Raw genomic sequence first — 50,747 nt, forward strand, 5'->3', positions numbered from 1 at the left:
AACCCTCGCTAACGCGAGGACAGTTGCGTCTTACGTTTTGTGCGTTCCCGCAGGAGTCGCCGCCTTCGCTCTCAACAATTAGTACGCACTGCTAATTTTAAAATATCGGCAAAGAACAAATAGCGAACGACATTCATTTTATAGTGAAAAATCACAAAAACGGATATGTCTCCTGCCTTTTAATTCTATGCCGTTGTTGTGCGCTACGGCGGGCGCTTTCCGCGGGCACACCGTAAGCCGCAACCCTCGCTAACGCGAGGACAGTTGCGTCTTACGTTTTGTGCGTTCCCGCAGGAGTCGCCGCCTTCGCTCTCAACAATTAGTACGCACTGCTAAGTTTAAAATATCGGCAAAGAAAAAATAGCGAACGACATTCATTTTATATAGTGAAAAATCACAAAAACGGATATGTCTCTTGCTTTTTAATTCTATGCCGTTGTTGTGCGCTACGGCGGGCGCTTTCCGCGGGCACACCGTAAGCCGCAATCCTCGCTAACGCGCGGTCTGTTGCTTCTTACGTGCTGTGCGTTCCCGCAGGAGTCGCCGCCTTCGCTCCCAACTACTTATTCTTCAAAGACCACATGCTCTTTTGGCGCATCGACCAGTCATTTAATAGCTTCGAATGTAATGACTTGATTTCGGTTTGTAGGGTATTGCTGATAGCTATAGTCTGCTGAAATAACGATATCTTTAAAGCCAATTTGCATTAAAAGCCTTTTAAATTCATTGATCCCATACCATTTCAATGTGAAAATTTCAAATTCGCTGTCGATACAGGTACCATCTTTCCATTTATCATAGCGATGATGGGAAGTAGTCGTTTGTTTGATATGATTCATTTCAGATTGTGTTATTTGTAATGTAATCAATTCACCTTGTTTGTTTGTAAACGTTCGATAATGTGAGCTACCTTCGCTAAATTCTGGTTGTAAAAATAAATCGACTATTAATCTGCCATTTGGTTTTAAATGATGATAAAAATTAGCTAGTATATGCATAGCTTTGTCATCATCATCAATTAACAAAAATGTTCCTGCAGGGAGAATAATTGCTTCATAATGGGATTCTGACTGAAAGGTCTCCATATCGGCTAGAAAGATGTTTGCTTCTTTATTTGCCAGTGTTAAATTGTCTCGACAATAAGTTAACATTTCTTCAGATAAATCAAACCCTTCGATTGACAACCCTTGCTCAAGTAATGGAATTAAAATACGCCCCGTTCCAACGGCTGGCTCTAATATTTTTCCTTTTACCTGTGAAAGTCTTTCGCTATAGTATTCAACATCTCCAAAAGAACTTCCAATTGGTTTATCAAGATTATAAACTTCTGCTGAAATAGAATGATAGGATTGCATATGTTCCTCCTGTGAAATTAATTATTTTTCTATTTATAGAAATATTATACATAATTTAATTGAAAGTATTTTAAAAAAACACAAGAATTATCATATAAAAGAAATGGATGCTATTTATAATTTTATTTGGGGGTGAGACAAATGGATGAACAGATCCAATTGATGATTGAGTGGATTGAAGGTAATTTAAAAAATCAATTCTCTTTGAATAAACTTGCTAATTTCATGGGCTATTCGCCTTACTATTGCTCTTTTAAATTTCACCAAGTAACAGGTATTAGTATACGACGGTATATTCATCTTAGAAGATTGTATTTATCTACAGAAGATTTGGCGATGAACAGGAGAATAGTGGACATCGCCTTTGAGTACGATTATTCTTCGCAGGAAGCATATAGCAGAGCATTTAAAGCTGTTTTTGGAATCAATCCTAAAGAATATCAACTTAACAAAATGCCTGTTCAGTCCATTGTTAAACTTACTATGAATAAAGACGGGAAATGGTGTGAAATGCATAGTAATCAAACAACTGAAATAGAAAGGTTACAAAATACGAATAAGGAGTTATTTGAGAGGGACGTACTTAACATTTTGAATGGACAAATGATGTATGAGGAATTTAAGAATAATAGGCTAATGGAAGATTGTGATTACGCTCCATTTAACGAAGCTATGTGTGTAAACGCTACTACACCACAAGTTTTTAGTAAAGCATTTATAAACGAGCGCGCTGATGGACACCATAATTCCGTAGAGAATTATATTCAAAAGGTTATTGCTCCATTAGACAATCTTTTTAACAAAGAGTATAAATATATCGTTTTATGGTTTGGTGAAGACATGTTTTGCCAAATGAACCTTCTTACAATACTATCTTATCTTGAACAGTCAGGCTATAAGGGGAAAGTGTTCTTAAATAGTTTCAGAGAGGACGAGTTTAAAGTTAATCAAACGGAACTGCAATTAGGGCATTATAATGCAGTATACAAGGAAGTAATGATTAACCACAATAAGCCATCGAACGACGTACTACCTGTAATGTATCAGGCCATTAATATCTATTTGGATATGTTAAACGAAGATAATGCAGTAGTAAAATTTATTACCAAAAATAAAGACTTGCCAACAGCCGAATTGTTGAAGCAATGTTTTGTCCTATTTTCAACAGTAGGCTATGGTGATTTACAATATTTACAGCTTATCAATAAAATCAAATAAGATAAAAAAATGTGTCTATCATTCGACCTTTCGATACGATAGACACATTTTTTATTATATATTGAATGATTGTCTGCCAAAAGAACAGTGAGCTCTAAATAAGCTCAGTAATGTGTGTATATTATTTGCTACCATCGTCGATTAAATCAAGACGACCAGTATTCGGGTCAATTACTAAACCGTGAACAGGTACAGTTTGTACCATTAGTGGGTGATTACGAATGGTATCGACACTTTTCTTAACGCTAGTCGCTACATCGCCGAAACCACGTAAAAAGTCTTTTAAATCAATTCCCGAGTATTCCATCATTTTAATCGTTTCTGGTTTAATACCTCGGTTAACCATTTTGCTAAGCATTGCATCTGGATCAACTGCGCTCATACCACAGTCGTAATGTCCAACTACATACACCTCATCAGCTTGTAGTTCATAAACAGCAACAAGTAAACTACGCATTACTGCACCAAATGGGTGACTTACTAAAGCACCAGCACTTTTTACAATTTTTACGTCGCCGTTTCTTAAGTTCATCGCTTTTGGTAATAGTTCTACAAGGCGCGTGTCCATACAAGATAAAACAACGATACGCTTATCTGGGTACTTTGTTGTAATAAAAGGCTCATATTTTTTTTCTTGAACGAAATCTTCATTGAACTTTAAAATATCTTTTAACATTGTCATGAAAGTTTGCTCCCTTCCCTACAGAAATATTTTAGAGCAAAAACGTAAATATGCAAATAATAATAACAATATTCATGCAATTTTATGAAAAAAAAAGAAGTTTGCTTAGTTAATTAGCGAATCCTAAGGCAATCCGTAAATGCAAAAAAACAGCTACGTAAAGTAGCTGTTTTGATTATGAATTAATATTTTTCTTTTGGTAGTGGGTCTACAGTTACTGAAGATTTAGAATCTAAGCCAACTTGTAGGTAATGAATGAAAAATCCAAGAGAAATTAATAATACGGCTGTGAAGCCAACTACAGTTGTGATGAACATTATAAAAGCTCCTCTCTACTTAAATAATCTACTATAAGAACTACATTAATTATACAATAGGTTGCTAGGAAAATGTAAGGATAATTTATGACATCCATAAGATACCTAGACTAGAATAATATTATCAGGAACGACTATTGTCTTAAAATGCCCAGTTACCATCGCGGAAAATTGGTTCGATTTGACCATCAATTGTAATTCCATCAATATCCATTTTAGCAGAGCCAATCATAAAGTCAACATGAGTTAGACTCTGATTCAACCCATGTTTCAGTAGTTCATCCGAAGACATTTCTTTGCCGCCCTCTATACAAAATGCATAAGCTCTACCTATCGCTAAATGGTTAGAAGCATTTTCATCGAATAATGTATTGTAAAATAATAAATCAGATTGCGAGATAGGTGATTGATGGGGCACAAGTGCTATTTCACCAAGATAATGAGCCCCTTCGTCTGTCGCTACAAGCGAGGCTAAAATTTCTTGCCCTTGCTCAGCCTGAATATCGACGATGCGACCATCTTTAAATGTTAATTTAAAGTTATTGATAATATTGCCCCCATAGCTTAAAGGCTTCGTACTGGATACATAGCCATTCGCGCCTGTCTTTAACGGTGCTGTGAAAACTTCCTCTGTTGGCATATTCGCCATAAATGTCTGCCCCTGTATATTGACGCTACTACCACCTGTCCATACGTGCTTTTCAGGTAATTCAATTGTTAAGTCTGTTCCTGGCGCTGTATAGCGAAGGGATTTATATTGCTTCCCATTCAAATAGTCAGCTTTATCATGTAGCTGTAAATCGTGAGCTTTCCATGCGCCGACAGGTTGTTCTTGATCAATGCGTGTTGCAGTAAAAATGGCTTCCCATAATGCATCAACTTGTTGTTCTTCGGGTAGTTGTGGAAATACTTTAGCTGCCCAAGATTTAGAAGGAGCTGCGATAACTGTCCAACTAAATTTGTCTGCCTGTAGCATATTATAATAATTTACTAGTGCTTTACCTGAGGCTTTTTGGAAAGTCATAATTTTTTCATGATCTATATCCTTTAAAAGGTCAGGATTTTGCGAAACGATACTTAAAAAGGCAGCACCTTGTTCAGCAAGCCATTCACGTTCTTGTATTTTCCATGGCGGGAAGAAATCGAATGAGTCTTTTGGAGCTTTTTCATAGCGTGTTCGAACAAGTTTATCATCCGATAAATCGACAAAAACCTGTTTTGCACCATTTTCATAGGCAATTTTAGTAATTATTTCTGCTAATTTTAAGTTATCGGTCGAACAACTCATATATAGGTATTGATTTTTCTGGATATTTACTCCTATTTTCACGGCTAATTCGGCATATCTTAGTAATTTTGTGTCAAATGATAATAACAAATTCTTAACCCCTCTCGATTATAGACAATTTAGTGTATTATTCTTAATTCAATATAATCAAATATGGTCGAAATGTGAATAAAAAGCATTTATTTCATCGAAAAATTAGTGAAATACATTTATACTATATAATATCTTTATTTAAAATATGGAAAATTGGACGAAAATAAGTAGGATAGAAGATTTGGAGGTTCGAGAATGGATTTATCGTCAGTAGTAGGGGTAATATTAGCGTTTATCGCCCTGTTAACAGGGATGGTGTTAAAAGGTGTAAATTTAAGTGCCTTTTATAACCCGGCGGCTATTTTAATTATCATCTTCGGTACAATATCTGCTGTAACAATTGCCTTTCCAATGAAGGAATTAAAGCGGGTGCCAAAGCTGTTTAAAATTCTTTTTAAAGAAACAAAACTAGCGGATGATATTGAAATCATTAAAATGTTTTCACAATGGGCCGATTTAGCACGCCGTGAAGGTTTGTTAGCGTTAGAAAGTAAGGCTTCAGAAATTGAAGATCCATTTTTGAAAAATGGTCTTACATTAGCAATTGATGGTCAAAACGCAGATTATATTCGTGACGTATTAACGGAAGAAGTAGAAGCGATGGAAGACCGACATACAAGTGGCGCAGCCATTTTTACACAAGCAGGTACATATGCCCCGACATTAGGGGTACTCGGTGCGGTAGTAGGGTTAATCGCAGCGTTAGCAGATATGAACGATATTGATAAGTTAGGACATGCCATTTCAGCTGCTTTCATGGCAACATTATTAGGTATCTTTACAGGTTACGTACTATGGCATCCATTTGCCAATAAGTTAAAACGTAAATCAGCAGTTGAAGTGAAGCAAAAACGTATGATGATTGAAGGAATCCTTTCTGTATTAGAAGGGGAAGCTCCACGTGTTATTGAACAAAAATTATCTTCTTATTTAACGATGGAAGAGCGTCGTCAAATTTCGGGTGAAAGCGGGGCGGGCGGCCTTGGCAAAGAAAGCTAAGAAAAAAAAGCATGAAGAGCATATTGATGAGTCTTGGTTAGTACCATATGCTGATATTTTAACGTTATTACTGGCGTTATTTATTGTACTTTTTGCATCCAGTTCAGTTGACCAAGAAAAATTAGAGCGTTTATCGGCAGTGTTTAATCAGGTTTTTGATGGTGGTACGAGCTTTTTAGAACAGCCATCGCCAATGCCAACACCTGATGCAAATAATGATCAAACACCGCAACAACCTCAGCAAAACTCTGCGTATTTAAAGGATCAACAGGAGCTAGCTGAAATTAAAGATAGTGTAGATAATTTTATTGCAGTAAATGAGATGGAAGGTCAGTTTGCAACTGAAATGACTGATGAAGGATTGCTTGTTACGATTCGTGATAGCATCTTGTTCGATCCAGGGAGAGCAACCATTAAGCCAGAGTATAATGCAATCGCTAAGGAACTTGCAGGTGTGTTAGTATCTGATCCTGCTCGTAGTATTGTCATTACTGGTCATACCGATAATGTGCCTCAAACAGGTCCTGAATTTGCTTCAAACTGGGAATTATCGGTTATGCGTGCTGTGAACTTCTTGAAAATTTTAGTGGATAGTAACTCAAATCTTGATCCAGTTTATTTTAGTGCAAAAGGTTATGGTGAATATAAAGCCATCGCACCAAATAATACGGCTGAAGGTCGTGCAAAAAATCGTCGTGTCGAAGTGTTAATTCAACCACTTGTTGCTGAAGACGGTTCTGCTGCGATAAACGCGCAGTAATTAAAAAAAGCTATTAGCGAAAGACTTGAAGTCCTTGCTAATAGCTTTTTTAATGCCTGTACCATTATTTGCGTAAAGACCCTAATTCAGCAACGATAGCTTGCATTTCGCTTGGGCTAAATGTGTCACGTTTCATTACCATTTCGTACAGATAGACTAAATCTTCATAATTTGCTTCATCAAAATTCTCTGATTTCATAGCATCTACGTTTACCATGCGGAGCTTATCTTTCATTTGTTCGACCATATAAATAACGTTTTCTTTTGACGGTACTGATAAATCCATTCAATTAAACCTACCTTTCATAATCCTAGCCAATATCATTTCATTGAATAAAAAAAATGTCAACACTGTAATTGGGCGTTGCTTTAAAAATGCACTGTTATTGGGTAGAATAAGGGCAGTAAGCTGTTTAGTTATTTTAAAAATGGGAATATCATTAAACAAGCAGGGGGTATATAAAATATGGGACAAAGTAAATTACTAGCATCAATCGTTGTAGGGGCAGCTGTAGGGGCTGCAATAAGCATGTTTGATCGAACTACACGAGAAAAAACAGTCGCTACAACAAAAAAGATGAAAGAAGCGGTATCTTATTACGCCTCACATCGAAGTGAATTGCAAGACCTTATTGAAGAAAAGGTATTAGCAGCAAAAGTACTATGCGATAGCGTTTCAGAAAATGTGAACACGCTAGCCGAGAAAGTTGATGAGTTTAAAGAATTGCCTTCTACAATTCAAGGTATGATTAGTGATACCAAATCAGCTTTTACTTCACCAGATAAAGAATAAGCTGTATTAAACGGAGGGGATTAAATGGAAAAGAGAAAAGCATCAATACATTCAACGATTGGTGAGGTGAAATCTTTTTTCTCACCAGATGAAGATGCGGTAGATGTGATGACATCGAAGGGCTTTATTCAAGATTTAATGCTTCGCATACAACGTGTTGAAATATCAGCTCTTGGCGCACAACTTGCTTATTTCTTTTTACTTTCTTTCTTCCCCCTATTAATTTTCCTTGTTACCCTATTGCCATACTTAAACCTAGAGACGACGCAAGTTTATTCGTTTTTAGTCAATTTAATGCCTGATGAAGTATATAGGCTGATTGAAAGTACACTAAAAGAAGTATTAACAAATCGTAATAGTAGTTTATTATCGATCGGGGTACTTGGGACGATATGGTCTGCATCAAAAGGAATAAATGCATTAATAAGAGCTTTAAATAAAGCCTACGATACTGAAGGTAGGGTAGGTTTTGTGGACAGAGGACTGTCCCTTGTATTTACGATTGCTTTAGTAATTGTAATTGCAGTAGCTCTTCTATTACCTGTCTTTGGACAACAAATTGGACACTTCTTGTTTTCGATTGTTAGCATTGAAGATGAGTTTGAATCTCTTTGGCGTAATATTCGATGGTCCATGCCACCATTACTTATCTTTTTAGTGTTGATGGCAATCTATTGGTTAGTACCAAATACAAGCCCACGATTAAAAATTATGGGTGTATGGCCAGGTGCCATTTTTTCAACGCTTGCTTGGCTCGTTGTGACATATGGTTTTTCTTTTTATATTAGTAACTTTGGAAACTATTCTGCTACATACGGTAGTATTGGTGGCGTTATTATTTTAATGCTATGGCTGTATTTTACAGGGATGATTTTAATTTTTGGTGGTGTGTTAAATGCCACTATGCAAAAAAGAGCCTTGCTAAAAGCGGAAGGTGCTATCAAATAATGAAAAAGGGTGGTCTCAGTTTGAGACCACCCTTTTATAGTACAGACAAACCGTTGATGCGCGCTATCCGTGAATATTTTGTTAGCATAAAATCTGCTCCTATACCGTAAAAATCCACTACACTTTCCGCGGGCACAGTGTAAGCCGCAACCCTCGCTGTCACGCGGTTTGTTACGTCTTACAACTGTTGCTGTTCCCGCAGGAGTCTCCGTGGATTTTTACTTGGTAAATCACAGAGTGTCTGGTAAATTGTTTGAGTGCCTGACACTTCAGCGCTTTTTTCTATACATTTTTATTAAGCATTCGTAGGCCGTTTAATATAACAAGAATTGTGCTACCTTCATGTCCGATAACACCTAGTGGTAAATCGACAGCTTGTAAAAAGTTAGAGGCAATAAGCAAGATGATGATACCGATTGAAAAGAAAATGTTTTGTTTAACAATTCGTTGCATTTTGCGGGATAGGCGTACTGCATAAGCAATTTTTGATAAGTCATTTTTCATTAACACAACATCTGCTGTTTCTAAAGCAACATCCGTACCTTCTCCCATGGCAATCCCTGTAGTAGCTGTTGCTAATGCAGGTGCGTCATTAATGCCATCACCAACCATCCCAACAAAGTTATGTTGATTAAGTAAACGTTTCATTTCCGTAACTTTTGTATCAGGAAGACACTCTGCAACGTATTCTGTGACGCCAGCTTCTTTCGCAATAACCTTAGCTGTTTTTTCATTATCGCCAGTAAGCATGATGACATCAATACCCAATTCTTTTAATAATGAGACGGCTTTCTTTGCTTCATCACGAACCGTATCTTTTAATGCAGCAAGTGCGACAATGCCTTCATTGTCACGCATGAAAATTACCGTTTTACCTTCTGAAGTAAGCTTTGCTAAAGCGTTATTCGCAAAAGCATTGGCTTCATCCTCACCTACAAAATCAGGTTTACCAATAAGATACTCTGTTTCATTAACATAGCCCTTCATGCCCCAACCAGGGATATCTTCAATCGTAGCTTGCGCAAACTGTGAAATATGTTGTGCTCTTGCGTAGCTTGTAATTGCTTGGGCTAATGGGTGATTGGACTGTGCTTCAATACCCGCAAGAAGTGCTAATGCTTCTTCTCGATTAATGCCTTCGCGTACGATAAACTCAGTAACGACTGGTTTTCCTTGTGTAAGAGTCCCTGTTTTATCGACAGCTAATGCACGTAATACACTTAGATGCTCTAAGTGCAAGCCACCTTTAAATAGCACACCGTTTTTAGCGCCATTTGAAATAGTTGCTAATGTTGCAGGCATTATTGAGGCAACGAGAGCACAAGGGGAGGCAACAACTAAGAGCACCATTGCTCGATAAAATGTCGTCGTCCAATCCCAACCGAGTAAAAAGTGGGGAAGGAACATCATAAGCGCTACAGATAGTAATACGAACTTCACATAAGTGCCTTCAAATTTTTCGATAAATTGCTGTGAAGGTGATTTTTCGCTTTGAGCATTTTGTACAAGCATAATAATTTTTTGGAATAATGTTTCGGAATTTGGTTTCGTCATTTCCATCGTAATGGCACCATTTAAGTTAACTGTCCCTGCAAATACTTCATCACCTTTTAATTTGGCAATAGGTAGTGGCTCACCACTAATTGCTGATTCATCTATAGACGACTGTCCTTTAATAATAATACCGTCTGCTGGGACACGCTCACCTGGTTTAATCAGTAAATGGTCGCCAATTTTTAATGTGGAGACAGCAACTTTCAACGGTTCAAATCCGCCACGTACTAGCCAAGCCTCTTCAGGTTGTAAATTCATAAGTGCTGAAATTTCGCGATGACTTTTGTTCATAGCATATGTTTCGAGAGCACCACTAACAGCAAATATGAAAATAAGAATTGCGCCTTCTGTCCAATAGCCAATAGCTGCTGAACCGATGGCAGCTAATATCATTAGTAGTTCTACATTCAATTTCTTTTCTTCTAGTGTTTCTTCAATGCCTTCTTTTGCTTTAGCAAATCCTCCGACACAAAAAGCAACAATATATAATAAGACAGAAGCTGTTGTTTGATCATTTGAATCTAAACGCCATGCAAGCAAAATAAATAATCCTGCCATAATGGCAGCAATTAGTTCAGCATGTTCTTTGACATTCTCAATTAAACTTATATTTTCTCGATTAGAGTATTCCATCTATATCCCCCCTGATAATGAAAATCAATATCAAAACCCTTATTAAATAAGGAAGTAACAACATTTACGTAGTTGATAATCACTTTCATTTACGTCTTTTCTAATTTAGAATTATTATAACAAAGGTTTTTGGAAAATGAAAGCAATAACTTTTCGAGGTAATGGAATAGGACCAATCTCAATTAAATATAATAATGTGTTCAACAAACTGTTTATTGTTTTACCCATCTTGAACATGCGTTAAAACAGAAAAAGACACAGTATATTCTCTAGGAATATTCTGTGCCTTTATATTTTGTGTGCGCATTAGATAAATCTTTTATGTGAAAAATGTTCTGCTAGATTAGAAAACTCTTTCTGCATGTTGAGCAAGTTTTTCTAGAGAAGATTTGTCCACATCAGCGTGAAGTGAGTTACCGTGAGAGTCCATTGTTACAACAGCTGTGAACCCTTCAACATTTAAATGCCACATAGCTTCTGGAATACCGAATTCCATTAAGTCTACACCATCTACACCTTTAATGCAGTCTGCGTAGTATTGAGCAGCACCGCCAATTGCATTCAAGTAAACACCACCATGCTCACCTAAAGCAGCAAGTGTTTTTGGACCCATACCACCTTTACCAATAACAGCACGGATACCGAATTTTTTCATAATATCGCCTTGGTATGGCTCCTCACGAATAGAAGTAGTTGGACCAGCAGCTTTCACTGTCCAGTTACCTTCTTCATCTTTAGCCATTACAGGACCACAGTGATAAATAACTTGACCGTTAAGATCAACTGGTGCATCATGGCTCATTAAATGATGGTGAATTGCATCACGGCCAGTGTACATACGGCCCGTAATAGCTACAACGTCACCTACTTTAAGTGAACGAATTTGTTCTTCTGTAATTGGAGCAGTTAGCTCTACTACATTTGTTAAAGTTTCATCTGTTGTTGCAGCAACTTCTTCATCTTCTTTAAATGTAATTTTTTCACCTTCTTGGTAGTGCCAGTTGATGATTTCGCCAGTTTCAGGATTAATATCGACTGCCATACGACGGTATGCCCAACAGTTATATGCTACAGATACGTAGAATGAAGCGGGAATACGGTGCATTACGCCAATTTTACAGCCAAGTAATGTTGCTTCACCACCGAAGCCCATTGTACCGATACCGAATGTATTTGCAGTTTTCACCACATATTCTTCTAATTTTGCAAGATCAGGATTTGAATTTGTATCTTCTACATGACGGAATAATTGCTCTTTTGCTAAATCATATCCAGAAGAGCGATCGCCACCGATACCTACACCGATAAAGCCAGCAGAACAGCCTTGTCCTTGTGCTTGATAAACAGAGTGTAAAATACATTTACGGATACCATCTAAATCACGACCAGCACGGCCAAGACCTTCTAGTTCACATGGTAGGCTATACTGGATGTTTTTGTTTTCACAGCCGCCACCTTTAAGAATTAATTTAATCGTAATATAATCTTTTTCCCATTGCTCGAATTTCATAACTGGCAGACCATCACCAAGGTTATTCCCACTGTTTGCACCAGTTAAAGAATCAACGGCATTAGGACGTAATTTTGCATCAGCAGTTGTATCGTTAATCGCTTTTTTAATCGCTTCTTTAATCTCTAATTGGTTTACACCAACAGGAGTGTAGATTTTAAATGTTGGTAGACCAGTATCTTGACAGATTGGTGATACATTGTCTTCTGCCATAATAATATTATTTGAGATTGTTTCTAAACTCATTGCTGCGCGAGTACCAGCATTTTCAGCTTCTTTAGCTTTTTTAATGGCACGACGTACATCTTTTGGTAAGTTTGTTGATGTTTCAGTAATTAAATTGTAAAGACTTTTCTCCAAAGTTTGAAGATTCATTTTGATATTGCCCCCCAATGAAAATTTGATGATTTCCACGAACCATTATACTCTTTTCCACTAATGAAAAAAAGAGTCCATCTAATTGTGGTAGGAATTAGCGATTATTAATATAGAATGTGTAATGTTTACTGATAAACCTTCAAATGTTCAAAGAAAATAGTAATTGAATGTAAGGAACATTTGTTCTAAAATAGAATTAACTTTATTTTAAGGAGGATATTTCATGTCTGAAACAATATCGTTGAAGTTACCAAAGGAAGTTGAGCAATTTCGAAATATAATAGAAGGAACAATGAAACCTGTTGTTGTAATTGAAACGCAAGAAAAGGAAACGACATTATTTGAAAGTAAGTTTGCAGGTAATCCGTATTTTCCACTTTCTAAGGAATATCCAAAAAATGAGGACCAACAACCATTAAAGCTTTTAGCACAAATTAATTTTGCAGATGTACCTAAGCACTTACCTCATTTCCCTAATGAGGGGATATTGCAATTTTATATTGATGGTTATGATGATGTATTAGGAATGGATTTCGATAATGGGAAAAATCAAAATGGTTTTCGAGTTATTTTCCACGATACAATCGTCAATGATGAATCGCAGCTTATTCAAGATTTTTCATTTATAGAAAATGCAGAAGAAGAAATGTATTTTCCAGTAGAAAAGGAAATGGGCTTGTCTTTTAAAGCAAAATATGAGCCTTTATCTATGGATGATTTTAGAAGCAATGAATTATATGCAAGCATCGTAGAAGCTACTGAAGAAGATGAGGAGCTGACAGATGTATTATATGATGTATTAACTGGTGATGGACATAAAATGGGGGGATATCCTTTCTTCACACAGGAAGACCCTAGAGCATACGGTGATTATACAGATTCAACAACGATGTTACTTCAAATAGATAGTGAAGGCGATCATATTATGTGGGGAGATTGCGGTGTTGGCAATTTCTTCATTACAGAGGAAGAACTAAAAAATAGAGATTTTAGCAATGTAGTGTACAATTGGGATTGTCATTAAAAAGCAAGCGAGCATAGATTGCTCGCTTGCTTTTCATTGGTATTATTGTTCACGAGCGTTGAATTGCTCCATTTTATCTTCTAAATCATCCATCATTTGAATTAAACGATCAATATCTTGTAATTCAGTTTTTTCTGGGTCGATGGCATCTAATACTTCTAAAAACATTTCAAGACGTTCCTTTAAGTAAGTCACTTGTTGTTCTTTATCCGTGATTGGCTTTGACATGCATACACCTCATTTCGTCCCTTACATAGTAGCTGATTTGGGACTAAATTTCAATGCCTAGGTTAACACCTAGGACTTAGCGATTATTTTTAAAAATAAATAGACAGAATATTTACAATATTGATGTTATATGTTAAAGTTATTTTAAGAAATAGTAAAGGAGCTGATGGAACAAAACGGTGAACTCTAACTCGAAAAGGAGGGAGTTTAAACAAGTAATAGGCAAATAAAAAAGCCGAAAATCGTGTTTATACAAGTTGAATGATAATAAGTGTTAGTTAGGCCTTAGCGTAAAATCACATGTGGTGAGCGCTAAGGCTTTTTGGTATGCTGTAATGTGGAAGATGACTTGAAGTTGGAGGAAAAAATGAATTACTTCTCAGATTACAGCAAAAAAAGATTTACTATTTTAGTGTTAATCGTATCTATATCTGGGTTTTCACAAGGGATGCTATTGCCACTTATCTCGATTATTTTTGAGCGTGATGGTGTATCGTCCGCTTTAAATGGTCTAAATGCGACGGGACTATACATAGGAACTTTATTAATTTCACCGTTTATCGAACAGCCTTTACGAAAATGGGGCTACAAACCAATCATTTTAATCGGAGGGGCATTCGTCTTTGTATCACTAATTGTATTTCCTTTATGGAAAAGCGTCACATTTTGGTTTGTATTACGTTTACTAATAGGTGTTGGAGATCATGCGCTCCATTATGCTACGCAAACATGGATTACAAGTACATCTGATCATAAGAGCCTAGGTAAAGGTATGGCTATTTATGGTTTATCTTTTAGCATGGGCTTTGCGGTAGGGCCATTAATGGTACAGCTTATAAAAATTGCAGAGGCATTGCCGTTTATTGTGTCATCGATTATGTGCTTAATAGCTTGGTCATTTGTATTTTTCTTACGCAATGAAAAGCCAGAGCGTTTAACGGGTGATATGAATGCACGAGGATGGCATCGTTATAAGGTGGCAATTGTATTTGGATGGATAGCATTTTTAGGTCCGTTTGTTTACGGTTTTTTAGAATCTTCATTAAATGCCTTATTTCCAGTTTACGCTTTACGTATCGGTTTTGAAGTTAACATGATTCCGATTATTTTATCTGTCTTTACATTTGGAGGGATTTTAACGCAAGTGCCACTTGGTGCATTGGGAGATAAAATAGGGCGACGCAACATTCTGATGTTCGGATCATTTGGAGGTGCTATTCTTTTTAGTATTGCTAGTTTTTTAGAGCACTCGCAAATGGCTGTAGCCATCGTGTTTTTCTGTGCTGGTACATTAGTCGGTTCGATGTTTTCTCTAGGTATTACCTATATGGCTGATCTAACGCCTAAAGAGTTGCTACCAACTGGAAACCTACTTTGTGGTATTGCCTTAAGTATCGGTAGTTTAACAGGACCGTTTTTAGGTGGAGTTTATTTAGAGTTTGTGAAAAACTATAGCTTCCTTTTACTTGTAGCACTTCTATTGCTAGGTGTTGCGACAGTACTACTCGTATTCGGAAAAAATAAAAATAAGCGACCATTGACAGTTTAATGTCATGGTCGCTTTTATATGCAAAATAAAAGAGCGGGGCTCATCTCCCGCTCATAAAACAAAAAACGCCCAGCAAATCCGTGCTGTAATGGCGTTTTTCGGTGTGACACGGATGTTCCGTCCATGCCACGTAGGTTTGGCACCTAGAAATACATTATACAGACAAGCTTCGTTAAAAGCAATTAGATAATAATTCCATGCCCAGGGGAGCGGGCGGTGATTCCGCGAAAGCAGGTGGTGATTCCGCGGTGGCGGGCGATGATTCCGCGGAAGAAGGTGATGATTCCGCGGAAGAAGGTAGTAATTCCGCGAAAGCGGGTGATGATTCCGCGGAGGTGGGTGATGATTCCGCGAAAACGGGTAGTGATTCCGCGGAGGCGGGTGATGATTCCGCGGAGGCGGGTGATGATTCCGCGGAGGTGGGTGATGATTCCGCGGAGGCAGGTGATGATTCCGCGAAAGCGGGTAGTGATTCCGCGGAAGCGGGTGATGATTCCGCGGAGGCGGGTGATGATTCCGCGGAGGTGGGTGATGATTCCGCGGAAGCAGGTGGTGATTCCGCGAAAGGGGAGTAATTCCGCGGAAGCAGGCAGTGATTCCGCGAAAGCAGGTGGTGATTCCGCGGAAGCGGGTAGTAATTCCGCGGAGGCGGGTGATGATTCCGCGGAAGGGGGTGATTCCGCGAAAGCAGGTGATGATTCCGCGGAAGCGGGTGATGATTCCGCGGAAGGGGGTGATGATTCCGCGGAAGCGGGTAGTGATTCCGCGGAAGCGGGTAGTAATTCCGCGGAAGCAGGTGATGATTCCGCGAAAGGGTAGTGATTCCGCGATAGAAGGTGGTGATTCCGCGAAAGCGGGTAGTAATTCCGCGGAAGCAGGTGATGATTCCGCGAAAGGGTAGTGATTCCGCGGAAGCGGGTAGTAATTCCGCGGAAGCAGGTGATGATTCCGCGATAGAAGGTGGTGATTCCGCGAAAGCAGGTAGTGATTCCGCGAAAACGGGTAGTGATTCCGCGGTGGCGGGCGATGATTCCGCGGAAGAAGGTAGTAATTCCGCGGAAGGGGGTAGTAATTCCGCGAAAGCAGGTGGTGATTCCGCGAAAGCAGGTGATGATTCCGCGAAAGCAGGTGATGATTCCGCGAAAGTGGGTGATGATTCCGCGAAAGCGGGTAGTGATTCCGCGAAAGGGGAGTGATTCCGCGAAAGCAGGTAGTAATTCCGCGGAAGAAGAAAGCAATCCCGCGATAGCAACGGTTTTGTACCTTATTAAAATAAAAAAGCATCTCAAAACTAATTGAGATGCTTCAATTTATTTATTTTTCAACACAAGCTTAGCGACGCATTCGACTTGAGCAGTCTGAGCGAACATATCCACTGGTTGGATATATTCAACATCATAAAGTTTTGATAATTCCTGTAAATCTTTTGCTAATGTAGATGGATTACAAGATGTATAGACAAAACGCTTTGGTTTTAGCTTAAGGACAGTGCGGATAAATTCTGGTGCAAGTCCTGTGCGTGGTGGGTCTACTGTAATAACATCTGGTGTGAAGCCTTCTTTACGCCATTTTGCTAAAACACTTTCAGCTGTGCCGACTGCATATTTCGTATGTTTGAAGCCATGGTTACGCGCGTTTTTGCGTGCATCTTGAATGCTTTCAGGAATGACGTCCATACCACGAACTTCTTTCGCCTTATCCGCTAACCATAAACCGATTGTACCAACTCCACAATAGGCATCCACAACGGTTTCTGTGCCTGTTAATGCCGCTGCTTTTTTGATTTCATTGTATAGATGTACTGTTTGTGTTGGATTCAATTGGAAGAATGCACGAGCAGATAGGTCAAATGCTAATTCCCCAAGCTCCTCATGTATTGTTTCCTTACCGTCAAGAACGATCGTTTCATCACCAAAAATAAGTGATGTTTTTTCCCGATTAACATTTTGTGCAATCGATACGATACTTGGATCGATTTTTTTAATGCGTGTGATAAGCTCGGCAAGATGAGGAATTTCTTTTCGTGTTGTCACAAGGACCACTTGTGTTTCACCAGTTCGAATGCCTGTACGTACAACAATCGTACGCACTAAACCATCGAGCGTACGACCGTCGTAAATCGTAATATTTAGCTTTTGTAAGATTTTACGTGTTGCTACAGTAATTTTAGAAGTGATGGGATGTTGAACAAGGCAATCATTAATATTCAGTAGCTTGTTGCTGCCTTCTGAAAAAAGCCCTGCATAGACACGTTTGCCTTCTTTGCGTACTTGAAACTGGCTTTTATTGCGATAATTCCAAGGATTGTCCATACCAAGTGTGTTACGAACTTCTACGCTTTCTGCTAAAGGCTTAGCATAGCGCTCTAACGCTTGAATCACGATATCCCGTTTCTCAATTAGCTGTTTTTCATATGTCATATGTTGAAGCTGGCAGCCACCGCATTCATTGTAAACTGGGCACGGTGCCTCCTGACGAAATTGTGATGCTTTGCGTATAGCAAGTATATCTGCCTCTGCGAAATTGCGCTGTGTTTTCGTCACTTGTGCGGTAATTTCTTCTCCTGGTATAGCGCCCTTTACGAAGACGACGTTGCGTTTATAAAAGCCAACTCCCTCGCCATTAATACCAAGTCTTTTTATAGTTAATGGGAATTTTTGTCCCACTTCCATCGTAGTTTGTTGCGTCAAGCGATCCACGTCCTTTAACTTTGTTCAGCACGTAGGTATTGATAACATGCTGATGTCATCTCCCCATTATAACTAAGGAGTGGACGATTGCATAGTGACAGGGAAATCTTCATATTCCAATACTAAATCATCAAGCGATAAAAAAGTATAGCCTTGCTTCTTCGCTTCAGCAATGAATAAAGGTAGGGCCTCCGCATTATCTTGCGCTACTGTATGCATTAAAATAACAGCGCCAGGGTGAAGTTGCTCCATTAACGCATTATAAGCATAATCTGCTCCACGGCGTTCATCTTTTAGCCAATCTTTAAAAGCGACAGACCAGAAAATATGACGGTAACCTTCTGCATTACCAACCTCTAACAACTTCGCATTGAAAATTCCTTCTGGTGGTCGAGCATAAGTTGTACGGTCTATGCCTGTTAATTCACGTAATTTACCATCAAACTTACGCCATTCTGCACGCATACCATCTCTCGTTAACTTTGCCATATTCGGATGACCGTAAGAATGGTTACCGATTGTATGACCGTCTTGCACCATACGCTTAACAAGGTCACCTGCGCTATCTAAATAATGGCCAGTTAAAAAGAAGGTTGCTGGTGCTTTTTCCTTTTCTAATGTATCCAATATACTTTCGGTAAAGCCATTTTCATACCCGTTATCAAAGGTTAAATAAACCACTTTTTTATCGGATTTTCCTTTATAAATTGCTCCATATTGGTCGAGTAGTTTATCAAGCTGTGCTCCTGCTTGTGCAGGTTCACCATTCTTTGCTCGTTTAATGCCCCAATGATATTCATCTGAGCCTGAGGCAAAGTATGGATTAATGCTTAATGCTGCGGCAATAATAAAAGTAGCAATTACTGCACCTACAATATGTTGTTTCCACATAAAAACGCATCCTTTCCTTTTCTTTTAGGATGCGTTCTTTTCTAAAATTTATCCTGCTTCTTGTTTCACTTTGCGCACGGTTTTTATAATAAATTTTCAAGTGCTTCTTTTAAATAAGGAAAGTTAAATTCAAAATTTTGTTTTTCTAAAACAGTTGGTAATACATGCTGTCCTTCTAAAACGAGCATACTTTGTTCTCCAAGAGCTAAACGCATGGCAAAACTAGGGACTGGCATCCAATGACGGCGTCCCATTACTTGTGCAATCGTTTGACCAAATTCCTTCATACGTGTTGCGTGTGGAGCGGTCACATTAAATGGTCCGCGAATAGATGAATTGTTAATGGCAAAGTAAATAGCCCGAGCAACATCTTCTACATGTATCCATGAGAGCCATTGTTCACCTGAACCAATCGTACCACCAACATGCATTTTATAAGGCAAAAGCATGGAGGGAAGTGCGCCGCTGTTCCGACCCAAGATCACACCAAAACGAGCAAGTGCTACGCGAATACCTAACTTTTCAGCTCGCTTTGCATGGCGTTCCCAATCATGAACGGTCCACCCTAAAAAATCTCTTGCATAGTCGCGAACGTTTTCACTATAGGTAGCCGCTGTGGAAGGTGGGTAAATTCCAACTGCACTGGCATTGACAAGTACTTTAGGTTTCTCTTTAAATTGCTCCATAATACGTACAATTTCTAGCGTAGCTTCCATACGGCTTGTATATATGGCTTTCTTTTGCTTTTTTGTCCAACGCCCATCATTTAATGACACTCCTGCTAAATTAACGACAGCATCGATATCTTCATCCAATTCCTTTTCTGGTCGTGCGCCCTCTTTTAGCCATTGTACATAATGAATACCGTTTTCATATCTAGAATTGCTACGGGATAAAACGAATAACTCATGTCCTTGTTGTTGCAACAAATTCGTTAAAGCCTGCCCAACAAAACCAGTACCACCAGCAATGACAATTTTCATAAAAACCCCTCCTTTTACCAATAGATGTAACTCAACTATACACAAAGATAGAAAAAAAGAAAAAGATGTTATAATGATTAAGCAAAGAGGTGATTTCGCTATGCGTGTTATTACAAAAATTGCGCGTCAAAAAAATAATCCAGAACGCTATAATATATATTTGAACGAGGAATACGCTTTTCCTATAGACGAAGCGATTTTAATACAATTTGGTCTGACAAAAGGAAAGGTGCTTGAAGAATTTGATATTCAGGAAATTGCCTATGAAGATGAAATTCGTAAAGCATTTAATAAAGGGCTAAATTTTCTATCTTATCAAATGCGTAGTGAGCATGAGGTGAAGAAAAAGTTAAGCTCATTAGAGTTTGGAGAAGCAGTGATATTAGAAGCGATTCAAAAATTAAAATCATATGGATTTTTAAATGATGAATCCTATTCCAAAGCATTGCTTGATACAAAAAAAGCTACGATGAAAAAAGGCCCTCGAGCAATTCGACAAGATCTCATTAAAAAAGGGATTGATAAAAATTTGCAAGATGAGGTGCTTGAAACATATAGCCATGAAGAGCAAGTCAAGCTTGCAACACAGCTTGCTGAAAAAGTAATTCGTTCTGAAAAGAAGAAAACACCAACGCAAATAAAGGCAAAAATTCAAGATTACCTTATGCGAAAAGGATATTCTTTTTCTATTGTAGATGAAGTGCTTGGACAGGTTGAAATTGAGCAAGCTGAAGATGAATGGCAGTCCTTGCTCGATGTGCAAGGCGAAAAAGTTTGGAAAAAGTATGTGTCGAAGTATACTGGTTATGAATTAAAAATGAAAACGAAGCAGGCGCTTTATCAAAAAGGATTTCCTGTAGAAGTGATAGATCGTTTTATTGAAGAGAAGGAGAATGGGGAATGAGTGAAAAAAACTATGCTGCAATGACAGAGCATGAACTACGAGAAGAAGTAGCGAAGCTAAAAGAGAAGGCACGCAAGGCAGAACAGCTGGGCATACTTAATGAATTCGCGGTGTACGAGCGTAAAGCTTTAATGGCAGCTGCTTATTTAGTTGATTTAGATACGATTGTCCCTGGAGAAATGTACAGAATCGATGGTTCGGACAACAACTATTTCCAAGTGGATTATTTAAAAGGACGTTTTGCATGGGGACATCGCCTAGGGGGCGATAAATATCAGGAAGCATTGCCAGTTTCGATTTTATCACCGATAAAGGCGGGGAAATAAATGCAAGAAAAAATCGATAAACTAACAGCAGAATTACTCGAGAAAAATCCTCAAATGTCAGCAGGGCGTGCACGTGTATGGATTGAGCTTTTATGGAGTGATTTTGAATCTACATCTGCCAAAGCTGGCTATAATTATCGTGGGGCGGATTATACGGAAAATTTAGTGCGCCAATTAATTGCAAGCTACGGCGATAAACTCCATCAATTTGCAGGGCGCAATCCAAAATACGCGCATTTATTAGATGCAAGTGATGATATGGTACAATAACTAATAGTAAAAACATAACAAAGCCGGTGTTCCCTTCTTTAGGATACTCCGGCTTTATTCGTTAATTGCTTGCGCCAATTTGTAATTTTTTTTGAAGTTTATCCTCGGTAAAAATCCAACCAGTGTATGAGGTAATAATTTCGTTGTCTTCGTTCAAATGAGCAACTGCAACGAAAGGATAGCGATTGTCACTGCGATAACGTAAATCAATTAACCTCACTTCTGTTAAGTCATTTTCAAGCTCGGAAATTTCCCAACGATACAATGGTGAGAAAGATACAAAGGCAGCAAGATTAGGGTCTTTCATTGCTGCTTCAACAGTAGGCGTTTTTGGCAATGGTTTGATTTCGAATTTATCGTAAATATTAACAGTTCGCCCATATGCACGGCCGACATAGTAATGCGTTTTCGATTTCGCGGCGATGCGCCAGTGGAAAAATCGCATCGTAGGCGCTACAATGACATAATCTTCATCTTGAATTGTACTGTGCACTGCTTTTTTAACTGCTTTTTGAACAGCAAATCTAAAGAGATAATAGACGACAATAACGCCATACATGACGCTAAATGTCCAGACTGGATTTGCCCCAAATGCCCATAGTAATATTCCAAGGCAATGTAGGGAAAAAATAATCGGATCAAATGTATTAATAACACCAAGGGCTACCCATTTTCTAGAGAATGGGCGTATAGCTTGTGTTCCGTATGCATTGAAAATATCAACAAAAACATGAATAGCTACAGCAAGAAATGTCCAAAGCCATAAATGTAACACATTTGCGTCCTGAATAATTAGTGATAACACGATTGTAATTAAGATCGGCCATAAGGCTACTGCTGGTATTGAATGTGTAATACCACGATGATGTCGAATGTAAATCGCATTGTTGCGAAGTTTTAATACAGTATCAACATCAGGTGCTTGTGAGCCAATAATGGTACCAGCCATAACGGCAGTAAAAGTCATTGAATGATTGGCGACTACAGGGTCGGCTAAAGCTAGACCACCGAGTGCTATTCCCATAACGAAATGTGTACCTGAATCCAAAATTATCCACTCCTTGTATGCGTGAAAAAGTCGTACAATGCATACATGTATATTTCATTTCAATAATGGTATTGCTTATAAAATTTGCTTTTCAATCTCTAAGTATTCACTCGCACAAGAGGTAAATAATGGAGTTTGGTTGTTTCAGCAAAAGTCCGCGACAGCGGCAGATGTCATGCGTAGGTGTAATAAATTTATACGTTTTTGGCATATTATGCGAATAGCTTTTCTTAATTGTATACCCTTTTAAACATAAATTAAATCGTAAAGACACGGGAGGTCACTGTGAAATATCCATATGTAGCAGAATTTCGACAATCTTTAGTCGAATGGTTTGAAGAAGAGAAACGAGATTTACCTTGGCGGCATACTAAAGACCCTTATAAAATTTGGGTATCTGAGGTAATGCTACAGCAAACACGAGTTGACACAGTTATTCCTTATTACAATCGCTTTATGGAAAGCTTTCCAACTTTAGAATTATTAGCTGAGGCACCACAAGAATATTTATTAAAACATTGGGAAGGCCTTGGCTATTACTCACGGGCGAGAAATTTGCAAGCAGGCGTTCGTGAGGTGCTAGAAAACTATGGCGGAATCGTACCTGATAATCGCCATGAAATTTCAAAGTTAAAAGGGATTGGTCCTTATACCGCAGGTGCTATATTAAGTATTGCCTATAATAAGCCAGAACATGCGGTTGATGGTAATGTCATGCGAGTTTTAAGCCGTGTACTTAATATACATGAAGATATTGCACTACCAAAAACAAAGAAAATTTTTGAAGAAGCTGTGGAAGAACTCATTGATCCTCATAATGCATCATCCTTTAATCAAGGTTTAATGGAGCTTGGGGCACTTATTTGTTCACCAACTTCCCCTAAATGTTTGCTATGCCCTGTCCGTGAATATTGCACCGCATTTAATGAGGGAGAACCAGAAAAACTACCTGTGAAAACAAAAAAAGTCAAGATGAAGCATATTTCATACGACGTTTTTGTTTGTGAGGATGAGGAAGGGCGAATTTTAATGGAGCAACGGCCAGCAGTAGGATTACTAGCGAATATGTGGCAGTTCCCGATGCTTGAACAAGCAGAGGACTCATTATTAAAATTTGCTCAGCACTATAAAGTTGAGACACAAGCACAACAGGAAATTTTAACATTTAAACATGTTTTCTCACATTTAACTTGGCATGTGAATGCTTATTATATGAAGTGTAAATCATTTGAAAAGGGTGAATGGCTAACTCGAGAGCAAATCGAATTATTACCTATGCCAGTGCCAATGTTAAAAATATGGCAAGCAATAAAATAGTGGCTATACCATAATTAAGCAATCGAAAATAAAAATTAATGAGCATAAAAGTAATCACCTCTGTACACAATAATTAGCGTGGAGGTGAATGACAAATGAAGAAAAATCAAAACACAAACCAACAAGCAAATAAAAACATGCAACGCCAAAGTGAAGAGTTTGGTTACGAAACGGACTTCAACGAAGTGCAAAAGCAAAATGCTAAAGCTGAGCAAAATAAAGCTCAAGCTTCAGGCAAATATGCAAAGAATAACCAAAACACGAACGCAAGTGAGTAATCACTTTGTAACTGCATAATTGCATTTACCTTCTAAGGGGCTGTCTAAAATCGAAAAGATGAAAAGGACAGCCCTTTTCTATTTTTCCTCACAAAAGCATAAGCTTATTACGTAAGAAATCTCGTTTGAATTTTGCAGTAATGATGGAAATAGCAATTAATTTTCGAAAATTTGTACATAAATAACACGACACAGTGAAATTTGTAGTTTTCAACTACACCTTTCGCGTACAGATTGCTATAATATACTAGAGACTGCTAGATTTAGGTAGCATAGACGAAAAGGTGGGCTTCAAAAATGGCAATACCGGTAGAAGGAGAAACGATACAAATACATAGTTATAAGCACAATGGCCGCATCCACCGTGTTTGGCAAGAGACAATGGTGTTAAAAGGAACAAAAAACATTATAATCGGTGCGAATGAACGAACACTTGTGACAGAATCCGATGGTCGTACGTGGCTAACGAGAGAGCCTTCTATTTGTTATTTCCATGCGGAGCACTGGTTTAACATCATCTGCATGTTGCGTGAAGACGGTGTGTATTATTATTGTAATCTAAGCTCACCATTTGTTTTCGATAATAATGCCATTAAATACATTGACTACGATTTAGATATTAAGGTTTTTCCGGATATGTCGTATACCCTTTTAGATGAAGATGAATATGAACAGCATCGCCAGGAAATGTCTTACCCAGATGTCATCGATAAAATTTTAAAGCGTAATGTCGAAAAATTAATTAGCTGGATACAACAAAAAAGAGGACCCTTTGCACCTGATTTTATCGATGCTTGGACAAGTCGTTATAAGTTTCAGCTCGATATGCAAGCAGATGATAGTCAGTAACACCTATTAGTTAATCTAATGGGTGTTTTTTTGCATATATGGGGTAATTTATAAATAGGGAAATCGATGAAAGTAAAAAATAGTTAGGATTAAAAGCTAACTAACTGTACTTCATGCTGAATATTGCTATAATACGTAAGGGCATTCGTCGTAGAATGTCTGTTTCTTTTTTTAATGTATAGAAAGCCACATAAAGAAGAGGTTTTCTAATAAGGAAGTGATGAAAAATGGGTAGTATAAAGCGTTATATGCGTTTTGTAAAACCATACACATGGGAAATTATTTTAACGGTTTTAATTGGTATTGTGAAATTTGCAATCCCGTTATTTATTCCACTGCTCATAAAAATAGTCCTTGATGATATTATTGGTGCGGAAGATTTGACGGATACTGAAAAAACAAAAGAATTGTTTTACTGGTTAGGCGGTACAATAATTGTATTTTTCGTTATACGACCACCGATAGAATACTATCGTCAATATTTTGCACAGCATGTGAGTAATAAGGTTCTTTTTGATATTCGTAAAGAAATTTACGCACATTTACAGCGCCTTAGCTTAAAGTATTACGCTAATACAAGAGCAGGTGAAGTTATTTCACGTGTAATTAATGATGTGGAGCAAACGAAAAACTTTGTGATGACAGGTTTAATGAATGTTTGGCTGGACTTGGCAACGATTGTTATTGCCGTCTTTATTATGCTAGCAATGGACGTTAAACTAACACTTGTGGCACTTATCGCATTTCCGTTTTATGCAATAAGCGTTAGGTTCTTCTTTGGGAAACTTCGAACATTAACACGCAACCGCTCACAAGCACTTGCAGGTGTTCAAAGTTATCTTCATGAACGAGTAGCTGGCATGAGTATTATTAAAAGCTTTACGCTCGAAAAGCACGAACAAAAATTATTTGATGAAGCAAACGGCGAGTTTTTAGAAAAAGCATTGGATCAAACAAAATGGAATGCTAAATCCTTTGCGGTTGTCAATACGATTACCGATGTAGCACCATTACTTGTGATTGCTTATGCAGGTTATCAAGTAATTAATGGATCTTTATCTGTCGGAACAATGGTTGCTTTTATTGCTTATATTGAACGCCTTTACGGGCCTCTTCGCCGATTAGTAAGTTCATCGACAACGTTAACGCAATCAATTGCCTCGATGGACCGCATGTTTGAACTGATAGACGAGCCTTATGAGGTCAAAAATAAAAAAAATGCACTAGCATTATCGCCTGCAACAGGTGAGGTACGATTTGAGAATGTCGCTTTTCAATATGAAGTGGATGGTTCGCAAATATTAAAAAATATGAATTTCACCATAAATCCAGGGGAGACAGTCGCATTTGTAGGAATGAGTGGAGGTGGGAAATCCACCATTATTAGCTTAATTCCACGCTTTTATGATACGTCAGACGGAGCGGTATATGTAGATGGTCATGATGTGAAGGACGTTACAATCCAATCATTACGTGCTCAAATTGGCATCGTGCTACAGGATAATATTTTGTTCAGTGATTCGGTAAAGGAAAACATACTGATGGGCAAACCTGGAGCGTCGGAGGAAGAAGTGATTGCTGCTGCAAAAGCAGCGAATGCACATGACTTTATTATGAGCTTGCCAAATGGCTATAACACGAAAGTTGGCGAGCGTGGTGTAAAATTATCGGGTGGACAAAAGCAACGTGTTGCCATTGCCCGTGTATTTTTAAAAAACCCACCGATTTTAATTTTAGATGAAGCAACATCAGCGCTCGATTTAGAAAGTGAAGCACTTATTCAAGAATCGCTTGATGCCTTAGTGCATGATCGAACAACTATTATTATTGCGCACCGACTTTCTACAATTACACATGCTGATAATATTTTTGTTATTGATCATGGTCAATTAATTGAAAAAGGAAATCATGAGCAATTAATGAAGGAGCAAGGCACATACTTCAATTTATTCCAAGTACAACATTTAGATTAAATTGTTTGAGTGCCTGACACTGGCCTTTCATTCCTAGGTGAATGAAAGGCTTTTTTGTATGCAAGGGCTTATTTAGCAATAAAATTAACGGCTGCTTTTATAATTACATGTTAAATGGAAACTATTTCTGTAGAAAAATATCGTAAAATTACGAATTTTTTATATAGAAGGCGGAAAATGTAGAAAATATATGCTATTGGTAGAAAAATAATGATTGAAAGAGAGGGGAAATTTAGTTAGAATTATCTGAAAATAGAGAATTTATTGATAGTTAGTATATAATAAACTATAAATTTGTAAAATTAAAAAATATTGGTAGGATGGGGCGGTTGAACATGCGAAAAAAGCTGTTAGAGATTAAAGGTTTACAAACAACCTTTTTCACAGATGATGGACAGATTCCTGCCGTTGACGATATTGATTTTTCGGTCCATGAAGGGGAAATTTTAGGGATTGTTGGAGAATCAGGCAGTGGTAAAAGTGTGACATCTTTGTCCATTATGGGCTTAATACCATCGCCACCTGGAAAAATCACAGGTGGACAAGTACTGTTAGATGGCAAAAATTTAGCGAAATTAACTGATAAGCAAATGCAAAAAATTCGTGGGAAAGATGTGGCGATGATCTTTCAAGAGCCGATGACTTCCTTAAACCCTTTATTTACTATTGGGGAGCAATTGAAAGAGGCTATTTTAATTCACAATCCTAAGTGGTCTAAAAAGAAAGCTTTTGCACGAGCGATAGAAATTATGAAACTAGTAGGGTTACCTCGTGCGGAGGAACTATTAAAGGATTATCCACATCAATTGTCTGGTGGGATGCGCCAACGCGTCATGATTGCCATGGCGCTTGTCTGTGACCCGAAGGTACTGATTGCCGACGAACCGACAACAGCGCTGGATGTGACAATTCAAGCGCAAATTTTGCAACTAATGAAAGATTTGAACAAGCGGATGAATACGGCTGTTTTATTAATTACCCATGATTTAGGTGTTGTAGCAGAAACTTGCGAACGCGTTATCGTTATGTACGCTGGACAAATTGTTGAAGAAGCGTCCATACAAGAAATTTTTAAAACGCCAAAGCATCCTTATACACAAGGACTCATTAAATCAGTACCAGATATGCGTTATAAAAAAGACAGTCTTTATTCGATACCTGGTAGTGTGCCGAAGCCAGGCACGATTAAAGACGGCTGTCGATTTGCAGCACGCTGTGAATTTGCGATGGAGCGCTGCTTACAGGAAACACCACCTTTATATGAAGCGACAGCGCAACATAAGGCAAGGTGCTTTTTATTGGAAGAACAGGAGGTGGTTCAATATGTCGAAAGTGTTGTTGAAGGTTGATGGTTTAAAAAAGTATTTTCCTATTCGGAAAGGCTTTCTTAATACACAGGTTGGCGATGTAAAAGCTGTAGACGATGTTTCCTTTGAAGTATTTGAAGGCGAAACATTAGGTATCGTAGGTGAATCGGGATGTGGCAAGTCAACAACAGGTCGCCTATTAATGCGCTTGCTTGAGCCGACGGCAGGTAACATTGAATTTGGAGGCAAAATGATATCCACATTGTCCAACAATGAAATGCGGAAAGCGCGAAGAGATATCCAAATGATTTTCCAAGATCCTTATGCTTCGTTAAATCCACGCCATACGATTGGCAAGATTTTAGAGGAACCGCTCATTGTACATGGTATGGGCAATTCCAAAGAACGAAAAAAGAAAGTCATTGAGCTTCTTGAAATCGTTGGCTTAAATGAATATCACGCAAAACGTTATCCACATCAATTTAGTGGAGGTCAAAGACAGCGTATTGGCATTGCTCGTGCGCTAATGACCAATCCTCGTCTTATTATTGCGGACGAGCCTGTTTCAGCACTGGATGTATCGATTCAAGCTCAAGTTTTAAATCTAATGCAAACATTGCAGAGGGAATTAAAGCTTACTTATATTTTTATCTCACATGACTTAGGGGTTGTTCGGCATATTAGTAATCGTGTCGGAGTTATGTATTTAGGCAAGTTAGTCGAGTTAACAGATAGTGAGAATTTATATGCAGAGCCGCTCCACCCATATACGCAGGCATTATTATCTTCAGTTCCTGTGCCTGATCCAACTTTTGAACGTGAGCAGCTAATTATATCTGGGGATATTCCGAGTGCATCTAATCCGCCAAGCGGTTGTGCATTCCATACGAGATGTCCATTTAAGAAAGAGCAATGCTCAAGCGTTGTTCCGAAACTGCAAGAAGTGAAACAGGGTCATTATGTTGCTTGTCATCTTTATGATGCACTTCAACATTAAATGATATAAAAAAGTTTTAGGGGGAAATTAAATGAAGAAAAAGAAGCTTTGGTCATTAGGCGTCATGCTAATCCTTGTTCTCTCGACAATCTTAGCTGCGTGTAGTGGTGGCTCTGATGGCAAGGATACAGGTTCAAAAGATACGTCTACTGGCGGTGATTCAGCTAACGGCAGTGAAAAAACATTAGTATATGGTCGAGGTGGGGATTCCACTGCACTTGACCCTGCAACAGTAACAGAAGGTGAATCTTTTAAAGTTACAGTGAATATCTATGAAACACTTATTAACTTTGGAGATGAAGATGTTACATTGCATCCAGGTTTGGCAAAATCTTGGGAAGCTTCAGAAGATGGACTAACTTACACATTCCAACTTGAAGAAGGTGTAAAGTTCCACGATGGTTCTGATTTTAACGCAGAGGCAGTTGTGAAAAATTTCGAGCGCTGGAAAGCTGGCGCTGATAAGTTCCCGTACTTCATGTCCCAATTCACAATGGGCGGTGAGCAAGTAATTGAATCAATTACAGCAGAAGGCGATTCAACGGTTGTATTCAAACTGAAGCAGCCACAAGCACCATTCTTGAAAAACTTAGCAATGTCACCATTTGCCATTGCTTCTCCAAGTGCATTTGAAGCAAATGACGATGCGCTTATCGATAAGCCAGTAGGAACAGGTCCATTCAAATTTGTAAGTTGGACACGTAATGATTCTATTACAATTGAGAAAAATCCTGACTATCGTGTTGCAGGATTCCCGAAATTAGATAAAGTAATTTTCCGTTCGATTCCTGATAACTCTGCTCGCTTAAATGCACTAAATAACGGCGAGGTAGATGTTGTCGATGGATTAAGTCCATCTGATAAAGGGTCAATCGAATCAAATGGTGATTTACAATTAATCGAACGTCCTTCTATGAACGTTGGTTACCTTGGTTTAACAGTAACACGCCCACCATTTGATAATGTGAAAGTTCGTCAAGCAGTAAACTATGCAATTGATAAGCAAGCGTTAGTTGATGCTTTCTATGAAGGATTAGCTCAGCCTGCGAAAAACCCAATGCCACCAGTTATTGCTGGCTACAACGATGATATTACAGGGTACGCATATGATCCTGAAAAAGCAAAAGCATTACTAAAAGAAGCAGGCTATGACGGTAAAGAAATTGAATTATGGGCAATGCCAGTACCACGTCCTTATATGCCAGATGGACAAAAAATTGCAGAAGCTATTCAAAAGAATTTAGCTGATGTAGGCATTCCATCTAAAATTGTTTCATTCGAATGGGCAACGTATTTAGAAAAAGCTCAAAATGGTGAAGCGGATGCGTTCTTACTTGGTTGGACAGGTGATAACGGCGATGCAGACAACTTCCTTTACACATTATTAGACGCTGATAATATCGGCTCAAATAACTACACGTTCTATGACAACCAAGAGTTACACAAATTATTTGTTGCTGCACAAACAGAAGTAAATGAAGACAAACGTATTGAACTTTACAAACAAGCGCAAGCAATCATTTCTGAGGATGCTCCATGGGTTCCACTTGCACACTCAATTCCTATTTTAGCTGCAAGTACAAAAGTTTCAAATTACCATGCACATCCAACTGGCTCTGACCGTTTAGAAGCAGTAGATATGAATTAGACAATAGAGAAATGAAAATTGTCGCTTACTCATAGTGACGTAACAAGATTTTTACAGCTTTGGACTTTGTCTAGCGTTGTAAAAACGGGTTGTGACTATGTTGGTCGCAACCCGTTTTTCTGTATGAAAGACAAACTATCTAAACGGCTATCGTTTGTTGAAGGCTGTCCCTTTCTACAGTATGTGTATAGACTTCAATGCTTTTCATAGCAAAAGTATAATTAGAAAATTACAGAGAGGTGAAAAAGATGCTTCACTATATGGGAAGGCGTTTATTTCAATTAATCCCAGTTTTGCTTGGAATGACTTTTATCGTCTTTATGTTAATTCGTTTAATTCCTGGTAACCCCGCGCAAGTGATTTTAGGTCAGCAGGCGACGAAAGAGGCGGTTGAGGCATTAAACGCAAGTTTAGGATTAGACAAGCCATGGTACACACAATATTTTGGCTATTTAGGTGGTATTTTTCAGGGCGATTTAGGTGTTTCATTGCGTACAAAGTTACCTGTGTCACAAGAGATATTTCCTTATTTAGCGGCAACAGCAGAATTAGCCTTATTTGCAATGATTATTGCAATTGTTGTTGGAGTCAATGCAGGTATTATTTCAGCTTGGTTCCAAAATTCATGGTTTGATTATGTAGCGATGGTCATTGCCTTAATTGGGGTATCTGTGCCAGTCTTTTGGCTAGGTTTAATGGAACAATGGGCGTTTAGTATAAACCTTGGATGGTTCCCAACATCGGGACGTGATAATGTCCGTGACCCTATAACCGCCATTACGCATTTTTATTTGCTCGATACACTTCTTCAAGGGAGATTTGATCAGTTTACGGAAGTGTTAAAACGTTTAGTATTACCAGGGGTGGCACTTGCTACAATTCCAATGGCGATTATTGCAAGAATTACTCGCTCTTCCATGCTGGAGGTTATGCGCTCCGATTATGTTCGTACAGCTAGAGCAAAAGGACAAAAAATGTTTATCGTTGTTTATAAACACGCACTGAAAAACGCAGTTATTCCAGTGTTAACAGTAATTGGTTTACAAACAGGGTTACTGCTTGGTGGTGCCATTTTAACAGAAACCATCTTCAGTTGGCCAGGTATTGGTCGTTATATTTACGATGCCATTGGCTTCCGTGATTATCCAGTTATCCAATCAGGTATTTTAATCGTTGCGTTTATTTTCATTATGATTAATTTAATTGTCGATCTACTTTATACAGTGATAGATCCACGCATTAAATATAAATAGGAGGGAGATGCGATAATGACTGGTGCGATAGATATAAAAAAAGAAGCAGTAGCAAGTCGAGAGCGTGCGGCAGGTCCTTGGAGAGAAGGCTGGCGTAGCTTTAAAAAAAGTAAAATCTCCCTAGTTGGTGCTGGGATTGTAGTATTTTTTATACTTCTTGCTGTATTTGGTCCGTACATTGCACCACAAGGAATTAATGAACAGGATTTATCAAAACGCTTATTGGCACCTTCAAGTGCGCATTGGTTTGGAACAGATGACTTTGGGCGGGATATTTTTTCTCGGATTATTCATGGTGCACGTATATCGTTAAGGATCGGATTTTTTGCCGTTATTCTTTCGGTAATTGTCGGAAGTACACTTGGAATTCTTGCAGGTTATTATGGAAAATGGATTGATACAATTATCTCTCGAATCTTTGATATTATGTTGGCGTTTCCTAGTATTTTATTAGCAATTGCTGTAGTGGCTGTACTTGGGCCGTCATTACAAAATGCTTTAATTGCGATTGCCATTATTAACGTACCAAACTTTGGACGGCTAATTCGGTCAAAAGTGTTAAGTGTAAAAGAAGAGGAATATATTGTCGCAGCAAAAGCAATAGGAATGCGAGATTCGCGTATTTTATTTTCTCATATTTTACCAAACTCGATGACACCAATTATTGTACAAGGAACATTAGCAATTGCAACAGCAATTATTGAAGCTGCTGCACTAGGTTTCTTAGGATTAGGGGCACAGGCGCCAGCACCCGAATGGGGAAAAATGCTTGCGGATGCTCGAATCTACTTATTAAAAGCGCCATGGACAATGATTTTCCCAGGGTTGGCGATTATGTTAACTGTACTCGGCTTTAACTTAATGGGTGATGGTTTGCGAGATGCGCTTGATCCAAAAATGAAAAACTAATATTAAAATAGCCTTCTACTGAAAAGTTAGAAGGTTTTTTAATTGTTAAGATGAATAAATATCGTAAATAAAAATTTACAATTTCATCCTGGAGCCATTATTTGAATTTTATGTAATATTATTTTAGACTTAATTTATGCTGACATACATACTTTATTGACGTAACTACTGCTCTTTAATGGAGGGTTACAAGAAGCGTAAACCTAACGTATTTAAAAGTTTATGCTGTAACAAGCCGTGTTGATTAGGAAAATATGTATGGATTAATCGTTATGCTATAAACTTTCTATAAAAATCTATGATTTATAGCAAAGGGCTATCACTTAGTGGAAAACCCCTTTACTATTAGTTTTATAATTGGATAAAATTAGTTAATAAACATATTAGATATTGTTAGTATTTTTTCAGCAGAGGTACATTCAATTAAGGAGGTCATTAAAAATGGGGATCAATTTACAAAAGGGACAGCGTGTAGATTTAACAAAAGGGAATGCTGGTTTAAATAAAATTAAAGTTGGCTTAGGGTGGGACCCTGTAAGCCAAGCAAAAAGCGGTGGCTTTTTAGGTGGCTTATTTTCAAGTGGTAAAACAGCAGGTAGAGATGTTGACTGTGATTCCTCAGTTTTAATGTTGCAAGATGATCGTATCGTTGCAGGAGATGATGTAGTTTACTTCGGCAAATTAGCAAGTAAATGTGGATCTGTTATCCATTCTGGTGATAACTTAACAGGAGACGGTGCTGGTGATGACGAAGTAATTACTGTTGAGCTAGGAGCAGTGCCTGCTCAATATAATAAATTAGTATTTGTCGTGAACATTTATGATGCAGCTGGACGTAAGCAACACTTCGGTATGATTCAAAATGCGTATATTCGCGTGTACGATGACAAGACAGGCAATGAACTAATTCGTTATAATTTATCTGATGATTACTCGAATTTAACAACACTAGTGTGTGGTGAAATTTATCGTCACGGTAACGAATGGAAATTTGCTGCTATTGGTAACGGTACAAATGATGTAAAACTTGGTGATGTAGTTCGAAGATATCAATAATTATAAATTTGAGGAGGAATACAAATGGGTATTTCATTACAAAAAGGTCAAAAGGTAGATTTAACAAAAACAAACCCAGGTTTATCGAATGTAATTGTAGGTTTAGGTTGGGATACAAACAAATATGATGGTGGACATGATTTTGATTTAGATTCCTCCATTTTTTTACTTGCGGATACAGGTAAAGTAGCAGATCAAAATGACTTCATCTTCTACAACAATACTATTGGTGGTAATGGTTCTGTTGAACACTCTGGCGATAACTTAACAGGAGTTGGCGAAGGGGATGACGAAATTGTTAAAGTTTCGTTAAAAGAAATACCTGCACATGTTCAACGCTTAGCTTTCACAGTTACAATCCATGACGCAGAAGCACGTAGCCAAAACTTTGGTATGGTGTCTAACGCATTTATTCGCATTATAAATGCTGCTACAAATGAAGAAATTATTCGCTATGATTTAGGTGAAGACTTTAGTATTGAAACGGCTGTAGTGGTAGGCGAACTATACCGTCACAATGGAGAATGGAAATTTAACGCGATTGGTGCTGGATACCAAGGCGGTTTAGCTGCACTTTGTAATGATTATGGCTTAAGCGTAAACTAACGGTTTAACTTACACGAGAATGGGAGTTTTTTTCTAATGGGTATTCAGTTAAGTAAAGGACAACGCATTGATTTAATGAAACAGGATCCAGGCTTAAATAATGTAGGGATTGGTTTAGGCTGGGATGTTAAACAATTCGATGGAGGAAGTGACTTTGACTTAGATGCATCTGTATTTTTATTGGATGCATCCGGAAAATGCCGGAATGAACAAGACTTTATTTTCTACAATAATCTAACAAGTCCTGATAAATCTGTCCAGCATATGGGTGATAACCGTACTGGTTTAGGTGACGGAGACGATGAAAAAATTCTTGTGAACTTAAAGCAAGTATCCCCTCAAATTGAAAAGATTGTTATAACAGTGACAATTTATGATGCTGAAGGTCGTCGTCAAAATTTCGGCCAAGTTCTTAATGCATATGTTCGTTTAACGAACGAAGAATCTGGTTCAGAAGTGCTTCGCTATGATTTAGCAGAAGACTTCAGTATTGAAACTGCGGTCGTATTTTGTGAGCTATACCGACATAATGGCGAATGGAAATTTGCCGCTGTTGGCTCTGGCTATCAAGGTGGGCTCGCTTCGTTAATCAATGCTTATGGTCTAGAGTAATAAAAGGAAGATGGATATCAATAGTGGCCACTAGTAGGCATTAATTTATATCATGATGAACTTAACGGAAGGCACTGTATTAGTCTGTATAAACAGGTTGATGCAGTGCCTTTTTTACAAAGATCATTCTTTGATGAGGGAGAGAATTAGATGCAATATTTTGCAACAGAAGCGGAGACGATTTTTTATCAACGACCACGCACATTTACAAAACTAGATTCACCTGATATTTTATCGTATGCATTAGGTGCAACGTTATATATGCCTGCATCTAAGCCTAACATTATTGGCATGGTACAATCACAAAAATATCAAGATTTAAAATCGTTTGTCATAGATTTAGAGGATGCAGTTGGGGACGCAGAGTTAGCGAGCTGTGAGCAAAAAATAATTGAAGATATAAGTGCTCTCTACACACTTTATGTCCATAACGAAATTTTACTTGAAGATTTGCCGCTACTATTTATTCGTGTGCGAAGCGTTGAGCAATTTAGACTGTTGACTTCCGTATTAGGAAAGCGACAGGAAGTGCTTACGGGTTACGTATTTCCTAAGTTTACAGCTATCCAAGGAGCTGCCTACTTTGAATTGCTGGAGCAAACAATTGAACAGCATCAGCTAACATTGTATGGGATGCCTATTTTAGAAAGCCGAGATATTTTATACAAAGAGTCTCGAATGGAAGCTTTATTTGCAATTAAAGATGTGTTGCATCGATACAGAAAACGTGTACTTAATGTACGGATCGGTGCTACTGACTTTTGCGGGATTTATGGAATTCGTCGCCGAGTAGACTCAACAATTTATGATATAGCCGTTATTCGAGACTGCATTGCAGATATCGTCAATGTACTTGGTCGTGAGGATGAGGACTTTGTTATTTCTGGACCAGTATGGGAATATTTCAGCAATGAACGGGTATTGAAACCAACGCTAAGAGCAACACCTTTCAGCGAAAAGGGAGCTTTATATGCACGTAAGGCATTACTTGATGATTATTTGGATGGCTTAATGAAGGAAGTAATTTTAGATAGACAAAATGGCATTTTAGGTAAAACAATTATACATCCCAGTCACATTCGTATTGTCCATGCACTGTATGTTGTCTCTTATGAAGAATTTGTAGATGCCACTAGTATTATTGATAATGAAGGGCAAAAGGGTGTTTTAAAAAGCCAGTATGCCAATAAAATGAATGAAATGAAGCCACATATGAGATGGGCACAGAAAGTTTTACGCCAAGCACATATATATGGTGTATACAATGAATCTGCAGATTTTGCCTCTCTATTATTGAATGCAAGTGTAGGAGGAAATACGGATGACGAAACTCAACAACAAGTTGAACATTATTCAAGATTATAATATTGATATCAAGATTACCCAAAACCTTTATAATTTTGCTATGACGGATTTATTTAAAATGGCGACACGTATTAATAAAAAGAGACAATTTTTATTTGTTAGTACTGTCCTTGGTAAACATTTAGCAGTTCGACCACAAGTGCCAATTCTTACTGGTACTCTTTTAGCAATGATGTATCATGAAAAACTGGTTGGTCGTGAATCTTTATTCGTACAGCCAGTTGTACAGGCAATACAAAAACAGCAAAACATGCAAGAGGTTTTACAGCAAGTAGAGGAGCAAAGACTGGAGCTATCGAAGGAAGTTTTATTTATCGGCTTTGCTGAAACGGCAACAGCTCTTGGGCATGCAGTTTTTAATGCTTTTAAGTCCAATGCAACGTATGTCCATACGACGCGAGAACTACTGCCAGAGCTCGAGCCATTTGTCACTTTCGAAGAAGAACATTCACATGCGACGAGTCATCGCGTGTACTGTGAGCAACCTGAAAAATTACTTCAGGCAAAACAGATTGTGCTAATTGATGATGAAATAACAACGGGCAATACAGTGGTCAACATTATTGAAACACTACGCCAAAAATTTCCTACTGTTGAGCGTTATTCCGTTTTATCGATTTTAGATTGGCGTTCTCCACAGCAACAAGCAATGTTTGCGGAGCTAGAAGCTAAGTGGGGGATAACGATTGATTTTGTATCGATTATGAGTGGTCAATTTATTTGTCAGGGTACACCACTATTAACAAATCATCAGGTACAAATTACATCGCAAGCAACAACAGAAATGAAGTTGCTTTCGGCGAATGAAACAGGTGCACAGAAGCATTACTATTCTATCGCTGAAAACGGTGTGATAAATAAGGCTCCGTATATATTAGCAACAGGTCGGTTAATGCTAACGACTGAGCAACATGTGGTACATAAAAAGATGTATCAAACGATCGCAAACCAGTTACGTACCCTTCGTACAGGGGGACCAGCACTAGTTATTGGTACAGGAGAGTTTATGTATGTGCCTATGCAAATAGCGAGTTGTTTAGGAGAGGATGTTTATTTCCAAGCGACGACACGTAGCCCAATTTATTGTGCAAATAATCCATCCTATACAATAACAGAAAAAATTGCTTTCGAAAGTCCAGAAAATAATGGTGTAGAAAATTACTTATACAATTTAAATAGCCATTCTTATTCGGAACTTTTTTTAGTCGTAGAACGTATAGCCAATGAAGAGGTAGTAGCACGGGCAGTACATGCATTAAAATCTGTTAGTAACGCAAATATATATGTGATTTGTATGCATGAATGGGGGACTGAATAATGCCTGAGATGAAGCAACCAGATAAAATGGGAAGCTATTCTGCAGAAGATGTTGTCTTTTTACTACGAGATATTAGTAACATTCACTTAGAAATAGCTAATGAACAGCGTGAGCGACTTATTCAATCGGGTACCCACTATTCAGAAATGTTGCCAGTAGAGTATCTTCCTTCTGAAGCGTATATGAAGCTGTTTTATCAAACGTTAGATGATTATGCACAACGTATTGCGCTTGCGGTTGGATTAGTAGCACAACAAATTGTAGAGCGTAGAGGCTTAGATAATTTAGTGCTTGTTAGTTTAGCGAGAGCAGGAACACCTATTGGCATTTTAATTAAACGTTATATAAAAATGCATTATAACGTGAGCGTTCCGCACTATACGATGTCGATTCTCCGAGGTCGGGGTATTGATGACTACGCTATACGATACATATATTCTCAGCACCCACTTGCACAAATACAATTTATTGATGGATGGACAGGGAAAGGCGCGATTACGAGAGAATTACAACAAGCTTGTGAAAGCTATAATGAGCAAAATAATGAACAATTGGATGCGACACTAGCGGTGCTTGCTGACCCAGGCCATTGTGCTGCAATCTATGGTACACGTGCTGATTTTTTAATACCATCGGCATGTTTAAATTCAACTGTGTCAGGCTTAGTTAGCCGCACAGTATGGAATGCACAGTTTATGGATGTAAATGACTTTCACGGAGCGAAATTTTATAAAGAACTTCAGCATGCGGATGTTTCCAATTTGTATATTGATCGTATTAGCGCCTATTTTTTACAAGTTGAGAAAGATGTAGAGCAACAGCTTCAAGAACGAATACCTTCTACTATTACGTGGAAAGGGTTGGAATCGGTTATTGCAATTCAACAACATTATGGCATAACAAATAGTAACTTTGTGAAGCCAGGAGTTGGAGAAACAACACGGGTATTACTTCGCAGAGTCCCATGGAAAATATTAATTAACCCTACCTATGTGCACGAATTAGCACACATTTTACTTTTAGCAAAGGAAAAGAATGTTGAAATTGAGGAATATCCACAAATGTCCTATGCATGCTGTGGCTTAATAAAAGAAGTGTAGAGGAGAGAAGACATGCTACTATTTACATCTGATTTAGATCGTACGCTTATTTACTCTCAGCGCATGATGGATAAGTATCCACCCAATACAGCCCCAATTACGGTTGAGCGGAAAAATGGGGAAGGACTTAGTATGATGACAGAAGTAACAATGTCATTATTGCAACAAGTTCACCAACAAACATTATTCGTACCTGTTACAACACGTGCATTACATCAATATGAACGAATATATGCAATAAAAGAGTTGTGTCCTACTTTTGCAATTACGAGTAATGGGGGTACAATAATAGAACAAGGACGCCCTAATGTGGAATGGACCAAAATTTTACGCAAACGAATTGAAGATTCTTCCATTCCGCAAGCAGATTTAGTACGCCAATTTAATAACATAAAATCACAATGTTGGCTTCAACAATCGTTCTATGTTGATGAGTTATTTTATGTACATTATGTGGATTGCCATATTTTGCAGCATGACGATGTGCAGGCAATGATTCAAGACTTTGCGGTACATGGTTGGCATGTACTCTTGCAAGGACGAAAATTGTACTTTATGCCAAAAGTGCTTACAAAAGAAGCCGCAATTTCGTATTTGAAGGAGCATTGTACATATACTATGCACTTGGCAGCGGGTGATTCCATAATGGATTATGGAATGCTCGCTTTGGCAGATAAAGGCTACACGCCAGCGCACGGTGACTTAAAAGACAAACAACCACAAATACTAAAGAACACCCTATATTCGGCACATAGTGGTGAAGCATTTACAAAATATTTATTGGAAGATGTTTTACAATTGGCTGCCATGCAACCAATTGTGGAAGTATGATGTAAGGAGGTGATGCTTGTATGCAAACAGTCACAATTGAATCAGTATTAGAAAGAGATTCTTATGATTGGCTACAAGCCTTCCAAGATGCAGCTAATGTGCGAGCAGTTTACGAGGTGACAGAACAACACGTTCGTTTTAGTCGTATTGCTGTACGTATATTAGGTGTCCCGCTAGAAGAAGATGAATATTTTAATTCTTTATATACAATGTCACAAAATCCAAATATCCATATTTTAAGCGAAGAATTAAATAAACATATTGAGCAAAAGGATTTTCAGGCATTGCAAACGATTATAGAGCAACATCAGCAATCCCCTAAAGGCTTGTCGATTAATCGACTAATTGCCATGATGTATGGTCACCAACTTATTCCTAAGCATGATGATCCTTCGATGAATCGTCATTTGCAGCTCGTGACGATGCGAGTAGTGGAGCGCTTCAGAGATCAGCAATCACTTGGATTACTAGCGAATGACTTTCGACGCTTTTTAATTGATATGGTGAAGTGGTTAAAAAACCATTGGATTCAGTGGACAAAAGCGATGAAGCCGACAGATGATTTCCCGAAGGTCATTTGGTATGGTGAAACAACAATTAGTCAGCGCTATTTCCTCCTATTATTAATGGAGCTTGGTTGCGATGTGTTAATCTTCCATCCAGCGGCGATTGATGAATTTGCTACAGTGGATTCAACAGATGCATTTTCTGTTACGCACTCCTATGTAAGTCAAACAACGCTACAGCCATTCCCTGATAAATTACGAGATCGTCAAGCAACAGTGGGCTATAGCTCTAGCCAACATTTTGAACAATTAATGCATGACCAGCATTCGGGTGTTTATCGACCATGGCAATTTAAAGACCATTTGCCGCGTTCACTAACACTACGTATGACATATGATGATATTTTTATTTATGAAAATGAAAAGGCGATGGTTCGTCCGAAATTTGAGGTGCTTAAAGATGAAGTCATCATTCCAGTAATTTTCGCAAAAGTTAGTGGCGTATCTAGTAACCGTGAAGAATATTGGGGAAATATGCATCGATTGCTTGCAAGCCCACAAACGGTATTTGTGCAGGCGTTTCCATATGCGAAAACGAGTAGAGCTAATTTTCATTTTCATTATCAGCATTGTTTAGTGAATGGTGAACTATCTACGGAGCGGATTATGCAAAGTGATTGGTGGCAATATGAGGATTTGACATTGGAGCTACAATCAGCAATTGCTCATACAATTAAAACGTCCTGTGAGCAGCCTATGCTTAAACTGCAGCCAAATGAATCACAGTATGATTTGCAATTATTTATATTTAAGCAAATGACGATGATTCCAAAGGACATATTGCGCTTATTACAAAGTTTTGATTATGCTCAGGAAGTGCCAAAGCTAGTGCTCTATCAAGCACCACAGCAGCCAGTATTATCTCGTGAAGATATTGCTTTATTAGCGTTTTTAAATCGTTTTGGTGTAGATATTATTTTTTACAATCCAACAGGCAAGCTTGATTTAGAAAAACATTTGCTAGAGGATACGTTTGATGGACATCGTTTAGAGCATATGGTGTTTGACTTACAATTTGAAGAGCCAAAGCAACAAAAGTCAAAGCCTGATAAAATGATTAAAAAATTATTTAACCGTTTCTTCTGACGGCTAGGAAAGGAGGAACATAATGTCAAGTAGAGCGATTGTACTTGAACGATTAACAACTGAAACAGCAGAACAAACAAAACAACAGCTATGTCATAGTCCAGAAGTACAGCATATTGCAAACCAAATCAATATAAAAAACAAGCTTGAATTGACGGAGCTCGGTAAGGAGCCAGCAGTTAAACTTTCACGTTTTTCAGACCAAATTTTAAGAACGATTGCCCATTCAAAAGTAAATGAATCCAACGAATTATTAAAGCAGCTCGAAGCCCTAATGTCTAAGTTTGATAAAAAGGAAGTCATTGAACAACAAGGCTTTTTAGGGAGATTGTTTAAAAGGAAGCCGAAAAATAACGAAGATTTATATGCTAAATATAATGTTCTTGGAAGAGATATTGAAAAAGTACATTATCAATTTGTCCTAATGGAAGAAGCATTGGCAAATGATAATCGAATGCTAGCTCGACTTTATAACGAAAATTTGACTTATTACATGGAGCTTGAAAAATATATCGTTGCCGCTGAGATGAAACTAGATGAGATAAAGTCAACATTAATTCCAATGTATGAAAGACAAAGTGAAGCGGGCAATCAAATTGCAAAAATGGAGCTTACAACGTTACAAGCAATTGCCGAAACATGTGCCCAAAAAATTGATGAGCTTGAGAAATCGAGATTGGTAGCGATTTTAGGGGCAACCCAAATGGATATGCTACGCAATGGCAATAGCGAGTTAATGGAGCAAATCAATGGAGCGTTTGTCACGACAATTCCTGTTTTTAAAATGGGGATTATGAATGCGGTGAATGAAAAGCGACAACAGCTACAACAAGAATCTGCTGCTGCTTTTGAAAAGCGTATGAAGCAATTTGGTGAAAACAATAGTCATGCTGTTTTACAAAGTGTGGAATATGCTCAACAAAGTGAGTCGACAATGACGCTCGAAGAAATGTGGGAAACGATCGTTACTGGTATTACAAGTTATCGTCAGTTACGTGCGGAACAAGCAACGAAGCGTCAACAAATAGAGCAACAACTAATGGCATTAAATAATGAAGCTTAAAAAAGCTGACACCATATTAAGGTGTCAGCTTTTTTAATAATTGTGTGAGTGCCTGGTACGCTTTCCGCGGGCACGATGTAAGCGCCGCTAGTTGCAGCTTACATTAGGTGCGTTCCCACAGTTCAAAATTGTGTGAGTGCCTGGCACCTAAATAAACTCTTCTTCGATTTCCAAGTTGATTTCTTGGCCGTGATAGCTTTGATATGACACGATTAATGTATCTAAGTGCTCTAAATTTTCCTCGTAATCTAAAATCCGCGACAAAATATATAAAAGGTGATAGCTCGAAAATTCTGTATCGCCTTCTTGGTGTGCATATGTCACTTGATGGATAAAGATTTCCATTAACTGATTGCGTTGAATGTAGTCGATATGTGTGCTCCATTCGGAATGCTCAGGCTTTAATTTCCCTGTATATTTTAGCAACAGCTGCTCATGGTAGGTAAGCAGGAAGTCTAGACGCTCTTGAATCATTAAATGGAATTGTGTCGGTAAATGCGCTAATTCGTTTTCATGTTTATGCAGTCGATGTAACAATTCTAGACTCTTTTTTGAAGTCGTAATCATTTGACGGTAAACCACTAATTTTCTTGCTTTAATGTATTTTTTGTTTTTAAAATAATTTCGTTCTTCCTTGAAAAACTCATAGAGTGTATCGACTCTAAGCATACGTTCTCTAAATTTGTTTAAAGCAGTTTTAGTAGAAGTATGCTCAGACGCTTGACGAACAGCTAATCTCGTCCAGCGAATAATATCATCCTGTAAAAAGTAAATTTTACGGAAAAGCTTTACTTCGTATTTTGGTGGTAAAAACACAAGATTTACAACAAATGCTGCTAAAACCCCAACTAAAATTGTAAGAAAGCGAAATAAACTAAATGTAAGAAAGTCATCACCTTGAATCTCCATAATAGCGACAACGGAAACAAGTGCTAGAGAAAGTGATTTTTCAAGCTTGAATTTTAACATCAATCCTATTGCGATAATGACAGCAATACCTACAGCCACGACGTGATGGCCGAAAAGTAAACCGAAGATTACGGCAATGGAAGCTCCGATAATATTTGCTTGTACTTGTTCAACGATCGTTTGATAAGAGCGATAAATAGATGGCTGAATCGCAAAGATTGCTGCAATTCCAGCAAAAACTGGAGTTGGTAATTGCAGAAGCTCTGCAACAAATAGTGCAAAGACAATAGCTACGCCAGTTTTAAATACACGGGCACCTAATTTCATAATAAAATCGATGTCCTTTCTGTCTAATATTTTTAACTTGGCTCCTCTTTTAAAAGTGAGACTTAATCAAGTTAAAGGTCTCTGCGCAAGTCACAGAATTTAAAAGTAGCTTTTTTAAGAAAGCTCACAAAAATCTGGATACCATTATGCTGAGTCGTAATGAATGCTTCTTTACATTATAGAAGGAAGTTCTTAGAAAATACATAGATTTGTATATCATAATATAAAAAAGTTGCCTTCTACTAATCATGCACAACATTGTTTAATCTACAAGCAGAAAGGGAACAGCAAAAATGTCAACCCTCCCTTTAATATTAAACAAATTTTCGTAAATTGAAACCAAATAATCGTGTTGAAAGTGTACAACGAACATACATAAAGTTGTCGACAATGGCATTAGCATAAAGATTAATTGTTGCAAACAGTAGTCACTATTTAACGAATATAATCTTTTTGAAGGTACTAGATGGCATATGTGAAATTTTGGAGATGAAAATTGGAGGGTTAAATGAATAATCAAAAATTTAATGAGTTTATTAAAATAGCTAAAAAACTAAATGAAATTAAAATTATTCCATTGTTAATGGGTTCGGTTGGCTTAGAAGTAGTTACAGGGGAAAATTGGGAAGCTCAAGACTTAGATATTCATGTACCTGGAGATAAAAGAGGGTGGGAAGTTCCCCCTGAAATATCCATACATAACTGGATTGATATTGTGAAAATCATGGAATCAATGGCATATAGCTTAATTGATTTACATGAACATGAATTCACTAAAGAGGGGCTATCAGTTCAGTTCGGTATTATTGACACTTTACCAAATTTCGCAGGAGTACAATTAGATGATTTAGAAATGCAGCAAAAGGAAGAGGTCAAATATTACTTATTAAATCCTGCGCAATATTTATATGTTTACAAGGCCTCATCTAAGGATAGTTATAGAGCAGACAAAAATAATAATAAAGATTTGATAAAAATAGATTTCTTAAAAAACATGGGATGCTAATTTAATTGTCCTAATAAGTGCTTTAATTGAAGAGATAACAAAATTGGCGTAGCAGTAAATTTGATTGCTGTACAAAAAGGATAGATGTAAGCAGGTATCCACCCGTTTCATCTATCCTTTCTTTTTTAGCTATATGTTGTTGGACATTATAACGTACTTTATGGTTTCTTAAAGTTGAGAAAATGCATAGTCGACAGCTTCGATTGTTTCTCGAATATCTGCTTCTGTATGCTCAGTTGTTAAAAACCATGCTTCATATTTAGATGGTGCGAGGTTAATGCCTTGTCCAAGCATTAGTTTAAAGAATCGACCGAAAATTTCTCCGTCAGAATTTTCGGCTTGCTCATAGTTTTCAACTTTCACATCTGTAAAGTAAATCGTTAGTGCACCCTTTAGACGATTTAAAGTAATCGTTACGCCATGCTTTTTGGCAGCAGTTAAAATACCTTCTTCTAAAATCGCACCAAGTCGATCCATTTCATCGTAAACACCTGGAGTGGCTAATACTTCTAAGCAAGCTATACCCGCTTGCATCGATGCAGGGTTCCCAGCCATTGTCCCTGCTTGGTATGCTGGTCCAAGTGGAGCAACTGTATCCATAATTTCTTTACGACCACCGTAAGCGCCGATTGGTAAACCACCGCCAATAACTTTTCCTAGTGCAGTAAGGTCTGGCGTTAAACCGAGTAGTGTCTGTGCACCACCGTAATGGAATCGGAATGCCGTAATCACTTCATCATAAATTGTCAGTGCACCTTTTTCTTTCGCTGTTGCATGCACTAATTGTAAAAATCCAGGGTTCGGTTCAACAATACCGAAGTTTCCTACGATTGGTTCAATTAAAATCGCAGCGATTTGGTCGCCCCATGTTTCCATCGCTTCTGTAAATGCTTGGGGATTGTTAAATGGTACGGTAATGACTTCTTCTGCTGTTGCAGTCGTTACACCTGCTGAATCTGGTGTGCCTAATGTAGCTGGACCAGAGCCAGCCGCTACTAATACTAAGTCAAAGTGTCCGTGGTAGCAGCCAGCAAACTTCATAATTTTTGTACGGCCAGTATAGGCACGAGCAACACGGATAGTTGTCATCACTGCTTCTGTACCTGAATTGTTAAAGCGTACTTTATCCATTGAAGGGATGGCTTCTTTTAGCATTTTAGCAAAAGTGACCTCGTATTCAGTTGGCGTACCAAATAATGTACCGTTTTCAGCGGCATTAGAAATCGCCTTTGCAATATGTGGATGGCCATGACCTGTAACAAGTGGACCGTATGCAGCTAAATAATCAATATAACGGTTGCCGTCAACATCCCAAAAATAAGCGCCTTTTCCTCGAGCCATTGCAACGGGTGAGCCCCCACCGACTGCTTTATATGAACGAGAAGGGCTGTTCACACCACCAACGATATGTAAAAGCGCTTCTGCGTGTACTGCTTCAGATTTTGAGTGATTCATAACTATGCCTCCTAAGTAATTATACTTAACCTATTGTAGACCTATCAGTGTAAGAAATCCAAAGAAAATAAGGGATATGACTTGATTTGTTACTTAGAGTAAAATAAGAAATGCAAAAGGAGGAGATTGTTATGACATTAGTAGAAGGACAGAAAGCACCGAATTTTTCACTTGTTAATGACAAAGGGGAGCATGTGCAATTAGCAGATTTTAGGGGCAAAAATGTCATTTTGTATTTTTATCCGAAAGACATGACACCAGGTTGTACAACAGAAGCATGTGATTTCCGCGATAAGCATGAAGACTTTAGCCAGTTAAATGCTGTTGTATTAGGCGTGAGCCCTGATAATGCCCAAAAGCATACAAAATTTATTGATAAGCATGGGCTGCCTTTTTCCCTTTTAGTGGATGAGGATCATGCTGTAGCGGAGGCTTATGGCGTTTGGGTATTAAAGAAAATGTATGGACGCGAATATATGGGAATTGAACGTTCAACCTTTTTAATTGATACAGCTGGTAATCTTATAAAAGCGTGGCGCAAAGTACGCGTGAAAAATCATATCGAAGAAGTGTACACATATTTAGCAAATCAGGAGGAACATTCATGAGAATTTATTTTACATTTGAACCAAGACCCGATTTACGTGAACCGTTAGTAGAAGAATTTTCACAATGTGATTTCGTTTTTGAAAATGGTTTATCTACGGATGAACTTCAAAAAGCAGATGTACTAGTTACATATGGCGAAGATTTAAATGATGATAATATGCAGTATGCTACGAAACTAAAATGGATTTTCGTTGCTTCTGCAGGAGTAGAAAAAATGCCTGCTCAAGCAATTATTGATCGGGGGATTTTAGTATCTAATGTACGAGGTATTCATAAATCACCTATGGCTGAGTCGATGCTTGCTCATATTTTAGCCATTAAGCGTGCATTACCATGGTTATATGAGCATCAAAAGAAAAAAGAATGGTCGAAGAAAGGGAAGCAAACGGAATTAAGAGATAATACAGCCCTTATACTAGGACCTGGAGCGATCGGCTCGGAAGTAGGTCGCTTATTACAAGCATTTGGTGTAACGACAATTGGCTGTAACCGTTCTGGTAAAGCTGCGCCTCATATGGATGAGATGGTAAGTTTCACTCAGCTAACAGAAGCTTTGCCAAAGGCAGATATCGTTATTTCCGTATTGCCAAAAACCGAAGAAACTACGCATTTATTGAAGGAAGAGCATTTTAGTGCAATGAAAAACGATGCCATTTTCATGAATTTTGGACGTGGAAATTTAGTAGATGAAAAGGTTCTTATTCATGCTATGGAAACAGGTGAAATAGGCTATGCCGTATTAGATGTGTTTGAAAAAGAACCACTTAGTGCAAATAGTCCATTATGGACATGTCCAAATGTCATAGTATCTCCGCATGTTTCAAGTCATTCTTCTCGCTATGTAGAAAGAAGCTTAGCTATTTTTAAGCCGAGTTTGACAAAATGGTTAAATGGCGAGACAGCACTAGAAAATGTCGTGGATCTATCGAGAGGATATTAAAAAGTAATTTAATTTAGCTGATGCATAGGACGAAAGTTGACAGATGTTAGCTTAATTCGATACACTAATTGTAACAATTATAAATTAATAATACTTATGAAAAGGGGTGCATGACGATGTCTATACCGCATTTACAGGATGCACTTGACACGTTAAAAACAACTGGTGTACGCATTACTCCTCAGCGTCATGCTATTTTAGAATATTTAATTCAATCGATGACACATCCAACTGCGGATGAAATTTATAAAGCGCTTGAAGGAAAATTTCCAAATATGAGTGTGGCAACTGTCTACAATAATTTACGTGTTTTCCGTGAAGTAGGGTTAGTGAAAGAGCTGACTTATGGGGATGCCTCTAGCCGTTTTGATTTTGTTACAAATGATCACTATCATATGATTTGTGAATGCTGTGGTAAAATTGTCGATTTCCATTACCCAGGTTTAGATGAAATCGAACACTTCGCCTCACAAGTAACAGACTTTGATGTGCATACACACCGTCTAGAGATTTATGGTACGTGTCCAGCATGTAAAGATGTAGCAGCGAAAGTACAATAAGTTTTCTTGGAGTTTTTACGCAAGCGTATGAATGAAAACGTTTAAAAAGCAAGTGGGCAATTAGCTCGCTTGCTTTTTATTATGGAGTGCGAGAAATGCTCTTAAAACAGACTGGAAATTTTCGATATTAATAATATGGGTGATGACACGAAGGTGAAGGGCTTTTTATTATACTGCGTCGAGGTTGTAGCTTATTAAACAAGTATCTCTTAAAACAATTAATTAGGAGGGATTTAATGAATGTACAATTAGGGAGTAGTAATTACTTTAGTACAGTAAAAAAAGAAGAACGATTGTCTGACAATTTATTTTTAGCAAACAAAAAAAGAAAAGCAACCTACGAAATAATAAAAGAGAATGGTTATGTACGTCATATAGTAACGAAGGAAAATGGTGAAAAAGTAATTGTTAGAGAAGTGAAAATTCCAAAACATGAAATACAAGATCAATCCTCTGGTGACATCAACGATATGATTACGCAAAAGTTAGTAGCGCAAATGATTAAATCGTTCGATGACAGACAGCACCAGCAAAATTTTTTTAAAACTGGCATAGCTGGTCAAAAGGAAAAACAAATTTCTAAATATATAGTGAGCATATAATTCGGTTTATTACTATTAATAGTAGTGGTTATAATACTAAAAAAATTCCTAGCTCTTATATGGGGCTAGGAATTTTTTGCTTTGTTATTATAAGATTGATCGAACTCTTTTCCTTCAAGTGTTGGATCTAGTGTTAATGGTTCGTTACAGTACATGCACATATCGACACGACCTAAAACTTTCGTATGCTTATGGCAATTTGGGCATTCTACTTGAACTGCTCTTGTTGAGAGAAGTCCGATCCAAGCATAGACAACTGTACTACCGATAATACATAGTAAACCAAGCGTCATGAAGATTAAGACAAGGATGGGATTGTTTTTGAAGAATATTCCCCCATACATAACAACAAAGCCGATAAAAATAAGTGCTAATGCAAAAGAACGGATTTTATTAATTTTACTTTTGTAAGGTTTCATACAATATCTTGCCTCCCAATCTAAAATCTACTATAACATATAAGAACAAAGTATTTTAGTTTTGACTAAAAGGCAAAGAAGGAATACTTTCAGAGTATGTCGAAATTTTAACGAAATAAAGTCATATAACAAATAGAGGAGGACTGAACATGGAGCAAGTTTTGCGCCCAATATATCAAGAACGTGCGAGTCAGTCTAATACGTTAGGTGTCATTTTAATGGAGAAGCGTGAGGAACAAAGTAATGTTACTGACACATTCGATACCATATTACTCATTATTGTAAAGGAAGCGGAGCAACCTGTTTTCTCAAAGCATTATTTATATGATGGGAATAAGGTAGCCTTACATACTGTTACAGAAAAATTGTTACGCAAGTGGTTACTAATTGGCTCTAACAAAAAAGTAGTTGATTGGATTTTCTTTGGTAGAGTGTTGTTTGATCGTAATGAATTCCTTCATAAATTAAAAATTGAACTACAAGAGTTTCCGTTCAGCGGTAGGAAAATTAAGACGGGTATTCAATTTTCAAAGTTAATTCGACGCTATTTAGAAGGAAAAGAATATTTTGATAAGGGAAGCTATTTAGATGCCTACAATCATGTTGTGGATTCTTTGCATCACTTAGGGCGATTGTCCATTATAGACAGTGGGTTATATCCAGAAGTTACAGTATGGGCGCAAGTGAAAAAGATAGAGCCTGCTATTTATAAGTTATATGAAGAACTTGTTATGAGCAGTGAGCCAATTGAAAAGCGATTAGAGCTTTTATTTTTGGCAAGTGAGTTTTTAATTCATTCACGAACACAGGATGGAGCTCAACATATATTAGAAGTAATGCAAACAAAAGAGACATGGACGATTCAAGAATTACATGATCATCATGAGCTTGTGAACTATTCCGTAGACTTAGAAGTATTTGTAGAGTATTTAGTTGATAAAGGCTACATTCTTATTGAGCCTGTCGTTGCAAAAAGCGAAATGATTTTCCACCGACACTATAAGGTGAACAAAGAGTCTATAGAATTTAAATAAGCCATATAGTATGCTAGTAATCGAGGTATAAAAAATACCTCGATATTTTTTCAAAAAAAGTATTGACGATTAATATATTGATATTGTATTATATTAATTGTCGCTAAGACATAACAAAAACACTTAGAAAATCGAGTGAAAAAACTTTATAAAAGTTGTTGACACAAAATGAGTGAGATGTTATTATAAAGAAGTCGCTGAAAAACGACAAACAATATGAACCTTGAAAACTGAACAAGCAAAACGTAATCAATATAGTTTTTAGTAGCTAACTTCGTTAGTGAACAAAACAAAATTTTGGACATCAAAAT

Annotated in this window: 52 protein-coding genes; 37 read left to right on the forward strand and 15 right to left on the reverse strand. The window is 37.8% G+C overall.

Annotated elements, in window-relative coordinates:
* Window positions 1-605: 605 nt before the first annotated feature.
* Window positions 606-1,355, reverse strand: coding sequence for a class I SAM-dependent methyltransferase (locus tag ACIQ1H_RS20460; RefSeq protein WP_402891494.1), 750 nt, complete (start codon window positions 1,353-1,355; stop codon window positions 606-608).
* Between the two features lie 141 nt (window positions 1,356-1,496).
* Here ACIQ1H_RS20460 and ACIQ1H_RS20465 point away from each other — a divergent pair, with 141 nt between their 5' ends.
* Window positions 1,497-2,573 (forward strand): helix-turn-helix transcriptional regulator, encoded by a 1,077-nt coding sequence (locus ACIQ1H_RS20465; protein WP_402891497.1) that lies wholly within the window; start codon window positions 1,497-1,499, stop codon window positions 2,571-2,573.
* Between the two features lie 121 nt (window positions 2,574-2,694).
* Here ACIQ1H_RS20465 and ACIQ1H_RS20470 read toward each other — a convergent pair whose 3' ends face one another.
* From ACIQ1H_RS20470 to ACIQ1H_RS20480, 3 genes are all read right to left on the reverse strand, one after another.
* Complete coding sequence (locus tag ACIQ1H_RS20470; protein ID WP_173479585.1) at window positions 2,695-3,255, reverse strand: beta-class carbonic anhydrase; 561 nt, start codon at window positions 3,253-3,255, stop codon at window positions 2,695-2,697.
* Window positions 3,256-3,437: 182 nt separating this feature from the next.
* Window positions 3,438-3,572, reverse strand: a complete 135-nt coding sequence (locus tag ACIQ1H_RS20475; protein ID WP_255639589.1) for a hypothetical protein — start codon at window positions 3,570-3,572, stop codon at window positions 3,438-3,440.
* A gap of 142 nt (window positions 3,573-3,714) precedes the next feature.
* Window positions 3,715-4,950: an aminopeptidase gene (locus tag ACIQ1H_RS20480; RefSeq protein WP_402891500.1), complete on the reverse strand. Its 1,236-nt coding sequence runs from the start codon at window positions 4,948-4,950 to the stop codon at window positions 3,715-3,717.
* Window positions 4,951-5,148: 198 nt separating this feature from the next.
* On the opposite strand from ACIQ1H_RS20480, the gene motA reads away from it, so the two are divergent.
* Both motA and motB read left to right on the forward strand, forming a co-directional pair.
* Window positions 5,149-5,952: a flagellar motor stator protein MotA gene (gene motA / locus ACIQ1H_RS20485; RefSeq protein WP_340822322.1), complete on the forward strand. Its 804-nt coding sequence runs from the start codon at window positions 5,149-5,151 to the stop codon at window positions 5,950-5,952.
* Entirely contained in the window at window positions 5,936-6,712 is a 777-nt protein-coding gene (gene motB, locus ACIQ1H_RS20490) for a flagellar motor protein MotB (protein ID WP_402891503.1), read from the forward strand. Before motA ends, motB begins: the two co-directional genes overlap by 17 nt.
* Before the next feature lie 64 nt (window positions 6,713-6,776).
* Here motB and ACIQ1H_RS20495 read toward each other — a convergent pair whose 3' ends face one another.
* The gene (locus ACIQ1H_RS20495) at window positions 6,777-6,998 is read right to left on the reverse strand and encodes a DUF1128 domain-containing protein (protein WP_173479581.1); all 222 of its coding nucleotides are present in this window, start codon (window positions 6,996-6,998) and stop codon (window positions 6,777-6,779) included.
* Between the two features lie 180 nt (window positions 6,999-7,178).
* On the opposite strand from ACIQ1H_RS20495, the gene ACIQ1H_RS20500 reads away from it, so the two are divergent.
* Together ACIQ1H_RS20500 and ACIQ1H_RS20505 are read left to right on the forward strand one after the other, a co-directional pair.
* Window positions 7,179-7,505 carry a YtxH domain-containing protein gene (locus ACIQ1H_RS20500; RefSeq protein ID WP_173479580.1) on the forward strand — a complete coding sequence of 109 codons (327 nt, stop codon included), beginning with the start codon at window positions 7,179-7,181 and terminating at the stop codon, window positions 7,503-7,505.
* A 24-nt stretch (window positions 7,506-7,529) separates the two neighbouring features.
* Window positions 7,530-8,453 carry a YihY/virulence factor BrkB family protein gene (locus ACIQ1H_RS20505; RefSeq protein WP_402891505.1) on the forward strand — a complete coding sequence of 308 codons (924 nt, stop codon included), beginning with the start codon at window positions 7,530-7,532 and terminating at the stop codon, window positions 8,451-8,453.
* 282 nt (window positions 8,454-8,735) lie between these two features.
* Here ACIQ1H_RS20505 and ACIQ1H_RS20510 read toward each other — a convergent pair whose 3' ends face one another.
* Window positions 8,736-10,640, reverse strand: coding sequence for a heavy metal translocating P-type ATPase (locus ACIQ1H_RS20510; protein ID WP_402891508.1), 1,905 nt, complete (start codon window positions 10,638-10,640; stop codon window positions 8,736-8,738).
* A 343-nt stretch (window positions 10,641-10,983) separates the two neighbouring features.
* The gene (locus ACIQ1H_RS20515; protein ID WP_173479577.1) at window positions 10,984-12,525 is read right to left on the reverse strand and encodes a fumarate hydratase; all 1,542 of its coding nucleotides are present in this window, start codon (window positions 12,523-12,525) and stop codon (window positions 10,984-10,986) included.
* 226 nt (window positions 12,526-12,751) lie between these two features.
* On the opposite strand from ACIQ1H_RS20515, the gene ACIQ1H_RS20520 reads away from it, so the two are divergent.
* On the forward strand, window positions 12,752-13,552 hold the full coding sequence (locus ACIQ1H_RS20520; RefSeq protein ID WP_402891511.1) for a YwqG family protein: 801 nt from the start codon (window positions 12,752-12,754) through the stop codon (window positions 13,550-13,552).
* A 42-nt stretch (window positions 13,553-13,594) separates the two neighbouring features.
* On the opposite strand, the gene ACIQ1H_RS20525 is transcribed toward ACIQ1H_RS20520, so the two are convergent.
* The gene (locus ACIQ1H_RS20525) at window positions 13,595-13,780 is read right to left on the reverse strand and encodes an SE1561 family protein (RefSeq protein ID WP_173479575.1); all 186 of its coding nucleotides are present in this window, start codon (window positions 13,778-13,780) and stop codon (window positions 13,595-13,597) included.
* A gap of 367 nt (window positions 13,781-14,147) precedes the next feature.
* Here ACIQ1H_RS20525 and ACIQ1H_RS20530 point away from each other — a divergent pair, with 367 nt between their 5' ends.
* The 4 genes from ACIQ1H_RS20530 (at window position 14,148) to ACIQ1H_RS20545 (ending at window position 16,525) form a co-directional block, all read left to right on the forward strand.
* On the forward strand, window positions 14,148-15,329 hold the full coding sequence (locus ACIQ1H_RS20530) for an MFS transporter (RefSeq protein WP_402891513.1): 1,182 nt from the start codon (window positions 14,148-14,150) through the stop codon (window positions 15,327-15,329).
* Window positions 15,330-15,526: 197 nt separating this feature from the next.
* Window positions 15,527-15,904: a hypothetical protein gene (locus tag ACIQ1H_RS20535; protein ID WP_402891516.1), complete on the forward strand. Its 378-nt coding sequence runs from the start codon at window positions 15,527-15,529 to the stop codon at window positions 15,902-15,904.
* Window positions 15,882-16,148: a hypothetical protein gene (locus tag ACIQ1H_RS20540; RefSeq protein WP_402891519.1), complete on the forward strand. Its 267-nt coding sequence runs from the start codon at window positions 15,882-15,884 to the stop codon at window positions 16,146-16,148. The genes ACIQ1H_RS20535 and ACIQ1H_RS20540 overlap by 23 nt, the downstream gene beginning before the upstream one ends.
* Before the next feature lie 62 nt (window positions 16,149-16,210).
* Entirely contained in the window at window positions 16,211-16,525 is a 315-nt protein-coding gene (locus ACIQ1H_RS20545) for a hypothetical protein (RefSeq protein WP_402891521.1), read from the forward strand.
* Window positions 16,526-16,639: 114 nt separating this feature from the next.
* Here the strand turns inward: ACIQ1H_RS20545 and rlmD are convergent, their stop codons facing one another.
* The 3 genes from rlmD to ACIQ1H_RS20560 form a co-directional block, all read right to left on the reverse strand.
* Window positions 16,640-18,019: a 23S rRNA (uracil(1939)-C(5))-methyltransferase RlmD gene (gene rlmD / locus ACIQ1H_RS20550; protein WP_402891523.1), complete on the reverse strand. Its 1,380-nt coding sequence runs from the start codon at window positions 18,017-18,019 to the stop codon at window positions 16,640-16,642.
* 72 nt (window positions 18,020-18,091) lie between these two features.
* Entirely contained in the window at window positions 18,092-18,910 is an 819-nt protein-coding gene (locus tag ACIQ1H_RS20555; protein WP_402891526.1) for a polysaccharide deacetylase family protein, read from the reverse strand.
* 83 nt (window positions 18,911-18,993) lie between these two features.
* Complete coding sequence (locus ACIQ1H_RS20560; protein WP_402891529.1) at window positions 18,994-19,893, reverse strand: TIGR01777 family oxidoreductase; 900 nt, start codon at window positions 19,891-19,893, stop codon at window positions 18,994-18,996.
* A 100-nt stretch (window positions 19,894-19,993) separates the two neighbouring features.
* Here ACIQ1H_RS20560 and recX point away from each other — a divergent pair, with 100 nt between their 5' ends.
* Genes recX through ACIQ1H_RS20575 form a run of 3 tightly spaced genes read left to right on the forward strand, consistent with a single transcriptional unit; the run spans window position 19,994 to window position 21,393 of the window.
* Window positions 19,994-20,797: a recombination regulator RecX gene (gene recX, locus ACIQ1H_RS20565; protein WP_402891579.1), complete on the forward strand. Its 804-nt coding sequence runs from the start codon at window positions 19,994-19,996 to the stop codon at window positions 20,795-20,797.
* Window positions 20,794-21,123 (forward strand): YfhH family protein, encoded by a 330-nt coding sequence (locus tag ACIQ1H_RS20570; RefSeq protein ID WP_173479568.1) that lies wholly within the window; start codon window positions 20,794-20,796, stop codon window positions 21,121-21,123. Before recX ends, ACIQ1H_RS20570 begins: the two co-directional genes overlap by 4 nt.
* Window positions 21,124-21,393, forward strand: coding sequence for a YfhJ family protein (locus tag ACIQ1H_RS20575; protein ID WP_173479567.1), 270 nt, complete (start codon window positions 21,124-21,126; stop codon window positions 21,391-21,393).
* A gap of 61 nt (window positions 21,394-21,454) precedes the next feature.
* On the opposite strand, the gene ACIQ1H_RS20580 is transcribed toward ACIQ1H_RS20575, so the two are convergent.
* Window positions 21,455-22,441, reverse strand: coding sequence for a metal-dependent hydrolase (locus ACIQ1H_RS20580; RefSeq protein WP_402891533.1), 987 nt, complete (start codon window positions 22,439-22,441; stop codon window positions 21,455-21,457).
* A 285-nt stretch (window positions 22,442-22,726) separates the two neighbouring features.
* On the opposite strand from ACIQ1H_RS20580, the gene mutY reads away from it, so the two are divergent.
* The 18 genes from mutY (at window position 22,727) to ACIQ1H_RS20670 (ending at window position 42,575) form a co-directional block, all read left to right on the forward strand.
* Window positions 22,727-23,758 carry an A/G-specific adenine glycosylase gene (gene mutY / locus ACIQ1H_RS20585; RefSeq protein WP_402891535.1) on the forward strand — a complete coding sequence of 344 codons (1,032 nt, stop codon included), beginning with the start codon at window positions 22,727-22,729 and terminating at the stop codon, window positions 23,756-23,758.
* Window positions 23,759-23,853: 95 nt separating this feature from the next.
* Entirely contained in the window at window positions 23,854-24,036 is a 183-nt protein-coding gene (locus tag ACIQ1H_RS20590; RefSeq protein ID WP_173479564.1) for a gamma-type small acid-soluble spore protein, read from the forward strand.
* 297 nt (window positions 24,037-24,333) lie between these two features.
* Window positions 24,334-24,885 carry a nucleoside tri-diphosphate phosphatase gene (ntdP, locus tag ACIQ1H_RS20595; RefSeq protein WP_173479563.1) on the forward strand — a complete coding sequence of 184 codons (552 nt, stop codon included), beginning with the start codon at window positions 24,334-24,336 and terminating at the stop codon, window positions 24,883-24,885.
* Window positions 24,886-25,112: 227 nt separating this feature from the next.
* On the forward strand, window positions 25,113-26,858 hold the full coding sequence (locus ACIQ1H_RS20600) for an ABC transporter ATP-binding protein (protein WP_173479562.1): 1,746 nt from the start codon (window positions 25,113-25,115) through the stop codon (window positions 26,856-26,858).
* Window positions 26,859-27,193: 335 nt separating this feature from the next.
* Window positions 27,194-28,207 carry an ABC transporter ATP-binding protein gene (locus tag ACIQ1H_RS20605; RefSeq protein ID WP_173479561.1) on the forward strand — a complete coding sequence of 338 codons (1,014 nt, stop codon included), beginning with the start codon at window positions 27,194-27,196 and terminating at the stop codon, window positions 28,205-28,207.
* Window positions 28,182-29,162, forward strand: a complete 981-nt coding sequence (locus tag ACIQ1H_RS20610; RefSeq protein WP_402891540.1) for an ABC transporter ATP-binding protein — start codon at window positions 28,182-28,184, stop codon at window positions 29,160-29,162. The genes ACIQ1H_RS20605 and ACIQ1H_RS20610 overlap by 26 nt, the downstream gene beginning before the upstream one ends.
* A gap of 31 nt (window positions 29,163-29,193) precedes the next feature.
* Window positions 29,194-30,810, forward strand: a complete 1,617-nt coding sequence (locus ACIQ1H_RS20615) for an ABC transporter substrate-binding protein (RefSeq protein ID WP_173479559.1) — start codon at window positions 29,194-29,196, stop codon at window positions 30,808-30,810.
* A 248-nt stretch (window positions 30,811-31,058) separates the two neighbouring features.
* On the forward strand, window positions 31,059-32,063 hold the full coding sequence (locus tag ACIQ1H_RS20620; protein ID WP_173479558.1) for an ABC transporter permease: 1,005 nt from the start codon (window positions 31,059-31,061) through the stop codon (window positions 32,061-32,063).
* A gap of 15 nt (window positions 32,064-32,078) precedes the next feature.
* The gene (gene nikC / locus ACIQ1H_RS20625; protein ID WP_173479557.1) at window positions 32,079-32,972 is read left to right on the forward strand and encodes a nickel transporter permease; all 894 of its coding nucleotides are present in this window, start codon (window positions 32,079-32,081) and stop codon (window positions 32,970-32,972) included.
* Window positions 32,973-33,413: 441 nt separating this feature from the next.
* Window positions 33,414-34,028, forward strand: coding sequence for a TerD family protein (locus ACIQ1H_RS20630; protein ID WP_173479556.1), 615 nt, complete (start codon window positions 33,414-33,416; stop codon window positions 34,026-34,028).
* A gap of 24 nt (window positions 34,029-34,052) precedes the next feature.
* On the forward strand, window positions 34,053-34,634 hold the full coding sequence (locus tag ACIQ1H_RS20635) for a TerD family protein (protein WP_139859557.1): 582 nt from the start codon (window positions 34,053-34,055) through the stop codon (window positions 34,632-34,634).
* Window positions 34,635-34,670: 36 nt separating this feature from the next.
* Window positions 34,671-35,246, forward strand: coding sequence for a TerD family protein (locus tag ACIQ1H_RS20640; RefSeq protein WP_139859559.1), 576 nt, complete (start codon window positions 34,671-34,673; stop codon window positions 35,244-35,246).
* Between the two features lie 150 nt (window positions 35,247-35,396).
* Complete coding sequence (locus ACIQ1H_RS20645; protein ID WP_402891545.1) at window positions 35,397-36,611, forward strand: HpcH/HpaI aldolase/citrate lyase family protein; 1,215 nt, start codon at window positions 35,397-35,399, stop codon at window positions 36,609-36,611.
* Window positions 36,568-37,929 (forward strand): phosphoribosyltransferase family protein, encoded by a 1,362-nt coding sequence (locus ACIQ1H_RS20650; protein WP_402891548.1) that lies wholly within the window; start codon window positions 36,568-36,570, stop codon window positions 37,927-37,929. Before ACIQ1H_RS20645 ends, ACIQ1H_RS20650 begins: the two co-directional genes overlap by 44 nt.
* Window positions 37,929-39,029, forward strand: coding sequence for a cysteine protease StiP family protein (locus ACIQ1H_RS20655; RefSeq protein WP_402891551.1), 1,101 nt, complete (start codon window positions 37,929-37,931; stop codon window positions 39,027-39,029). The genes ACIQ1H_RS20650 and ACIQ1H_RS20655 overlap by 1 nt, the downstream gene beginning before the upstream one ends.
* A 12-nt stretch (window positions 39,030-39,041) precedes the next feature.
* The gene (locus tag ACIQ1H_RS20660; protein ID WP_402891554.1) at window positions 39,042-39,860 is read left to right on the forward strand and encodes an HAD family hydrolase; all 819 of its coding nucleotides are present in this window, start codon (window positions 39,042-39,044) and stop codon (window positions 39,858-39,860) included.
* Window positions 39,861-39,880: 20 nt separating this feature from the next.
* On the forward strand, window positions 39,881-41,512 hold the full coding sequence (locus tag ACIQ1H_RS20665) for a YceG family protein (RefSeq protein ID WP_402891557.1): 1,632 nt from the start codon (window positions 39,881-39,883) through the stop codon (window positions 41,510-41,512).
* Window positions 41,513-41,534: 22 nt separating this feature from the next.
* On the forward strand, window positions 41,535-42,575 hold the full coding sequence (locus tag ACIQ1H_RS20670; RefSeq protein WP_402891560.1) for a toxic anion resistance protein: 1,041 nt from the start codon (window positions 41,535-41,537) through the stop codon (window positions 42,573-42,575).
* Between the two features lie 147 nt (window positions 42,576-42,722).
* On the opposite strand, the gene ACIQ1H_RS20675 is transcribed toward ACIQ1H_RS20670, so the two are convergent.
* Window positions 42,723-43,811: an FUSC family protein gene (locus ACIQ1H_RS20675; RefSeq protein ID WP_402891563.1), complete on the reverse strand. Its 1,089-nt coding sequence runs from the start codon at window positions 43,809-43,811 to the stop codon at window positions 42,723-42,725.
* A 508-nt stretch (window positions 43,812-44,319) separates the two neighbouring features.
* Between ACIQ1H_RS20675 and ACIQ1H_RS20680 the strand changes: the two genes are divergently transcribed.
* Window positions 44,320-44,817, forward strand: coding sequence for a phosphoribosylanthranilate isomerase (locus ACIQ1H_RS20680; RefSeq protein WP_402891566.1), 498 nt, complete (start codon window positions 44,320-44,322; stop codon window positions 44,815-44,817).
* A gap of 168 nt (window positions 44,818-44,985) precedes the next feature.
* Here ACIQ1H_RS20680 and ACIQ1H_RS20685 read toward each other — a convergent pair whose 3' ends face one another.
* Window positions 44,986-46,272: a glutamate-1-semialdehyde 2,1-aminomutase gene (locus ACIQ1H_RS20685; RefSeq protein WP_402891568.1), complete on the reverse strand. Its 1,287-nt coding sequence runs from the start codon at window positions 46,270-46,272 to the stop codon at window positions 44,986-44,988.
* A 131-nt stretch (window positions 46,273-46,403) separates the two neighbouring features.
* Here ACIQ1H_RS20685 and bcp point away from each other — a divergent pair, with 131 nt between their 5' ends.
* From bcp to ACIQ1H_RS20705, 4 genes are all read left to right on the forward strand, one after another.
* Window positions 46,404-46,880, forward strand: a complete 477-nt coding sequence (gene bcp / locus ACIQ1H_RS20690; RefSeq protein ID WP_173479553.1) for a thioredoxin-dependent thiol peroxidase — start codon at window positions 46,404-46,406, stop codon at window positions 46,878-46,880.
* Window positions 46,877-47,821 (forward strand): D-2-hydroxyacid dehydrogenase, encoded by a 945-nt coding sequence (locus ACIQ1H_RS20695; RefSeq protein WP_402891570.1) that lies wholly within the window; start codon window positions 46,877-46,879, stop codon window positions 47,819-47,821. Before bcp ends, ACIQ1H_RS20695 begins: the two co-directional genes overlap by 4 nt.
* A 116-nt stretch (window positions 47,822-47,937) precedes the next feature.
* On the forward strand, window positions 47,938-48,381 hold the full coding sequence (gene perR, locus ACIQ1H_RS20700; RefSeq protein WP_173479551.1) for a peroxide-responsive transcriptional repressor PerR: 444 nt from the start codon (window positions 47,938-47,940) through the stop codon (window positions 48,379-48,381).
* Between the two features lie 236 nt (window positions 48,382-48,617).
* Window positions 48,618-48,983, forward strand: a complete 366-nt coding sequence (locus ACIQ1H_RS20705) for a hypothetical protein (RefSeq protein ID WP_402891572.1) — start codon at window positions 48,618-48,620, stop codon at window positions 48,981-48,983.
* Window positions 48,984-49,048: 65 nt separating this feature from the next.
* On the opposite strand, the gene ACIQ1H_RS20710 is transcribed toward ACIQ1H_RS20705, so the two are convergent.
* Window positions 49,049-49,402 (reverse strand): YgzB family protein, encoded by a 354-nt coding sequence (locus ACIQ1H_RS20710; RefSeq protein WP_173479549.1) that lies wholly within the window; start codon window positions 49,400-49,402, stop codon window positions 49,049-49,051.
* Window positions 49,403-49,551: 149 nt separating this feature from the next.
* Between ACIQ1H_RS20710 and ACIQ1H_RS20715 the strand changes: the two genes are divergently transcribed.
* Complete coding sequence (locus tag ACIQ1H_RS20715; protein WP_402891575.1) at window positions 49,552-50,436, forward strand: nucleotidyltransferase-like protein; 885 nt, start codon at window positions 49,552-49,554, stop codon at window positions 50,434-50,436.
* Window positions 50,437-50,747 lie beyond the last annotated feature (311 nt).

This window comes from Lysinibacillus sp. NPDC097279, assembly GCF_044761745.1.
GTDB lineage: Bacteria > Bacillota > Bacilli > Bacillales_A > Planococcaceae > Lysinibacillus.

Coding starts and splice junctions, on each gene's coding strand:
- ACIQ1H_RS20460 (WP_402891494.1), bottom strand. CDS start 1,355: ATGCAATCCTATCATTCTATTTCAGCAGAAGTTTATAATCTTGATAAA.
- ACIQ1H_RS20465 (WP_402891497.1), top strand. CDS start 1,497: ATGGATGAACAGATCCAATTGATGATTGAGTGGATTGAAGGTAATTTA.
- ACIQ1H_RS20470 (WP_173479585.1), bottom strand. CDS start 3,255: ATGACAATGTTAAAAGATATTTTAAAGTTCAATGAAGATTTCGTTCAA.
- ACIQ1H_RS20475 (WP_255639589.1), bottom strand. CDS start 3,572: ATGTTCATCACAACTGTAGTTGGCTTCACAGCCGTATTATTAATTTCT.
- motA (WP_340822322.1), top strand. CDS start 5,149: ATGGATTTATCGTCAGTAGTAGGGGTAATATTAGCGTTTATCGCCCTG.
- ACIQ1H_RS20495 (WP_173479581.1), bottom strand. CDS start 6,998: ATGGATTTATCAGTACCGTCAAAAGAAAACGTTATTTATATGGTCGAA.
- ACIQ1H_RS20500 (WP_173479580.1), top strand. CDS start 7,179: ATGGGACAAAGTAAATTACTAGCATCAATCGTTGTAGGGGCAGCTGTA.
- ACIQ1H_RS20505 (WP_402891505.1), top strand. CDS start 7,530: ATGGAAAAGAGAAAAGCATCAATACATTCAACGATTGGTGAGGTGAAA.
- ACIQ1H_RS20510 (WP_402891508.1), bottom strand. CDS start 10,640: ATGGAATACTCTAATCGAGAAAATATAAGTTTAATTGAGAATGTCAAA.
- ACIQ1H_RS20515 (WP_173479577.1), bottom strand. CDS start 12,525: ATGAATCTTCAAACTTTGGAGAAAAGTCTTTACAATTTAATTACTGAA.
- ACIQ1H_RS20520 (WP_402891511.1), top strand. CDS start 12,752: ATGTCTGAAACAATATCGTTGAAGTTACCAAAGGAAGTTGAGCAATTT.
- ACIQ1H_RS20525 (WP_173479575.1), bottom strand. CDS start 13,780: ATGTCAAAGCCAATCACGGATAAAGAACAACAAGTGACTTACTTAAAG.
- ACIQ1H_RS20530 (WP_402891513.1), top strand. CDS start 14,148: ATGAATTACTTCTCAGATTACAGCAAAAAAAGATTTACTATTTTAGTG.
- ACIQ1H_RS20535 (WP_402891516.1), top strand. CDS start 15,527: ATGCCCAGGGGAGCGGGCGGTGATTCCGCGAAAGCAGGTGGTGATTCC.
- ACIQ1H_RS20545 (WP_402891521.1), top strand. CDS start 16,211: ATGATTCCGCGAAAGGGTAGTGATTCCGCGGAAGCGGGTAGTAATTCC.
- ACIQ1H_RS20555 (WP_402891526.1), bottom strand. CDS start 18,910: ATGTGGAAACAACATATTGTAGGTGCAGTAATTGCTACTTTTATTATT.
- ACIQ1H_RS20560 (WP_402891529.1), bottom strand. CDS start 19,893: ATGAAAATTGTCATTGCTGGTGGTACTGGTTTTGTTGGGCAGGCTTTA.
- recX (WP_402891579.1), top strand. CDS start 19,994: ATGCGTGTTATTACAAAAATTGCGCGTCAAAAAAATAATCCAGAACGC.
- ACIQ1H_RS20570 (WP_173479568.1), top strand. CDS start 20,794: ATGAGTGAAAAAAACTATGCTGCAATGACAGAGCATGAACTACGAGAA.
- ACIQ1H_RS20575 (WP_173479567.1), top strand. CDS start 21,124: ATGCAAGAAAAAATCGATAAACTAACAGCAGAATTACTCGAGAAAAAT.
- ACIQ1H_RS20590 (WP_173479564.1), top strand. CDS start 23,854: ATGAAGAAAAATCAAAACACAAACCAACAAGCAAATAAAAACATGCAA.
- ntdP (WP_173479563.1), top strand. CDS start 24,334: ATGGCAATACCGGTAGAAGGAGAAACGATACAAATACATAGTTATAAG.
- ACIQ1H_RS20600 (WP_173479562.1), top strand. CDS start 25,113: ATGGGTAGTATAAAGCGTTATATGCGTTTTGTAAAACCATACACATGG.
- ACIQ1H_RS20605 (WP_173479561.1), top strand. CDS start 27,194: ATGCGAAAAAAGCTGTTAGAGATTAAAGGTTTACAAACAACCTTTTTC.
- ACIQ1H_RS20610 (WP_402891540.1), top strand. CDS start 28,182: ATGTCGAAAGTGTTGTTGAAGGTTGATGGTTTAAAAAAGTATTTTCCT.
- ACIQ1H_RS20615 (WP_173479559.1), top strand. CDS start 29,194: ATGAAGAAAAAGAAGCTTTGGTCATTAGGCGTCATGCTAATCCTTGTT.
- ACIQ1H_RS20620 (WP_173479558.1), top strand. CDS start 31,059: ATGCTTCACTATATGGGAAGGCGTTTATTTCAATTAATCCCAGTTTTG.
- nikC (WP_173479557.1), top strand. CDS start 32,079: ATGACTGGTGCGATAGATATAAAAAAAGAAGCAGTAGCAAGTCGAGAG.
- ACIQ1H_RS20630 (WP_173479556.1), top strand. CDS start 33,414: ATGGGGATCAATTTACAAAAGGGACAGCGTGTAGATTTAACAAAAGGG.
- ACIQ1H_RS20635 (WP_139859557.1), top strand. CDS start 34,053: ATGGGTATTTCATTACAAAAAGGTCAAAAGGTAGATTTAACAAAAACA.
- ACIQ1H_RS20640 (WP_139859559.1), top strand. CDS start 34,671: ATGGGTATTCAGTTAAGTAAAGGACAACGCATTGATTTAATGAAACAG.
- ACIQ1H_RS20645 (WP_402891545.1), top strand. CDS start 35,397: ATGCAATATTTTGCAACAGAAGCGGAGACGATTTTTTATCAACGACCA.
- ACIQ1H_RS20650 (WP_402891548.1), top strand. CDS start 36,568: ATGACGAAACTCAACAACAAGTTGAACATTATTCAAGATTATAATATT.
- ACIQ1H_RS20655 (WP_402891551.1), top strand. CDS start 37,929: ATGCCTGAGATGAAGCAACCAGATAAAATGGGAAGCTATTCTGCAGAA.
- ACIQ1H_RS20660 (WP_402891554.1), top strand. CDS start 39,042: ATGCTACTATTTACATCTGATTTAGATCGTACGCTTATTTACTCTCAG.
- ACIQ1H_RS20665 (WP_402891557.1), top strand. CDS start 39,881: ATGCAAACAGTCACAATTGAATCAGTATTAGAAAGAGATTCTTATGAT.
- ACIQ1H_RS20670 (WP_402891560.1), top strand. CDS start 41,535: ATGTCAAGTAGAGCGATTGTACTTGAACGATTAACAACTGAAACAGCA.
- ACIQ1H_RS20675 (WP_402891563.1), bottom strand. CDS start 43,811: ATGAAATTAGGTGCCCGTGTATTTAAAACTGGCGTAGCTATTGTCTTT.
- ACIQ1H_RS20680 (WP_402891566.1), top strand. CDS start 44,320: ATGAATAATCAAAAATTTAATGAGTTTATTAAAATAGCTAAAAAACTA.
- ACIQ1H_RS20685 (WP_402891568.1), bottom strand. CDS start 46,272: ATGAATCACTCAAAATCTGAAGCAGTACACGCAGAAGCGCTTTTACAT.
- bcp (WP_173479553.1), top strand. CDS start 46,404: ATGACATTAGTAGAAGGACAGAAAGCACCGAATTTTTCACTTGTTAAT.
- ACIQ1H_RS20695 (WP_402891570.1), top strand. CDS start 46,877: ATGAGAATTTATTTTACATTTGAACCAAGACCCGATTTACGTGAACCG.
- perR (WP_173479551.1), top strand. CDS start 47,938: ATGTCTATACCGCATTTACAGGATGCACTTGACACGTTAAAAACAACT.
- ACIQ1H_RS20705 (WP_402891572.1), top strand. CDS start 48,618: ATGAATGTACAATTAGGGAGTAGTAATTACTTTAGTACAGTAAAAAAA.
- ACIQ1H_RS20710 (WP_173479549.1), bottom strand. CDS start 49,402: ATGAAACCTTACAAAAGTAAAATTAATAAAATCCGTTCTTTTGCATTA.
- ACIQ1H_RS20715 (WP_402891575.1), top strand. CDS start 49,552: ATGGAGCAAGTTTTGCGCCCAATATATCAAGAACGTGCGAGTCAGTCT.